Below are 57,279 nucleotides of genomic sequence, written 5' to 3'. Positions count from 1 at the left end.
CCAGGTGGTGGGCACATCGAGGCCGTACTGCCGGAAGAGGTCCTGCCGGTAGAAGAGGGCGAGCGGGGCCGTGTCCTGCGGCACCGCGTACACGGCGTCGGAGCCGAGCGTCACCTGCTGCCAGACGCCCGGGGCGAACGTGCCGCCGAGGCCGGCGGTCCGGTCGGCGATGTCCACCAGGACGTCGTTGGCGACCAGGGTGGGCAGCGCCTGGTACTCGGCCTGCACGAGGTCGGGGGCGACGCCGACGTTGACGGCGTTGACGACCTTCGGCACCAGGCTGTCGCCCGACGCCTGCTTCTCGACCGTGACGTGGATGTCCGGGTGGGAGGCGTTCCAGATCTCGGCGACCTTGTCCATGTGGGGCGCCCAGGCCCAGTAGGTCAGTTCGACCGGCCCGTCGGCCGCGGGATCCCCCGCGCCGCCGGAGCAGGCGGTGAGGAGCAGGGTGCCGCAGAGTGCGGCGGCGAGGAGCAGGCGACGGCGGTGCATGGGGACTCCCGGAACGACGGCTGGGTGGGGTGGCGACGGCTCGCGCACGGCGGCGGGGTGGGGGGCCGCAGCGGCAGGGGCGTACGCGGGACTGCCCGCGAGCCGTCGACCGTGATGTGCACGTTCACAATAGGGAAACCTGAATGTCATGTGTCAATGCCTCAGAAGGCATGGTTATCAGCGCGATACCGACACCGAGAGGCTGTGCACGTTCACAGCCGGAGCGGGACGCCCACGAAGCACGGCCGCACACCGGGCACGGATCCGAGTACGGCTACTCAGGCGGCCCGGGACGGCCCTCCGGGAGGATGGCCCGGACCCGCCCGCCACCCGGCCCGAAGGACACCCCGTGCTCAGCCGCCTCGCCACCACCCTGGTGCCGCTCCTCGGCCGCCTCACCGTCACCAGCGACCTGGCCGGCGCCGTCCCCGCGGGCAGCATCGTGGCGGCCAACCACTCCTCGCTCGCCGACCCCGGCGTGGTGCTGGCCGCCCTGCACCGGCTCGGCACCGACCCGGTGGTGATGGCGACCGCCGGTCTCTGGCGGATCCCCGTCCTCGGACGGGCGCTGCGCGACGGCGGCCACATCCCCGTGCACCGCCGCACCGCCCGGGCCGCCGACGCGCTCGACACGGCCGCCGCGGCCCTCGCCGAAAGCCGTGTGGTGCTGATCTACGGCGAAGGCGGCCTGCCCCGGCGGAAGGACCCGGCCGACACCGCGCCCGGCACCTTCCGCACCGGGCTCGCACGGCTCGCGGCGGCGACCGGCGCACCGGTGGTGCCGCTGGGCCAGTGCGGCGCCAGGCGGCTCAGCTCGGGCAGCACCGCCAAACAGTTCGCCGGCCTCGCCACGGCGCCGCTGCGGCGCCCGGCGCTGCACGTCCACGTCGGTGCGCCGGTCCGGCTGACCGGCGACACCGCCGCCGCGACGGCCGCGGCGCACCGGGCCGTGACCGAGGCGTGGCGCACCGCTGCCGCCCGGGCCGACGCGGCGCCCGCCCGGCTGTGACTCCGCCCACTCCCCCTTGACCGGGAAGGAAGGCCTACCTAAGTTCGGCCCCATGTCCATGCACCGCCCCAGTGACCCCGGCGACCCGGCCGGAGCGCCCACGCCCGGCCGCCCGCAGCCGGACGAGGCCCGCCTCGTCGACTTCACCGTCGACCTCACCGCCCAGGAAGTGCTCCGCCGGGCCCAGGTGATGGCCGCGCTCGGCCCCGACTGGGATCCGATCGCCGTGCTGCGCGGCGAGGAGGAGGCGTACGACCTGCTCTACTCGGGACTCGACGCCGAGCAGGAGCGCCTCTACGCCGACCTCGTCGCCGCCGGCGTGCTGCCCGACCGGGGGAGCGGCCGTGCTGCCCCTTGACCCGCAGGCCGACATCGGCCGACGCGCCTGGGTGGCCTGCCCCCGCTGCAGCGAAACCGCCGGCTGCACCCCGTGCGCGGAACGGCGCAGCTGCGCCGAGCACTGGCGCTACCTGCTCTCCAACACCGGCAGCCTGCTGCACCTGCAGTGCCCGGGATGCACCCACGTCTGGTCGCACGAGACCGGCTTCGGCGCGACCCGCTCCCTCTGGAACCGCATCACCGGCAGGCTGTCCCCGCACTGACGGGCACCACCGCTGCGGCACCACCGCGGCACCGGCCCGCTCCGACCGCCCGCGGGGCGGCGGGGCGGCGGAAAATCCCGTGCTCCGCAGTGCCCGCGCGGGGCACCATCGACGGATGGGCATGCTGGACGCAGTAGCAGGCAGGGTCGCCGGTGGGGCCACCGTGGAGTTCCGGCCGAGCGGGTCCTCGATGGTTCCCCTGATCCGCAGCCGGCAGCGGGTGGTCGTCGCGCCGGTCGACCCGTCGACGCTGCAGGTCGGTGACATCGTCCTCGCGCGGGTCAGCGGGACGGTGTACCTGCACCTGGTGTCGGCGGTGGACCGGGCTCGCCGCCGGGTGCAGATCAGCAACAACCGCGGGCGCGTCAACGGCTGGACGGGGCACGACCGGGTCTTCGGCATCTGTCTGGCGGTCGAGGGGGTCGCGAGGGCCGGGGCGGAGGGCAGGATCCTCGGGGCGGCGGCCGCTCCTCCCGCCGCGGCCGCGCGGAAGCCCCGTGCGGACACCGGGCCGTGACCGTGCGCCGCGGGCTCCGGCCCGTACCGGCCCGTACCGACCCATGGCGGCCGTGACGCGCCCCGGGATGCGCCCGGGATGCGCCCCGGGATGCGCGGAGGCGGGCCACCTCGCGGCGGCCCGCCTCGGCAGGGTGGTTCGTCACGCGTGTCCGGCATGCACCTCCGGGCTCGCCGGCCCCGGACGGCCCGACCCCGTACTGTCCGCCCCCGGGCTGTCCGCCCCGGGCCGCGGGCTCGGGCTCGGGTGCGGCGCGTGGCTCCAGCCGGGCCAGCCCGGGTCACCCGGATCGCCGGGGTGCCCAGGGTGCCCGGGGTGCCCGGGCCAGCCGGGGACGCCCGGGTGCGGGTCGGGCGGGCAGGTCGGGTCGGGGCCCGGGTGACCGTCCGCCACGACGACATCGACGGAGGCCCGGTCGTTCGCCGGGTCGGTGTCGGTCTGGTCCACCGAGCCGAGCGCCGCCGTGTTGGTGGCTGTTCCGGCAGCGGCGGCCCTGGCGGTGAGGGTGAGGGTGGCCCGGCCGTCGACGGCGAGGGGGCCGATCGTCCAGACGCCGGTGACCGGGTCGTAGTTGCCGGCGGTGACGTCCGAGCGCACGTAGGCCAGGGAGGCGGGCAGCAGGTCGGTGACCGTGACGCCGGTGGCACCGGCGGGGCCGGAGTTGGCGGCGTTCACGGTGAAGACGACCTCCTGGCCGAGCTCGGCTACAGCGTCGTCGACCGCCTTGGTCACCGCGATGTCGACCGTCTGCACCGGCTGCACCGGCTGCACGGTGACGGAGGCCGTGTTGTTGTCCGTCACCGGGTCGGTCTGGGCGGCGGAGACGACCTGCACGGTGTCCGTCACCGGGTCGGTCGAGGTGACCCGGACGACGACCACCAGCCGGACGGAGGCGCCGACGGCCAGCGCCGGTACGCTCCAGCGCCCGGTCGCCGAGTCGTACGCGGTGCCGGTGGACGGCGTCGCGGAGACCAGGGTCACGCCGGACGGCACGGGGCTGGAGAGGATGACCGAGGTCGCGTCGTCCGGCCCGTTGTTCGTCGCCGTGACGGTGAAGGTGACGTCGCTCGGCACCGGGGGCGCGGTGGGGTCGGCCGTGACGGTGACGGCGATGTCCGCGACCTCGCCCACCGTGGCGCTGGCCGGCGGGGAGGTGACGGTCTGCCCGATCGGCGTCAGGCCGGTGGCGGTCGCGGTGTTGGTGAAGGTGCCGGTGTCCGCGAGGTCCGCGGCGGTGAGCACGTAGCTGCCGGTGCAGGTGGTGCTCTCGCCCGGGGCGAGCACGGAGACCGGGCAGGAGATCGCCCCGGCCGCGGGGTCGGCCGCGATCACCGGGTCGCGGACGACCAGGGTGGAGACGGTCGACCCGCCGGTGTTGGTGACCGTGAACGCGTACGCGACGGTCTGCCCGGCGGTGTGCGGGGCCGGGGTGGTGACGGACTTGGTCAGGGCGAGCGACGAGACCAGCGGCACCGTCACGGAGGACTGTCCGGAGGGCACGGCGGTGCCGCCCGGATCGACGGCCTGGGCGGTGGCGGTGTTGACCACCTGCCCGGCGGCGACGTCGGCGTCGGTCACGGTGTACGTGCCGGTGCACACGACGGTGCTGCCCTGCGCGGGGGCGGGCGGGAGTTCGGTGGCCGGGCAGCTGACCGGGGCGAGCCGGTTGTCGGTCACCCGGAGGCCGGTGAGGGTGTCGAACCCGCCGTTGGTCACCACGTACTGGTACGGGACGACCGTGCCGGCGGTGATCTCGGCGGGCAGCGGCGTGCCGGACCGGTCGACCTGCTTGACGAGGTCGAGGCGGGCGAGCGGCAGGATGCTGGCGGCGTTGACGTTGCGGATGAGGTGCACGTCGGTGCTGCCGCCGGTCGAGGCGCTGAAGCCGAACTTGTAGGTGGACGGGGTGCCCGTCGGGGCGGGCTGGTCGAGCACCTGCTGCCAGCCGTTGCCGTCCTGGAAGTCGATCTGCACGATCACCCGCGGCGCGGGGGCGGGCGTGATCTGGACGTTGACGGACCGCTTGGCCACGGCCGGGTCGGTCGTGCCGAACGGCGCGCTGAGCGTGCCGGGCAGGGTGGAGGTCGGCCTCAGCGGGTCGGCGGAGGGCACGGTGGTCGAGGCGAGGTAGCAGTAGCCGGAGGTGCCGTTGCCGGGCCCGCGCAGGGTGACGACGTTCGGCGCGACCGGGCCGTCCACCTGTACCGGTGACTGCTGGCCCTCCGGGCAGTCGGCGCCGCGGTTCTCGCCGTCGTTGAAGAAGTTGCCGTACGCGTCGAGGCCGACGCCGAGGTAGCCGCCGACGACGCCGGGGGAAAGGTTGCGCTGGGCGTAGCCGAGGCTGCCGCCGTCGGCGCCCTGCCCGTCGAGCGGGGTGGCGCCGTCGACGAGGTAGAAGCCGATGCCGTCGCCGGGCGCCGCGGTGCCGGCGTACTGGTACTGCTCGAAGGTGACGGAGAGTCCGGCGGCGGCGGGCACCGGGCGGCGGTAGAGCAGGGCGCCGCCGACGAAGCCGCTCGCGTCGTTCAGCTGGAGGTAACCGGGCGTCACACCGGGGGTGGGCGGCGGCCCGGCGCCGTTCGCCGGGCACGGCGGAATCTGCGCGGCGTCGGGAGCGGGCGTGCTGCCGGGCGCCGCGCCGGTGAGGCAGGTACGCCCGAGGGGCTCCCAGGAGGGGTCGGGCACGGTGTCGTTCTGGAAGGTCTCGTCCACGATCACCGTGCCGCCGGTGGGCAGCGCCGCGAGGGCGGCCCGGCCCGGCAGCGGGACGCCGGAGAGGGCGGCGGCGGACAGGACGCCGGTCAGCAGCACGCCCGTCAGTCCTCGTAACCTGCGCCTCTGGGGCGTTGCTGATGCCATGTCGGTACTCCGGTCGCTCGGGTCTGCCCGGCGGCCGTGACGGACGCGGGGGAGGTCGAGCCTACGAACGGACGGTCGAACAGGAGCCCGACTGCGCCGCCCGTGGGCGTGTCCACGACCGGCCCGTCGGGGCGTCAGGCGGCGTACGCGTCCTGCAGGGTGCGCAGGAGGCCGAATCCCTCGCGGTCGACCGAACGGCGGGTGTTGCCGAGGACGACCGCGCCGACCCGCTTCTCCGGGTCGAAGCCCGCGAACGACGCGAAGCCGCCCGTACCGCCGTTGTGCCACACCTGGAGGTGGCCGCCCTGTCCGGCGTGCAGCCGGTGCGAGAACCAGCCGAGGTGCGCCCTGGCGAAGGGGTTCTGCGGGTGCTCGACCGCACGGGCGAGGCGCACGGCGTCGGCGGTCCAGCCGGCCGGCGGGTCGAGGTGGGCCTGGAGGAAGGCCGTCAGGTCCACGGCGGTGGAGCGCAGACCGCCGGCGCCCGCGAGGCCGGCGAGGTCCCACGGCACGGTGGGCCGGAGGCGCGGCGTGTGGCCCTGCGCGGTGCGGCCGGGCCGGACGAGGCCGACCCCGGTGTCGTCGAGCCCGAGCGGACGGGTGAGGCGGTCCGCGACCAGGTCGGCGTAGCCGGTGCCGGCCCGCCGGGCCAGGGCCAGCCCGAGCAGCCCGGCACCGAGGTTGGAGTAGCGGAAGCGCGTGCCGGGCGTCGCACCGAGGCGCGTCGCGGCGAGCCCGCGCAGCAGCACGGCCGGGGTGCAGTGCGCGTACGGGTCGGGCTTGCCCGGGCGCAGCAGGGCGGGGATCCGCATGCCCCTGGGCAGCCTGGGGAGTCCGGAGGTGTGGGTGGCCAGGTGCTGGAGGGTGATCTGCTCGCCGCCGCGGGACGGGACGCGGGTGCCGGGCAGCAGGTCGGCGAGCGGTTCGTCGAGTGCCGCGTGCCCGTCGCCGACGGCACGGGCCAGCACGAGCGCGGTGAACACCTTGGTCACGGAGCCGATGTCGAAGACCGTCCGACTGTCGGGCGGTCCCTGGTCGGCGCCGGTGCGGCCTGCGCCGTGGATCTCGCTGCGGCCGCCGGCGAGGACGGCGACCACGGCGCCCATGCCCTGCTCGGCCACCTGGCCGGCCGTGCTCCGTGCTGTCCCCGCCAGGTCGATCGTCCCCATGGCGGCCAGCCTATCCGGGGTGGCGGTGGTGCCGGCAGGGCGGTCGCGGGGGCGGGGGCGGGTCGCGGCGGCAGCGTGCGGCGGGGGCCGGTGGGCGCCCCGCCGCCCCGCCGCCGTGTGCGCAGTGCGCGCAGTGCGCCGTGTGCACCGTGTGCGCCGTCAGCCGACGGGCAGGGCCTCCCGCTGCCACTGCTGCGCGCGGAGCCGGAGTTCGGCGCCGCGGCGGCGCACGAGGTGCGGGTCGCGCAGTTCGTGGGCGAGCAGGCCGTCGGCGAGTTCGGTCCGGCGTTCCTCGGTGCGGGGCACGCGCAGTGCCACGGCGAGGTGTTCCGCGGTGGCCTGGTCGAGGCCGTTCTCGTGGGCGAGCAGCGCGGCGAGTTCGGGGTCGGGCGCGGGGACGCGTCCGGGGACGGGCAGGTGCGGCACGGGCTGCCCGGCGACGTGGCGGATCGGCGCGGCGGCCTCGGGCGGGAGGAGGTCCGCGTAGCGGGGCAGGTCTGCGTCGGAGGCGGTGAGCAGCAGGTGCTTGGCGGTCAGCGCGGCCTCCGGGAAGGGCCGGTGGGAGGCGAGCGGCGCGAGGACCTCCGGCGGCAGTCCGAGGACGCAGCCCGCGTGCAGCAGGATCTCGCGGATGCGGTCGGACTGCGGGGCGTCGGGCAGGAGGGCGGCGGTGCGCTCGACGAAGCGGGTGAGCACCGCGGCCGGGCCGGCGGGGTCGAGGGTCTCGCCACCGCGGAGGTGGCGGGCCAGGTACCCCTGCCACCAGGCGAGTTGGGTCTCGTAGAGTGCGGCGACGGTGTCGGCCCAGGCGTCGTCGGTGACGAGTCCGGCCTCGGCGAGTTCGCGCAGCAGCGGCATGAGGTCGCGGTAGACGAGGCGGATCCACAGGTGCGGGGAGCGCTGGATGCCCCAGCAGTACTCGTGCAGGTGGTCGGCGAGGATCTCGGCGAGACCGGTCTCGGCGGCACCGAGTTCGGTGCGGATGCCGCCGGGGGTGACCTCGAATCGGTAGAAGAGGTCGGGTGAGACGGGGGGCCGGGGCGCGGGCAGCTCGTGGTCGATGAAGCGTTCGAGGTCGGCGTACCTGCGGTGCAGGGCCTCGTGGTCGAGGGCGAGGCGGGGGTGGAGGGGGTTGGCGAACCGGTCCTTGATCTTGACGATCTCCTCCGACAGCGCCTGGTAGAGGAAGGTCTTGTCGAAGCGGTAGCTGAAGGACAGCCCGATGTAGGGGAAGACGGTGCAGCCGCGGCATTCGGAGCGGTGACCGACCTCCTCGTCGCGGACCCGGAGGAACTCCTCGTCCCGGACGAGTTCGGCGAGGTCACGGTCCCACTCCACGGAGTTGTCGAAGGCGTGGTAGCAGGGCAGGACAAGGCGGCCGTCGGGGCCGATGGTGAGGATGCGCTTGTTGGCGTAGCAGTCGGTCGGCGCGAGCGGGTCGAGGCTCTCGACGTACTTGCGGAAGTGCAGGTTGAGCACGGCGAAGGGCTGGTGCAGCAGGCCGAGGAGTTCGGCGGCGATGGCGCCGGCGCCCGGGGTGCCGGATGCGGATGCGGGGGCGCCGGGTGCGGGGGCGCCGCTGCCGCAGGGTGACGGGCGGTCGTCGACGGGTCTGCCGTTCTGCTCGACGAGCTTGAGCTTGCGGGCCGTCCGGTTGGTGTCGCGGACGGTGTCCTGTTCGTCGAAGTACTCGAACATGGTGGAGAAGTACATGGTGACGCGGTTCTCCTGGGCGAAGCGCAGGAGTTCGGGCACCTCGTCGACGTTCTCGCGGGTGACGACGCAGATGAGCTTGAGATTGCCGGAGCCGGTGGCGGCGATGCGCCGGATGACGTCGAGGGCCCGGTCGAGGGTGGGCACGCCGCGGATCCGGCGGTAGCGGTCGGGCTGCAGGGTGTCGAGCGAGACGTTCATGGTGTCGACGTACGGCACGATCTCGTCGATGTGCTTGGCGAAGCGGATGCCGTTGCTGGTGATCTCGGTGGCCATGCCCAGCGCCTTGGCGTGCTGCACGATGCCGTTGATGTGCGGGTGGAGGACGGGTTCGCCGCCGGTGAAGTCGACGTAGCGGACGCCGAGGGCGTGCAGCTGGTCGAGGATCTCGCGGCCGCGCTCCAGGGTGAGTTCCTGGTAGCCCTTGAACTTGTCGTCCTGCCAGACGTTGCAGTAGCCGCAGAGCGAGTTGCAGCGGAAGGTGATGTAGAAGCGGGCCGACTGCAGGGAGCCCGGTGCGGCGGCGGTCTCGGGTGCTGTGCGAGGTGTCACGGCTGTCTTTCCGTCCGTACGGCGTCGTCGAGCGGCCCCGGGGTCCGGCGCCTCGTCGTGGTGGTCGTGCGGGAGGACCGCTGCGCCGTTGCTGGTGGGGCCGAAGGGACCGGTGTGGCCGGTGTGGCCCGGCTGATACTTCCAGTCGGCACCACCGGCCGACAAGATCTTGCAGGCCTTTCCTGCAAGATCTTGCACACGCCCGGTCCGTCCAACCGTGCCTTCCCCTAAGGGAATTGACGATCGATCAGGAACATGCCGACGACCGGTCGGACCGGAAGGGGCCGGACCGACCGGTCGGGGTCGGGAGCGGGGGACGGACGACGGGCGGAGGGCGACGGGTCAGGCCCCGACGACGTCCGCCAGCATCTCGGCGACGGCGAGCACCGGGAGTTGGGGGTTCGCGGCCGGGACGGTCGGCAGGAGCGAGGCGTCGACGACCCGCAGGTTCGACACGCCCCGCACCCGCCCCCCGCCGTCGGCCACCGCCGTCGGGTCGTCCTCCGCGCCCATGGCGCAGGTGCCCACGGGATGCCAGTACGTGCCCAGCCGCCCGCGGAGGTCCCGGCCCGCGAGCTCGGCCGCGGACTGCCCCGGCACGGCAGCAGCCAGACCCTTCAACGCCGGTGATTCCAGGAGCCGTTCGACGAGGCCCAGGCCCGTGCGCAGCACGGCGGCGTCGCGCCCCTCCGGGTCCGTGAGGAAGGCCGGGTCGATCTCCGGCGCCTCCGCGGGATCGGCGGACCGCAGCCGTACCCGGCCGCGCGAGGCCGGCTTCATCACCAGCACCGAGAAGCCGGCCTCGTACTGCCCGGGCGGGAGCTTGCCGAAGAGCGGCGGGCCCGCGGTCGGCACGATGTGCAGGTCCCAGGAGCCGTCGGTGCAGTACTCGCTGGCCGCCCTGACGAGCGTGCGGTTGACGTAGAGGTCGCCGGTCGCCTCCTTGGCGGCGAGGGAGGCGTTCAGCTCGTCGGTCGGGGCCATCGGCACGAACGCGCCGGGCTGGTCGACGAGGTTCTCGCCGACGCCGGGCAGGTCGACCGTCGGGCGCACCCCGACGGCCTCCAGGTGCGCGGCCGGGCCGATACCGCTGCGCAGGAGCACGGCGGGCGAGCCGAACGTGCCGCAGGCCAGCAGGTATTCGTCGGCGACGAGGGTCTCGCGCCGCCCGTCGGTCTCGACGACGACGCCGCGCACCCGGCCGTCCGCGATGTCCAGCCGGTCGACGGTGGTGCCGGCGAGGACGGTCAGGTTCGGCCGGGCCCGCACCTCCTCGTCCAGGTAGGCGAAGGCGGCGTTCCAGCGCAGCCCGTCGAGGGCGTTGAGCAGCGGGGTGCCGTGGCCCGGGCCGCCGGGCGCGCCCATGTCGACCTCGCGGTAGCCGAGTTCGGCCGCGGCCGTGACCACGCCGCGGCTCCACGCCGAGATCTCGTGGTCGGGCACGGCGTGCAGGCGCATCCGCTCGATCGCGCGGAGGCGGTACGGCTCCAGCCCCTCCTCCGACCACCGCGGGCCGCCGAGCCGGGCCCAGGCGTCGAGGTCGGGGCCGGGCGGCCAGGTGTTCCAGGCGCCGTTGATGCAGGACGAGCCGCCGAGGATCCGGGCCCGGATGCGGTGGACGGGCGTGTTGCGCTCCCACACGTCGCTGCGCGGCAGTGCGCGGGCGTTGCGCACCTGGTCGGGCCAGTCGTGCCGGTGCGGGCCGTAGTCCGGGCCCGCCTCGACCAGGCGGACGGTCCGGCCGGGGTCCTCGGAGAGGCGGGCGGCCAGCACGCAGCCGGCCACTCCCCCGCCGAGGACGAGGACGTCGGGTCCGGCGCGGTCCGGGGTGCCGGTCACGCGGCCCCTCCGGACTCCAGCTCCGCGGCGCGGGCGAGGAGTTCGTCGCGGCCGATGCAGTCGGTGCGGGTGCCCGGCACGGTGCAGGCGTAGGCGCCGGCGATCGCGCCGTAGAGGGCGGAGCGCTGCGGGGTCTCGCCGGAGAGCCAGCCGAGGAGGAAGCCGGACGCGTAGGAGTCCCCGGCGCCGTTGGAGTCGACCACCGGTGCGGGCGGGGTGACGGCGGGGACGTGCGTGAGCTCGCCGTCGACGAGCAGGTAGGAGCCGTCCGCGCCCGCCGTGCCGACGACGATCCTCGCCCGGCCGCGCTCGGCGATCTGCCGCAGGGTCTGCTCCGGCTTCGGGAGGGCGGTGGTGGAGACGAACACCAGGTCGGCCTCGTAGGCGAACGCCTCGTGGTAGTCGTTGACGCCGTCCCAGTTGTGCAGGTCGGTGGAGATGGTCACGCCGGCCTCGCGCAGCACCGGCAGGGCGAACGCGCACGGGTAGGTGATGGAGACGTGGGCGTGGCGGCTCCGTGCGGCCAGCTCCCGGACGGTCGCCTCGGGGAGCCGGTCCGCCTCGTGCGCGCGGCTGTCGTCGTAGAGCGAGAGCCTGCGTCCGTCGGGGCCGACGAGGTTGACCGCGCGCTTGGTGCCGTTCGGCGCGGGGACCTCGGTGAGGGCGATGCCGCGGTCGCGGTGGAGGGCGCGGACGAGGTCGCCCTCGTGGTCGTCGCCGAGCATGTCGATGTGGTGGGTGCGCAGGCCGAGCGCGCTCACGCCGAGCGCCACGAAGTCGCCGGTCTGCCCGGCCCGCCGCTCGATGGCGGGCAGCATGTAGCTGTCGGCGTACGGGAGCGGCAGCTGCGGGACGTGGACGATCGTGTCGACGCCGGCACCTCCCAGGACGAGGATGTCGGTCTCGGTGCTCATCGGTGCTCCTCAGGGGCGCGGATCGGGTGGGTGCAGGCCGGGCCGGGTGGCGGCCGGGGGCGGGGCGGTGGGAGCGGCCCGTTCGGGCCTCAACTGCCGCCGACGACAGGTGAGTCAAGCAGCCGGGCGGAGTGAAGGCAAGAACTTGCAGGTAGTTCCGGCAAATTCTTGCAGGATGGTGCGGCACCGTGCCGCACCCCGGCCGGTCCCGGTCGGAAGCGGTCACGCCGGCCGCCGGGAGGCGGTGGCGGTGGCGGTGCCGCGAGCGGCTCAGGGTGTCTGCGCGGCAGCGCGGGGGGCGGGCTCCGCCGCCAGGTCCCGGTACAGCGCCGCCACCGCCCGCGGCCCGGGCCGCTCGGTCAGCTCCTCCAGGCTCAGCGGCCGGCCCTCCGGGTCCGCCACCGGCAGCCGCCAGTTCGGGTACGCGTCGGTCGTACCGGGCAGGTTCTGCGGACGGCGGTCCCCCACGGTGTCGGGCAGCCACACCCCGAGGAGTGTCGCCGGTGTCATCGCCAGGAACCGGTGCAGGCCCATCGCCTCGCGCGTCGGCACCGCACCGGACACCGCACCGGGCTCCGTACGACCCTCCGCACGGCCCTCCGCACGACTTTCCGGCGCGAGCGCGCCGCTGCGTGCGAGCTCCTGCAGCCAGCCTGTCCGCTCGGCGGCCGCCGCCTCCTCCGCCCGGTCGAGCGGCTCCGCGAGCAGCCCCAGGCGCTCGTGCAGCCGCACATGGGCGCCGTCCAGCCAGGCCGCGGTGCTCGGCAGGTCGTGGGTGGTCAGGGTGGCCAGGCAGTCACCCCGCCACTGCTCCGCCGGCAGCGGGCCCGAGCGCTCCTCCGAACCGCCGAGGTACTCGAAGCGCAGCACCGACGTGCCCAGGATCCCGCGGTCCGCCAGCTCCTCGCGGACACCCCGCTCGACCGTGCCGAGGTCCTCCCCGATCACCAGGCTGCCCGCCCGGTGCGCCTCCAGGGCGAGCACACCGAGCATCGCCCCGTGGTCGTAGCGGACGTACGCGCCCTCGGCCGCACTCGCCCCCTCCGGCACCCACCAGAGCCGGAAGAGACCCATGACGTGGTCCAGCCGCAGCGCCCCGGACCGCCGCAGCGTGCCCCGCAGCACCTCCGCGAACGGGGCGTACCCGGCCTCGGCGAGGGTGTCCGGACGCCACGGCGGCAGGCCCCAGTCCTGGCCGTGCGGGTTGAAGTCGTCCGCCGGGCAGCCGACCGTCATGCCCTCCGCCAGGTAGCGGCGCAGGCTCCAGGCATCCGCCCCTTCCGGGTCGACGCCGACCGCGAGGTCGTGCATCAGGCCGATCGCCATGCCGGCGCCGGTGGCGGCCTGCTGGGCGTCCGCGAGCTGCTCGTCGACCAGCCACGCCAGGCGGCGGTGGAAGTCGACCCGGTCCGCCAGCCCCGCCGCGGCTGCGGCCACCTCCGGCCCGTCGGGGCTGCGCAGCCCGGCCGGCCACGAGCGCCACCGGGTGCCGTGCACCTCCGCGAGCGCGCACCAGGTCGCGAAGTCGGTGAGGCCGCGTCCCTCCGCGGCGGCGTACCGCTCGTACGCCGCGCGCCGTTCCGGGCCGAGCGGCACCCGGTGGACGAGCTCCAGCGCGCGCAGTTTCAGGTCGCGGACGGCCTCCCGGTCGATCAGCCCCTCCCCGGCGAGGACGGCCTCCCGCAGGCGGGCCGCGCGCGCGGCGAGCTCCCCCGCCACCGCACGGTCGGCGGCCGGCAGCGCCGCGTACTCGGGGACGGCCTCGATCCGCAGGTTCATCGGGTCCGGGAAGCGCCGGCTGCTCGGCCGGTACGGGGACGGGTCCGGCAGCGGCCCCGGCACGTACGCGTGCAGCGGGTTGAGCTGCAGGAAGTCGGCGCCCAGGCCGCCCGCCCAGCGGCCGATCCCGGCGAGGTCGCCGAGGTCGCCCATGCCCCAGGAGTGGCGCGAGAGCACCGAGTACAGCTGCACCAGCAGGCCCCAGCCGCGCCGCTCCGGACCGCCGAGGCGGGTCGGCGCGACCAGCAGCGGCACGGTCTCCCGGCGGCCGGCCCGTGCGGCGTGCAGGGTGTGGCGGCCGACGGGCAGCCCGGCCAGGCCGGCACCGGCCGGGCCGAGGGCGCGGGTGGCACCGTCCTCGGTCACCGCCCACAGCTCGGTGCCCGCCGGGACGGCCGCGAGGGTGTGCGGGCGGCCCCGGCGCAGCACCACGCAGGGCGGCAGCAGCCGGTCGGCGGCGGTCCGGTCGTGCGCGGCCAGGGCGGCGCGGACGCCGGCCGGGGTCGCGGCGTCGACGCCGAGCGCGGCCAGCACGGCGCGCAGGGTGTCCGGGGAGGTGTCGACCCGGTGGCCGAGGTCGGTGGTCCAGTGCGCGGCGACGCCGTGGCGGCGGGCCAGTTCGGCCAGGTCGGCGAGGTCGGGGGTGGGCGGCATCGGTCGACTCCCGGTTCGGGGGTGAGAGGGCTCCGGCGAGGGGGCTCCGGCGAGGAGGCTCCCGTCAGGGGGCTCCGGTCAGGGTGCGGGCGGCGGGAAGAGGCGTTCGAGCACCGCCGCGACGCCGTCCTCCTCGTTGCTCGGGGCGACCTCGTCCGCCTGCCGCCGCAGGTCGGCGTGGGCGTTGCCCATCGCGACGCCGTGGCCGGCCCAGGCGAGCATCGGGATGTCGTTGGGCATGTCGCCGAAGGCGACCGTCGCGGCGGCGGTGAAGCCCAGCACGCGGGCGGCGGCGGCGAGTCCGCTCGCCTTGCTGACGCCCGCGGGGAGGAGCTCGACCAGGCCCTCGCCGGAGTGGGTGACCGTCACCTCCCCCGCGCAGACCTCCGAGGCCACCGCGGCGAGCCGGTCGTCGTCGAGGTCCGGGTGCCGGATGAGCACCTTGTCCACCGGCTGCGCGAGGAGTTCGGCCGGATCGGCCAGGCGCCAGCCGCACCTGACCTTCTCGTCGAAGCCCGGCGTGACCACGAACTCGCCCGCCGGCCCGGACGTCACCGCGGCCAGCCGCAGCGGCCCCGTCCGCTCGGCGATCCGGGCGAGCAGCCCGCGGACGACCGCCCGGTCGAGGGTCGCGGAGGAGAGCAGGCGGTCGGCACCGACGTCGTACAGCTGCGCCCCCTGCCCGCACACCGCCAGGCCCTTGTAGTCCAGCCTCTCCAGCAGCAGGCTGCGGCACCCGGCCGCCGGGCGGCCCGTGACCACCAGGTGCAGCGCGCCGGACGCCTCGGCGCGGGCGAGTGCGGCGCGGGTCCGGTCGGAGACGCTCAGGTCGCCGCGGAGCAGCGTGCCGTCGAGGTCGGTGGCGACGACCGTGTAGCGGGGGCGGTCGGCACGGGTGGGTGCGGTCATGGTTCAGCTTCTCTCTCGGGCGGTGCCGGCGGGGGCGGTGGACCGGCAGGCGTCGAGGGGGCGCTCGTCCCAGGCGAAGCGGCCGCTGCGCAGCCGGAGCAGGAAGACCAGCGGGCCGGCCGGTTCGGCGGGCAGCACGGTCTCGAACCGGCCGTCGCCGCCGGTGAGCGGGTGCTCTCCGGTCGGCAGCAGGAGCAGCACGCTCTCGGCGTGCGGCAGCCGGTACTCGACGCGGACGCCGCGGCCGGCCGGTTCGACGAGGCAGCGGCGGTCGAGCTCGGCGGCGGTGCCGGTGTCGTCGAGCAGGGCGGTGAGGTCGGCGCAGCGGGCGAAGTCGGCGCGTTCGAGGGCGGCGGCGAGCAGTTGTTCGAGTTCGGGCCGGCCGGCGGGGGCGACCGTCCGGTAGGCCGCGAGGTCGCCCAGGCGCAGGGCGGCGTCGGCGATCTCCCGCCGGTGGGTGATGCGGTCGGTGTCGGCGAGGCTGTCGAACCAGCCGTACTCGGCGGCGCGTTCGGGGGTGAGGCCGGGCAGTACGCCGGCGCTCGCGGCGGCGAAGACGGCCAGCCGGGTGGTGGCGGCGCGGCGCCAGGTGAAGCGGCGGGCGAGCGCGCGGGCGTTGTCGGAGAGCCGGCGGTACTCGGCCGGGTCGTCGCGGTGGAGGCGGGCGGCCTCGCGGATGCGGGCGGTGAGGGCGGCGGTGAGCAGCGGGTCGTCCTCGGTGAAGGAGCGCGGCACGTGGAGCCCGGTGGCGTCGCGGTGCCGGCGCGGCAGGTGGTGGCGGTAGTGGGTGGTGACCTCCTGCGCGGTGGCGATGGGCACCGCGCCGAAGGCCATGAGCTGGCCCTGGGCGATGAGGAAGGAGTCGAGTTCGAACTTCGACGGGAAGAGGCAGAAGTCGGCGGCGACGGCCTCACGGTGGAGGGTGTCCTCGTCGGCCATCGCCCAGTCGAGGTGCACCCGGTCGGGGTGGCGGTCGGCGACCTCCTGGAAGTACGGGTCGCCGGCGGCGACGGTGACGTCGTCGCCGCCCGCCGCGACGGCGCAGCGGACGACGAAGTTGACGTCGGGGTCGGTGGCGAGCACCGCCTCGATGGCGCGGAAGAGTTCGACCTGTCCCTTGTGGTGCACGGAGAAGCGGGCCGAGTGGTAGAAGGTCGGCAGGGCGGGGTCGAGGCCGAGGGAGGTGAGCACGTCGGCGCGGTCGACGGCGGCGGGGTCGCGGGCGAGCCAGCCGTCGGGGACGGCGCAGCCGCCGACGAACTGCCGCTCGGCGGTGCGCCGGACGATCCGGGCGACGGTCAGCTGCCGGAACGCCTCTTCGAAGGGGGTGTCGCGGAGGGTGGAGTAGAAGTCGAGCTGCCCGTGGGTGAGGAAGTCGATCAGGTCGGCGGTGGCGGCGGTGAGGGCGAAGTAGCCGACGCCGTCGGCGTTCTTGCGTTCGGTGAGGTGGGTGCTCGGCAGGTGTGCGGCCATCGCTTCGGCGCGGGCGCCGGCGGGGGGCGGGTCGGTGAGGGCGCCGAGGTCGGTCTCGGTGTCGAACAGCTTGAGGAGCGCTTCGAGTTGGGGCCGGTGGATCTGCTGGTCGATGGGCATGTTGCTGGCCAGGGTGCTGACGACGAGGGCGTTCGGGTCGGCCTTCAGCACGGGGGGCAGCAGGTAGTGGTAGTAGGGCTCGTAGGCCTGGACGACGACGGGTTCGCCGGCGAAGCGGTCGCGCAGGAAGCGCAGGCCGGAGACCTGGAAGACGAGCGGTTTGAAGAAGGCGAGGTCGGTGCCCTCGCTGCTGCGGGCGGGGTAGATGCGCTCGGGCAGGAGGTCGAGGTACTCGTCGGAGAGGAAGTAGAGGTCGACGCCTTCGTGGCGCAGCAGGTGGGCGCGGGTGGTGAGGTGGAGGTCGAGGGCGGGCGGGTGGCCGGGCCAGACGTCCGGGTCGAGGACGAGGGGCACGGTGTGCCGGTCGGTGTGGTCGAGGTCCTCCAGCGGGTAGCGGGCCCGCAGGTGGTCGAGGCAGCCGTGCGCGGGGGTGATCACCGAGACGCGGTGGCCCTGGTCGGCGAACTCCCGGGCGAGGTTCCAGACCAGCGAGGCGAGCCCGCCGCGCATCATGCGGACGTCGAAGCCCACGCTCTCGAAGGCGAATTGGACGATGTGCACCGTCGGCGTTCCTCTCTCTCGTCGCGTGTCAGGCCGGGTCGGCCGCGTGCAGCCCGAGGAGGGCGTGGGCGGCCAGGGTGGCCGCGTCGGTGATCCGTCCGGAGCGGACGAGGTCGCGCCACTGCGCCGGGTCGGCCCAGCGCTGGCGCATGTCGGCCTCCGTGGGCTCGCGTTGGGGCGTGCCCGCGGTGAGGTCCTCGGCGAGGAAGACGTGGCAGCCCTGGCTGGCGTAGCCGTAGGCGACGTGCAGGCGGCCGAGGTAGGTCATCCGGGCGGCGCGCAGGCCGGTCTCCTCGCGCAGTTCGGTGCGGGCGAGTTCGAGCGGGGCGCCGGGGTGCCGGGTCTCGGCCCAGGAGCCCTGCGGGAACTCCCAGTAGCGTCCGCCGACGGGGTAGCGGTACTGCTCGACGAGGTGCACCCGGCCGTCCTGGCGGGGTACGACCAGGGCGTAGTCGGGTTTGTCGACGACGCCGTAGCGGCCGGGGCTGCCGTCGGCGTGCTCGATGTCGTCCTCGCGGACGCTCATCCACGGGTTGCGGTAGACCTCGCGGGAGCGGACGGTGCGGATCACGGGGCGGCCTCCAGCAGGGTGCGGACCCCCTCGGCGACGCCGCGTACCCGCAGGCCGTGGGCGGCGAGCAGGGTGTCGAGGCGGTCGCTGGTCAGGCAGGTGTTGGCGGGGCGGCTGGCGTAGCGGCCGGCGGCCCGTGGCACCGGCCGTACGCGGCTGCGGGGCAGGCCGAGGCCGTCGGCGACGGCCTGGGCCCAGGCGGCGCGGGAGATGCGGTCGGGGCCGCCGAGGTGGAGCAGCGGGGGTGTGCCGGCGGTGAGGGCGGCGGCGGTGACCGCCGCGACGTCGTCCACGAGCACGGGGGTCGTCCACTGGTCGTCGGGGGCCTCGACGGTGTCGCCGGCGCGCAGCCGGTGGGCGCAGGAGGAGAAGAAGTTCAGCCATTTGCCGCTCTCGGGCGGCTCCCATCCGTAGACGAGGCTGACGCGGAGCACGGTGGTGTCGGGGGCGGCGCGGACGACGCGTTCGGCGCGGAGTTTGGCGCGGCCGTAGGCGTTGGCGGGGGCGGTGGGGGTGGATTCGTCGTTGTGCGGCGAGGTGCCGTCGAAGACGTTGTCGGTGGAGACGAGCACGGTGCGCAGGCCGGGGGCGGCGGCGGTGAGGTTGGCGGCGGCCGCGGTGTGCAGGGCTGCCGCGTGTTCGGGGTTGGCCTCGCACCAGGTGACGTCGGAGGGGCCGTGCACGAGCACCAGCCGGTCGGGCCGCACCCGGTCGACGGTGCGGGCGCAGGCGTCGGCGTCGGCGGCGTCGAGCGGCACCCAGTCGAGCGGCACCCAGGGGCCGGCCGGTCCGGCGGGCGGGCGGCGGGAGGCGAGGACGGGGCGGTCTCCGGCGGCGGCGAGGCGGGCGGCGACGGCGCGTCCGACGAAGCCGCTGCCCACGATCAGGGTGCGGGTCATGCGACCGTCACCGCCTGCCGGGCGGCGCTGCGGGCGGCGAGGAGGCGTCCGGCGCCGATCAGGCCGTGGTCGTCGTCGGGTGCGCCGAGCACGACCATGCGGCGGATCTCCTCCGTGGTGAGGCCGAAGCAGCCGAGGCGTTCGATCTCCTCGGTGAGGAGCCGGGCGAAGCGGGGGCCGACGGCGAGGGCGAAGCCGCCCATGAGGACGAAGCGGCGCACGCCGATGGAGGTGAAGACGGAGGTGACGGCGGAGGCGAGGTGGGCGAGGCCGCCGCGCAGGACGGCGGTGGCGAAGGGGTCGTCGGCGCGGATCGCGGCGACGAGGGTGCGGTTGTCGAGCAGGTCGGCGGCGGGTGCGGCGAGGCCGAGGTAGGAGCGGGCGTAGCCGTCCGGGTCGGCGAGGGCGGCGCGGCGGGCGGCGGCCTGCAGGCCGCGGCCGGAGGCGATGCCGCCGAGGTGGCCGCGGCCGCCGCAGTCGCAGAGCGGGGCGTGCGGGGAGGGGTCGCACGTCCAGTGGCCGAGTTCGCCGCCGTGGCCCTCCGGGTCGAGGAGCACCTCACCCGCGCGGTAGACCTTGCTGCCGATCCCGGAGCTGACGGTGATCAGGCAGAACGGCTGCTCGCCCGTGCCGGTGACGTAGCGCCAGACGGCGGCGGTGAGGTCGTTGACGACGACGACGGGCAGGCCGAGGCGTTCCTCCAGCCGCAGGCGCAGCGGCAGCGGGTCGCCGCGTTCGCCCCAGACGGTCGGGGCGGTGACGACCCGGCCGTCGGCGGTGACGGGGCCGGCGAAAGCGACGGCGAGCGCGGTGCTGCCGTGGCGTCCGACGGCTTCGGCGGTGAGGTCGGCGAGCTGGCGCACGACGCGGTCCTGGAGTTCGGGCACGGGGGCGCCGGGGTGGCGGGCCATGCCGTCGGTGGGGGTGCGGCGGATGTCGGTGAGGGCACCGGTGCCGGTGTCGTAGCGGGCGGTGCGCAGGGTGGTGCCGCCGAGGTCGGCGACGGTGAAGGCGGGTTCAGACACGGGCCTCTCCCCGGGCGTACGGTGTCTCCATCTGCTGGACGAAGCCGTCCTCCAGGACGATCGCGGAGTCGATCGCGGCGCCGTCCGGCACGGTCGCGCCGGGCAGCAGGACGCTGCGGGTGACGTGGGCGCCGGCGCCGATGCGGACGCCGGGGAAGGCGACGCTGTGCGCGAGGCGGCCGTGGTTGACGAGGTCTGCGGGGACGATGCTGCGTTCGACGCCGGGGGCGTCGGCGACGAGGCTGCGCGGCACGCCCGGGGCGAGGGTGCGGGGCAGCCGGGCGAGCGGCAGGGCGGGCCGGTCGCCGAGGAGGGCGAGGTGGGCGCGGTGGTAGCGGTCGACGGTGCCGATGTCCTCCCAGTGGCCGTGCACCTCGTGGCCGAGGATGCGTTCGCCGCCGGCGAGCATGGCGGGGATGACGTCGCGGCTGATGTCGTGCTGCCAGTCGGTGCCGTCGAGCTGTTCCAGGTAGCGGTGGAGCACGGCGGCGTCGAAGACGCAGAACGCGGCGAAGACGAGGTCGCTGGTCGGGTCGGCGGGCTTTTCGACGAAGCGGGTGAGCTGTCCGCCGGCGTCGAACTCGACCATGCCGAAGAGGTGCACCCAGCGGCGGTCGATCCGCTGGTGGGCGACGGTGAGGGCGGCGCCGGAGGCGCGGTGCCGGGCGATCAGCGGGCCGTAGTCGTAGCGGTAGACGTGGTCGGCGTGCAGCACCAGCACCTCGGAGGTGCCGGGCCCGAAGACGTACGGGGCCTTGCGGATGAGGGCGTCGGCGGTGCCGCGTTCGGGCGGTCCGGCGGGCGGTGGCGGGCGGTGGCCGGTGCCGTCCCGGTAGGCGCGGTCGTACGGGCCGAAGTGCACCCGGAAGCCGGGGCGCCGCCAGGTGCGGTGGAGGTCGTCCATGAGCTGCCGTTCCTCGTACTGGGAGAGGAGCAGCACCTCGTCGAGGCCGGAGTCGGCGGCGTTGGCGAGGGAGAAGTCGATCAGGCGGCAGGACCCTCCGAAGGGGACGAGGGGCTTGAGCCGGCCGTGGCCGAGGCGGCCCATCCGGCGGCCTTCGCCGCCGGCGAGCAGCACGGCGCGCACTCCGTCAGCCATGGCGCACCACGTCCCAGGTGGTGCGGCCGCCGGTGAGGGTGAGCAGGAGGTGGAGTTCGGTGCCGGTGGCGGGTGCTGCGCCGGTGAACTCGTCGCCGTGCTTGTCGAGTTGCCGGACGGTCACGGTGCGGCGGCCGGGGCCGGCCGGGGCGGGTTCGACGAGTTCGACGCGTTCGGCGTGCGGCAGCCGGTAGGTGACGCGGCCGCCCTCGACGGTGCAGCGGCCGTCGAGCCGGGCGCGCAGCGCCGGGTCGCTGTCGGCGGTGCGGGCGCAGCGGGCGAAGTCGGCGCGGGCCCAGGCGGCTTCGAAGAGTGCGCGGGTGGTGGCCGGGTCGGGTGCGTGGCAGCGGCGGTGGGTGTCGGCGTCGCCGAGGCGGAGCGCGGCGGCGGCGACGGCGTCCCGGTCGGTGGTGTACGCGTCCTCGGGCAGCAGGTCGAACCAGCCGTGGCGGAGGATCGGTTCGGTGCGCAGCACGGGGCGGCGGCCCTCCCACAGCGGGGTGAACGCGTCGAGGTGCAGCCGGGCGGCGCGCTCCCAGGTGAACTGCCGGGCGTTGGCGACGGCGTTGGCGCGCAGCCGCCGGTACTCCTCGGGCTGCTCGTGCAGCAGGGCCGCGGCCTGGTGGATGCGCCGGGCGAGGGCGTCGGCGAGCAGCGGGTCGTCCTCGGTGAAGGAGCGGTCGACGGCGAAGCCGGTGGCGGTGGCCGCGCCGGGGCCGGTGAGCGGGTCGGCGGTGTGCCCGAAGTGCGCCATGCCGAGCTGGGCGGTGGCGATCGGGACGGCTCCGGCGGCCATCGCCTCGCCCTGGGCGATGAGGAAGGTGTCCATCTCGAACTTCGACGGGAAGAGGCAGTAGTCCGAGGAGGAGGCGTACTCGGCGATCCGCCGTTCGTCGACGCGCTGCCACTCCAGGTGGACGCGGTCCTTGTGCCGGGCGGCCACGTCGTGGACGTACGGGTCGGGGATGCCCTCGTCGCTGATGCAGCGCAGCACGAAGTTGGCGGCGAGGCCTTCGGTCAGCACCCGGTCGACGGCGCGGAACAGCTCGACCTGGCCCTTGTGGTTGACCGCGTAGCGGGCGTTGTGGAAGAAGGTCGGCAGGGCGGGGTTGAGGCCGAGGCCGCCGAGCACGGCGGCGCGGTCGACGGCGGGCAGTTCGCCGCCCGTCCAGGTGTCGCCGACGGCGCAGCCGCCGACGAAGCTCTTGTGGGCGTTGCGGCGCACGGTGTCGTGGACGGGCAGCCGGGTGAAGATCTGCTCGAACGGCGTGTCGGCGAAGTCGGTGTAGAAGTCCTGGTGGCCGGGTGAGAGGAAGTCGACGAGGTCGGCGTGGTCGGCCACCAGGTCGTAGACGCGCACGTGGCCGGGCCCGTACTCGTAGTGCAGGTGGGTGTGCTGCTGGTAGGTGCTCATCACCTGCTCGTGCTCGGTGAGCGGCAGGCCGGCGTCCTCGGCGGGCAGGGTGACGTCGGCGCCGAGGAACTCCAGCAGGCGTTCCACCTTGGGGCGGTAGACCTTCTTGGTGATCGGCATGTTGCTCTGCACGGTGCCGACGACGAGCTTGTCGGGGTCGTCGCGGAAGGCGGCGGGCAGCAGGTAGTGGTAGTACGGCTCGTGGGCGTGGACGACGGCCCTCTCGCCGGCGAAGTGCGCGCGGACGAAGCGGATGCTGTCGACCTGGTAGGCGAGGGGCTTGAAGAAGACCAGGTCGTGGCCCTTGCTGGAGTAGGGCGGGTAGAACCGGTCGGGCAGTCGGTCGAGCAGGTCGTTGGAGAGGAAGTACAGGTCGACGCCTTCCAGGCGCAGCCGGTGCGCGGTGGTCGTCAGGGGGATGCGCACCTCGGCGGGGAAGCGGTCGCCCCAGGTCTGCGGGTCGAGCACGAGCGGCAGTTCGTAGCTGTCGCGGTGGTCGAGGGTCTCCAGGTCGTGGTAGCGCCGCAGGTCGTCCAGCCGGCCGTGGGCGGGGGTGACGATGGAGACGCGGTGGCCCTGGTCGGCGAGGGCCCTGGAGAGGTTCCACAGGTAGACGGACGTGCCGCCCTGGATGAGGCGGTGGTCGAAGCCGCCGCAGTCGAAGTAGGTCTCGATGATGTGCACGGGTCTCAGTCCTTCGCCCTGGTGTCCGGCCGGCCCTCGGGGGCGGGCGGGGGTGCGGTGTCCGGCCGGGCCGTGTCCGGCGTTCCGTCGGGTGCCGCGGCGGCCTCCACCGCGTGCCGCAGGTTGATGGCGGCGTGGTAGCCGCGGTCGTGGGCGTACGCGTGGTCGAGTTCGTGGATCAGGCGGCGCAGCCGGAAGAGCCGCCAGGCGGGGTGGCCGGCGAGGGGCTGCGCGTCGGTGATCAGGAGGCCGCCGATGCGGGCCGCCCAGAGGCGGGCGGCCTCCTGCAGGCGGGCGAGTTCGGCGAGGTCGTGCGGGGTCCAGCCGGGGGTGTCGGGGCGGGCGCCGGCGGCGGTGAGGAGGGCGGTGCGGCAGGTGTCGTCGGGGTCCTTGCCGAGGACGTGCGCGGCGCGGTCGGTGAACTCGTCGGCGGTGAAGATCTCCAGGCCGCGCTGGAGGGCGGCGAGGTCCTGCCAGGGCGACTGTGCGGTGGCGGGGTCCGCCGGGTCGGGGTGCGGGGTGGAGAGGTCGATGACGCACAGCTCCCAGCTGCCGTCGGGGAGTTCGCGGCGCAGCAGGTGGGAGAGGTGGAGGTCGCCGTGGCCGGGTCCGGCGGGCCAGGGCTGCGGCGGTGCGGCGGCGACCAGGGCGAGTTCGCGGTCGAGGCCGGTGACGGCGGCCCGGCGGACGGCGCCGGGGTGGCGGTCGTCGCCGAGCAGGTGCGGGCGCAGTGCGGCGATCCGCGCGGCGGTGTCGGCGAGGACCGCCCGGACGGGGAACTCGGGGTGCGGGCCGAGCCGTTCGGCGAGGTCCTGGTGGAAGGCCCGCAGGAACCGGCCGGTGTCGCGCAGCGGGGCGACGAGCGCGCGCTGGGACGCGGTGACGGCGGTCCGCGGGTCGGCGCCGTCCTGCAGGAGCGGCCAGAGTGCGCGGATGCCGTCCCGCAGCGGCACGTTGAGGCCGTCGCCGGCGGCGTAGCGGTAGAGCACGCCGAGCGGGTCGCGGCGGCCGGTGGCGGTGTCGACGTAGGTGTACTCGCCGGCGGGCTGCTGGGTGCGTCCGCCGGGGGCCATCAGGCGGAGCAGTTCGGGCTCGCGGGTGCCGGTGCCGATGCGCCGGTACGTCTTGTGGGCGTGCGCGGTGCCGCCGAGGTCGAGCAGCGAGAGGGTGTTGGAGGACCAGCCGGGGTCGAAGGGCAGCTGTCCCCGGAACTCCGGTGGTGTGCCGTCGAATTCGACGAGGTTGCCGCGCCGGGTGGGCAGGCGCAGGCCGTCGCGGAGGGCCTGGACGACGAGCCGGTCGAAGTCCTTCGTGCGGTCGGCGGGGCGGCCGGGGTCGTCGGCGGCGACAGGCACGAACCAGCGGTCGGTGCCGCCGCCGGCGGGGGCGACGAGCAGCAGGCGGACGGGGCCGAGGACGGCCTCGTCGAGGAGGTCGAAGCCGGGTGCGCGGCGGGCGGTGCCGTCGGTCCAGGCGGCGCCGCGGAGGAGTTCGACCGTGGCGGGCGGGGGGCTGCCGAGCAGCAGGGTGTCCAAGGTTCAGCTCCCGGTCATCTCGTAGCGGTCCACGCCCCGGTGCCAGACCAGCAGGGCGGTCGCCGCCAGGGCGGCGGTCACCACGGGCAGCCACAGCAGCAGTCCTGTCCGCCCGAAGAGCAGGTAGGACGCGGGGACGTAGGCGGTGAAGGCGTAGGGCAGCAGCCAGGTGAGCAGCCACCGCAGGGAGGGGTGGTACAGGTCGAGGGGGTAGCCGGAGAAGTCGCCCAGCTGGTTCGCCGAGTAGAGGGCGGGGAAGCTGCTGGTGGTCCAGAAGGCGAGGGCGGCGAACGTGGTCTTGATCGAGGCGAGGATGACGGCGCCGCACAGCGCGAGGAGCGGCAGCAGCAGGAGCTGGCCGAGGGTGAGGCCGACGGGCAGGCAGCTCGCGGCGTACCAGAGGATGGCGATGCCGGTGAGGAGTTCGCCGAAGCCGTCGGGGTAGAGGAAGCGCTCGGAGAGCACGGCGTAGAGCGGGTGCACCGGGCGGATCAGGTAGCGGTAGAACTCGCCGGACTGCACGAGCCGTTGGGCGAGGATCCACAGCTGGTCGGTGAAGAGCCGGTCGAGGCCGCGCGGCAGCAGGGAGAAGCCGATCAGGAAGAGCACCTGGTGGTAGTTCCAGCCGGCGACGAGCGGCACCTGCCGGAAGACCATGGAGACGACGGCGAGTTGGCAGCCGACCCGGAGCAGCAGGCCGCCGGCGCCGAGCAGGAAGTCCACCCGGTACTCGGTCAGCCGGCTGAGGCTGACCACGCTGAGGTGCCAGGTGAGCCGGGTGTAGCGCAGGGTGGTGGCGACCGGTGTCATCCGCCGAGCACCTCCAGCCGGCGTACGGCGGAGCGCCACGCGAGCGCGGCGAGTCCGGTCAGGAGGGCGGCCCACGTGGCCTGGACGGCGAGGATGCCGGCCGCCCCGGCGGGCCCGGTGTAGTGGCCGAGCAGCAGGCGCAGCGGTCCGTCGACCATGCCCTGGAAGGGCAGCACGTGGGCGACGGCGGCGAGCGGGCCCGGCATGAGGGCGAGCGGCACGACCTGGCCGGCGAAGAACGCGACGACGCCGTCCTTGATGATGCGCACGCCCCAGATGTTGGTGGTGACGAAGGCGGCCAGGCCGACCAGCAGGTTGACGGCGAAGCCGATGACCAGGGAGAGCGCGGCGGAGACGGCGAAGAGCACCGCGCCGGCCCAGGTGGGCGTGGTGAGGGGCAGCAGCAGCGCGTACAGGGCGACGACCGGCGCGGCGACGAGGGCGGCGTTGGCGAGCGAGACGGGCAGGCCGGTCGCGAAGCGGGTGAGCGGGTAGTGGACGGGCCGCAGGAGGGAGACGGCGATGTCGCCGCGCCGCACCTCCTCGGAGACCTCCTGGTCGACCCGGTTGGCCTGCAGCAGCGCCAGCATCTGGGCGAGCAGCACGTAGGTGGTGAGCTGCGGCAGGTCGTAGCCGCCGGGCAGGGCACCGGTGCGGCCCGCGTACACGGCGCGCCACAGGAAGACCTGCAGGCCGACGGCGGTGGTGGCGGTGACGGCGTTGACGAGGAAGGTGGAGCGGTACTGCAGCAGCGCCTGCAGGCTGCCCGCGGCGAACGGCGTGTACCGGCGCAGGCCGGCGGCGGCGGTCACACCAGCACCTCCGCGGTTTCGGGGCGGCCGGTGTAGATGCGGCGCAGCACCGTCTCCAGGTCGGGTTCGGGGGCGACGCAGTCGACGAGGTCGAAGTGCTCCAGGAGGAAGCCCATCACCTGCCGGGCGGACCAGCGGCCGACCGGGTAGTCGATGCGGATCCGTCCGCCGTCGGCGGCGCGGGCGGTGACGCCGGGGAGGCTGCTCTCGACGAGGGTGACGGCCTCGGCCGTGCCGGGGCCGTCCTGGTGCTCGAAGACGACCGCCCGGGTGTCGGCGGTGCGCAGCAGCTCGTGCATGCCGCCCTGGTGCACGACCTCGCCCCGGTTGACGACGAGCACCTGGTCGCAGATCGCGGTGATGTCGCCGATGTCGTGGCTGGTCAGCATGACGGTGGTGCCGAGTTCGGCGTTGACGTGGTTGACGAGTTCGCGGACGGCCTCCTTGAGCACGAGGTCGAGGCCGACGGTGGGTTCGTCGAGGAAGACCACCGCCGGGTCGTGCAGGAGGCTCGCGGCGACCTCGGCCCGCATCCGCTGGCCGAGGCTCAACTGCCGTACGGGGGTGGTGCCGAGGGCGTCGAGGTCGAGGAGCCGCCGGTAGAGCTCCATGTTGCGGTGGTACACCGTGTCGGGGATGTCGTAGATGCGGCGCAGGATGCGGAAGGAGTCGGCGACCGGCAGGTCCCACCAGAGCTGGCTGCGCTGGCCGAAGACCACGCCGATGTTGGCGGCGTTGCGCTGCCGTTCCCGGTACGGTTCGAGGCCCGCGACGAGGCCGCGGCCCGAGGTGGGGCTCATGACGCCGGTCAGCATCTTGACGGTGGTGGACTTCCCGGCGCCGTTGGCGCCGATGTACGCGGCCTTGACGCCGGCCGGGATCTCGAACGACACCCCGGAGACGGCGCGGACGATGCGGTGCTCGCGGCTGAGGAGCGTGCCGAGGCTGCCGAGCAGGCCCGGCCGGCGCTCGTACACCTTGAACTCCTTGACGAGGTTCTCGGCGACGATCATCGGGTGGCCTCCGTGACGCGTTCGACGGCCCGGCCGAGGAGGGTCACGCCTTCGTCCAGGAGGGCCCGGTCGATGGTGAACGGCGGGGCGAGCCGGATGATGTGGCCGCCGATGGAGGTCCGCAGGCCGAGGTCGAGGGCGGTGAGGTAGACCGCGCGGGCGATGTCGGGTGCGGGCTCGCGGGTCTCCCGGCTGCGGACGAACTCCAGTCCGTGGAGCAGGCCGAGCCCGCGGACGTCGCCCAGCACGTCGAAGCGGGCGTGGAGTTCGGCGAGCCGCTCGCCGAGCAGTTCGCCGAGGCTGCGGACGTTGTCGATCAGGGTGTCGCGGGCCACCACCTCCAGGGTGGCGCGGGCGGCGGCGATGCCCAGCGGGTTGTTGGCGTAGGTGGAGGCGGTGGAGCCGGCCCGCGCCGCGTCGGGGTGGCGCAGCACGTCGGACCGCCCGGCCAGCACGGCGAACGGGAAGCCGGAGGCCATGCCCTTGGAGAGGGCGACCAGGTCGGGTTCGAGGCCGAACTGCTCGCCGGCCAGGAAGGTGCCGGTGCGTCCGCCGCCGGTCAGCACCTCGTCGGCGACGAGGAGCACGCCGTTGTCGCGGCACGCGTCGCCGATCTGCTCCCAGTAGCCGGGGGGCGGCACGATGACGCCGGCGGCGCCGAGCACGGGTTCGAAGACCAGCGCGGAGACGTTGGGCTTCTCGGCGATGTGCTTGCGGACGAGCGTCGCGCAGCGCACCCCGCAGGAGGGGTGTTCGAGGTCGAGCGGGCACCGGTAGCAGTACGGGGAGTAGCCGAGGATGCTGTTGCCGGCGTGCGCCTGGTTGCCGATGTCCCAGTGCACGAGCATGCGGGCGCCCTGGGTCTTGCCGTGGAAGCCGTGCCGCAGCGCCCCGATGCGGTTGCGGCCGGGTTCGGCGACGGCCTGCACGGCGCGCAGGGCGGCCTCGACGACCTCGGCGCCGGTGGAGAAGAAGCCGTAGGTGTCGAGCTGTTCGGGCAGCAGGCGGGCGAGGAGGTCGCAGAGTTCGGCGCGGCCCGCGGTCGAGAAGTCGTGGACGTTCCAGAGCCGGGCGGCCTGTTCGGTCAGGGCGGCGACGACCTCGGGGTGGCAGTGGCCGAGCGACTGGGTGAGGGTGCCGGCGGCGAGGTCGATGTACTGGTTGCCGTCGAGGTCGGTGAGGACGGCGCCGCGGCCCTCGGTGAAGACCCGGCGGCCGAGCGCGGACTCCTCCGAGGCGCCGGGGGCGAGGTGGGCGGTCTCCCGGGCCAGCAGGTCGAGCTGGCGGGGGCCGGTCACTGCGCGCCGCCCAGCGGGCCCATCTCGAAGACCAGCAGCTGGAGGTCGTCCTCCGTGTCGTTGGCGAGCGCGTGCTCGCCGTACGGGCGGTTGGTGACGACGTCGCCGGCGCGCACCTCGAACTCCTCGGTGTCCAGGGTCATCCGGCCGCGGCCGGTGAGGATCACGTACGTCTCCTGGTCGTCGGCGTGCCGGTGCAGGCCGATCGAGGTGTGCGGGGGCAGCACGACGAGGTCGATGAAGGCGATGCCGGCCGGGGCGCCGTCACGCCGGTAGGCGCGGTGGGCGTGGATCGTGCCGGTGCCGCCGTGGTCCGAGGTCACCGCGCGGAGGAGTCCCTCGTGCAGGTTGGAGACCCTGCTGCGGGTCACGCCCCGGGCGGGCGGCGGAGGTTCGGCGAGGCTCATCGGTGCGGCTCCTGTGGGACGACGGCAGGCGGCGTGCGGCAGACGGCGCGCGGCAGACGGACGGACGCGGCGTGCGGTCCGGCAGCGTGCGGGGACGGACGGGCGGCAGGCGGACGGGCGGACGGCAGGCGGACGGGCGGACGGCGTGCGGGGGCGGGCGGCGGAGCCCGGCGCGCACGGGAGGGGGCCGGGCGTCAGCGGGCCACGGCGAGCGGCCCGGGCCGGACGGCGAGCGCGTCGAGCGCCTCCTCCAGGGCGGCGGGCGGGACGTCCTCCAGGTCGTCGACGAACACCGCCGAGCCGATCCCGTCCGGCACGACCAGGTGCAGGCGCCGGCCGCGGCGCTCCCAGGAGGCCCGCAGGGCGCGGTCCATGAGCTCGGGCGTGCACGTGGCGGGGTCGTGGACGGGCAGGCCGAGGGCGGCGACGAGGCGGACGATCCGCTCGCACTCCTCCGCGCCGATCAGCCCGAGCACCCGGGCGAGTTCGGTGGAGATCGCCATGTCGATGGCGACGGACTCGCCGTGCGCGATCCGGTAGTCGCTGGCGGTCTCGACGACCGGTCCGAAGGTGTGCCCGAAGTCGACCAGGCGGGCCAGGTCGTGCTCGCGGAGGTTCGGGCGGAGCTCCTCCATCATGAGTGCCATGGAGGTGCGCAGCACGTAGTCCTCCAGGCCGCGTCCGCGGGCCGCGGCCGGCAGCCACGCGGGCTCCGGGGCGGGCTGCCGGAACACCTCCGGGTGCTCCTCCAGCGCGCGGAAGAGGTCGGCGTCGCGGATGATCGCCATCTTGGCGATCTCGCCCAGCCCGCACCGGATCTGACGGTCCGGCAGGCTCCGGAGGAGGGCCGGGTCGTTGATCGAGGCGTGCGCGGGATGGTAGGCGCCGAGCATGTTCTTGGTGCCGAGCGCGTTGACGCCGGTCTTCACGCCGACACCGACGTCGACCTGCCCGACCAGCGTGGTGTTGACCTTGATGTAGCGCACGCCCCGGCTGTAGATCGCCGCGGCGAACCCGACCAGGTCGCAGGTGACACCGCCGCCGACGGCGATCATCACGCCGCGCCGGTCGAGGCCGGCGGCCTTGGCGGCGGCGCAGATCTCCTCGACGGCGTCCATCGTCTTGTGGTCCTCGCCGCCGCCGATCCGCACCACATGCCAGTTGCCCGGGGCGAGGTGCGCGGCCAGGTAGCGGCGCAGCCGTTCGCCGTACAGCCGGTCGACGGTCGGGCCGAGGAAGGCGACGGCCCTGCGCCCCTCGACGGCACGGGCCAGCAGGGGGTTGTCGGGGTCGAGGACCCCGTCGGTGATGTCCACGCGATAGGAGATCCCGTCCGGCGAGGTGAGGGTGAATCCCCCCTCGTCGGATCCGACACCGTCTTCGGCGACTGTTGTCTGCGCCGTCACGACACTCCTCGGATCGGCCGGCTCGATGCCGGACTGACCGTCAACTGCGGTAACCGGGGCTGATTCAAACAGTCGATCGACCTCGACGGCAAGGATCTTCGGAAATTTGCTGCAAGTACTTGCAGGCGCACCGACCCGCTGCAACCATCAGGTCCATGACCGGTCCGTGTGCCTCCCGTCCGGGGCGTCCACCGGTCTCCCCCACCGCGCCGGACCACGCCCGGACCCCACCTGACCAGCCGTTCCCGCACGGCAGTTCACGCTTCGGCGGCCCCACGGCCCGGATCGTCGCACCCGGCGCGGCCGGCCCGCACGCCCGGCGGCCACGCCTCCCGGACGGCCCGGCGCCCCGGTGCGGCCGCCCCGGCCGGAACACCGCCGTCCGGGTGGGCCGGACCGGGCACGGCCGTCCCCACCCACCCACCGCCAGCCGAGGAGATCTCCCATGACCGCACCCACCACCGCAGCCCCGGCCAGGGGTCGCACGCATCCGGGCTGGTGGCAGGAGGCCGTCATCTACCAGGTCTACCCGCGCAGTTTCGCCGACGCCGACGGCGACGGCTGCGGCGACCTCGCCGGCATCCGCAGCCGGCTCGGCTACCTGCGCGACCTCGGCGTCGACGCGCTCTGGATCTCGCCGTTCTACACCTCGCCGCAGGCCGACGGCGGCTACGACGTCGCCGACTACCGGGCCGTCGACCCGGTCTACGGCAGCGTCGCCGACGCCGACGGACTGATCGCCGACGCGCACGCCCTCGGGCTGCGGGTCGTCGTCGACGTCGTCCCCAACCACTGCTCCGACCAGCACCCGTGGTTCCACCAGGCGCTGCGCGAGGGCCCGGGCTCACCGCTGCGCGAGCGCTTCCACTTCCGTCCCGGCCGCGGCGCGGACGGCACCGCGCCGCCGAACGACTGGATCTCGCTCTTCGGCGGCCCCGCCTGGACCCGGACCACCGACCCCGACGGCACCCCCGGCGAGTGGTACCTGCACCTCTTCGCCCCTCAGCAGCCCGACCTCAACTGGGACTCCCCCGCCGTGCAGGACGAGTTCCGCTCGATCCTGCGGTTCTGGCTCGACCTCGGCGTGGACGGCTTCCGCGTCGACGTCGCCCACGGCCTGGTCAAGGCCCCCGGCCTGCCCGACCTCGGCCACCGCGAACAGCTCGCCCTGCTCGCCGAGAAGCGGGTGCCGTACTTCGACCAGGACGGCGTGCACGAGATCTACCGGTCCTGGCGCACCGTGCTGGAGGAGTACCCGGGCCAGCGGATCGCCGTCGCCGAGGCCTGGACGGACACCCTCGACCGCACCGCCCGCTACGTACGCCCGGGCGAGCTCCACCAGGCCTTCAACTTCAAGTTCCTGAACGCCTCCTGGGACGCCGACCAGCTGCGCGAGCTCGTCGCCCTCTCGCTCGACGCCATGCGGGCCGTCGACGCACCCACCACCTGGACGCTCTCCAACCACGACGTCGTCCGGCACGCCACCCGGTACGCCGACGGCGACCCCGCCCGCGGCGTCCGCCGGGCCCGCGCCGCCGCCCTGCTGATGCTCGCCCTGCCCGGCTCCGCCTACCTCTACCAGGGCGAGGAGCTCGGCCTCCCCGAGGTCACCGACCTGCCCGACGAGGTCCGGCAGGACCCCTCGTTCCTCCGCCCCGACGGCGGCAACGGGCTGCGCGACGGCTGCCGCGTGCCGCTGCCCTGGTCGGGCACCGAGGCGCCGTACGGCTTCGGCCCGGTGCCGGGCGGCCCCGCCTGGCTGCCCCAGCCCGCCGCGTGGGCCGCGCTCAGCGTGGAGGCCCAGGCCGGCGACCCGCGCTCCGTGCTGGAGCTCTACCGCAGCGCCCTGAGCGTGCGGCGCAGCCACCCGGCACTCGGCGCCGGCCGCGCGGTGGAGTGGCTCGACCTCGGCCCCGGCGTGCTCGCCTTCCGCCGCGACAGCGCGGAGGGCGCGCTGATCTGCACCGTCAACACCTCCGGCCGTCCGGTGCCGGTCGACGGCTCCGCGCTCGGCGTCCTGCTGCTGTGCTCCGCCGAACCCCCGTCGGCCGTCGCCGCCGGGGCCGCCGGGGGCGGGGCCGGGTTCCTGCTGCCGGCCGACAGCACGGCCTGGTGGCAGGCCCCCTGACCGGCCGGGGCGGCCCCGGCCGGGGCCGCAAGGGCGCCGGACTGCGGGATGCGCCCCGCGGCCCGGCGCCCGGAACACCGGGGTCCGTTGCGAGGTGACCACGGGATACGACGCATTGGCCGTGCGGTACGAAGCAACAGTGCCGGTCGCAGCCGTCGACGAACGGCTGCGACCGGCACTTTCAGAACAGACCTCAGAAGCGTCCCACCGCGATGAAGAGCGCGACCGCGAGGTAGACGGCATTCACCGCCACGAGCCTGTACTGGCCGAGGCGGCCGTGGGCGACCATCGCGCCGACCATCAGGGCGATCCAGCAAGTGGCGGTGACCGGGACCATGACCGGTGCGGTGCCGAGTGCCCTGGGCAGCACCAGGCCGGCCGCCGCCAGGAGTTCGAGGGCTCCCAGGGCCCTGATGGCATCGGCGCGGAATCCCGCGGTCCATTCGGCGCCGTGGATGGTGGCGAGCTTCTCCTTCGGGACGAAGGACTTCGTGAAGCCCCCGGCGAGCGCGACCAGGGCGAGCAGACCGGCGGCGATCCAGAGTGCGGAATTCATGTCCCCTCCTTCGGTGCAGTTGTCGTGCTGACATGCCGGCCCCGTGGGTCGTCCCGGGCCGGACGGTGACCGGCGTGCCGGTCAGTCGGCCGTTCCGGCGAACTGGCCGGGCTGGTAGGAGCCGCCGGGCTGGCGGACGATGACGCTCATGCGGTTGGTCGCGTTGATCAAGGCGACGAGCATCACCAGATCGGACAACTGGTCCTGGTCGTAGTGCTGGACGGCGTCCGCCCAGACCTCGTCGGCCACGCCGCCGGCCGCGTCGGCGATGCGGGTGCCTTCCTCGGCCAGCGCCAGCGCCGCGCGCTCGGCATCGGTGAACACCGTGGATCCGCGCCAGGCCGCGACCAGGTTGATGCGGGTGGCGCTCTCCCCGGCGGTCGCGGCGTTCTTGGCCCACACGTCGGTGGCGTAGCCGTCGCCGTTGATCTGGCTGGCCCGCAGCAGTACCAGCCCCTGGGTGGCGGCGGGCAGGCTCGACTCCGTCAGGATCGTCCTGCTCGCCGTGCCGAAGTGGGCGGCGGCCTTGGCCGCGGTCGCCGCCGGGTTGCCGAACAGACTCAAACGAGCGGTCATGGTGTGCTCCTTGCATCTCGTCGTCGGTCGAAGTCGAACAGGAGATGCCGGTCGCCGGAGGTGCGTGACAGTACGGCGATGTGACCTGCATCACCGAAGATCGACGTCACGAAGCCGACGGGACCGGCATCTCGTGTGCGGCACCATGAAGATCCAGAACGGACGGGAGCCCGCTATGAGCGAGCGCAGTGACCGAACCGCACAAGCCGCCGAGCCGCCCACTGATCGCGGCGGTGCGGATCGCGCCACCGAGGCCTTCGTCGCCCACCGAAACCTGCTGTTCACCGTCGCCTACGAGATGCTCGGCTCGGCGGCCGACGCCGAGGACGTGCTGCAGGAGACCTGGATGCGGTGGGTGGGGGTCGATCCGGACACCGTGCGCGATCCGCGCGCGTACCTGGTCCGGATCACCACCCGCCAGGCCCTGATGCGGCTACGGACGCTTCGCCGGCGCAAGGAGACCTACGTCGGCCCCTGGCTGCCCGAGCCGCTGCTGACCGCACCCGACGTCGCCGAGGACGTCGAGCTGGCCGACGGCGTGTCGATGGCGATGCTGCTGGTGCTCGAAACGCTCACGCCCACCGAGCGCGCGGTGTTCGTACTGCGGGAGGTGTTCGGCCTGGACTACGACGAGATCGCCGGGGCGGTGGGCAAGAACCCGGTGGCGATCCGGCAGATCGCGCACCGGGCACGGACCCATGTCGCCGCGCGCCGGCCCCGCGGCGCCGTGTCCCAGGCCGAGAACCGCGTGGCCCTTGCGGCGTTCCGGCGGGCAGTGGAAACCGGTGACCTGCAGAATCTGCTCGACCTGCTCGCCCCGGACGTCGTCTTCCTGAGCGACGGCGGCGGAGTCGTCCAGGCCGCGCTCTCGCCCGTCACGGGCGCCGCGTCCGTTGCCGGCCTGCTGACCGCGGGACTTGGCAGGATCGCGGGTTCCGCATCGGTCCGGGCGGCGCAGGTCAACGGTCACGCCGCACTGATCGTCCAGATCGGCGGGCGGATCGAGGGCGTCATCGCGGTACGGACCGAGGACAGCCTGATCACCGGGCTGTACTTCGTGCGCAACCCCGAGAAGTTGTCGCGCCTCGAAGAGGAGACCCCGCTGCGCCGCTAGGACGGTCGCCCCGTGGAGGCGTCCACCGATCCGGAGAATGCGCCGTCGCGGCGGGCGCTGCGCCGCAACGGCTCCAGCCGGGCCGCTGCCGGTCCGTCACGTCCCCTCGCGCCGCACCATGATCAGCGCAGGCCGGGATCCACTTTCGCAACAGGCCCCGGTCCGGCCGGATCCGGCGCCTCAGCCCACCTCGGCGGTGATCGCGCGGACGAACCGGGCGAGCTCCGCCCGCGCGGCCGGGTCCGGTACGGCCTCCGGCAGCTCCCGGAGCGCGGCCTCCGCGTGCTCGCGGATCCGCTCCTCCAGCCACGCCCGGCCGCCGCACTCCTCGACGAGCGCGGCGACCCGCCGCAGCCCGTCCGGGCCCGGCTCGGCGGTGTCGTCGTAGTACGCGGCGAGCTGGTCGCGGGCCGGCCCGCGGGACTGCAGGGCGAACGCCGCGAACGCCCGGGCCTTGCGCCGCCGGAGGTCGGCGAAGGCGTCCTCCAGGTCGTCCCGCGAGGTGCCCCAGACCCCCTCCCAGTCGTCGAAGTAGGCCATCGCCATGCCCGCGTGGTAGCCGAACCGCTCGGCCGCCGCCACCTCGTCCTCCGACGCCCCGCGGACCACCGCACCGACCACGCAGACCCCCGCCGTGGGCATCGCGATGGTGCTCTCCAGCAGCCGCTGCGCCGCCGGCAGGCTCATCCGCGAGGAGCCCTCGCCCTCCAGGTCGAGGATCTGCCCGGAACAGCACTCGCGGACCGCGAACGCCGCCCGCCGGGCCAGCTCCCGCGCGGCCTCGCCCGGTTCGGCGGCGAGCAGCTCGAACGCCAGACAGTGCAGGGCGACCCCGACCTGGATCGCGGAGGGCACACCGACCGCGTTCCACAGCGTCGGCCGGCCCTTGCGCACCATCTCGCGGTCGCCGATGTCGTCGTGCACGGTGCCCGCCGCGGAGAGCAGGGTGCCCGCGACGGCCGCCGTCCGCACCGCGTCCCAGGCCGCCCGGCTGCTGCCGGCGCAGAGCAGCGCGAGCAGGGCCGGGCGCCGCCGGAACCCGACGGGCACCGAGGGCCGTCCGTCGGCGTCGACCCACCCGAAGTGGTACTCCGCCATCCGGCGTACGGGCAGGCTCAGCCGCCCCACGGCCTCGCGCAGTGCGGGTTCCAGGTAGGCGGTCACGTCCTCGGCGGTCTGCTGCGCGGCACGGTCGGTCTGCACGGGGCTCTCCCGGGGGGGTCGGCACGCGGGACGGAGGTCGGCCCGCCCTGCCATGACCGCCCGGCGGCCCACCGCGCGCAACCCGGCGCCGCCCGCGGCGGCCCGCCCGGGCGACAGCAGCCGCCCGTACCAGGGTGCCGCCGCCGTGCCGGGTTCCGCCCGCCGTGCACGGGCCACCGGGCCACCGGGCCACCGGGCCGGGTCGGCTAACCGGCGAGTGCGCGCAGCGCACCGGGCCGGCGTCCGGCCAGCCGGTCGAGCGCGGCGGCTGCACGGTCGTCGGCGGGGAGGTGGACGACGAGCCGCAGGCCGTCGTCGGCCGGCAGGTCGAGGATCTCGTAGGCGAGCCGGAGCGTTCCTTCGTCCGGGTGGAGCAGCCGTTCGACCCCGGTGGTGCGCGGCAGGCCGGGCACCTCGGCGAGGCGCCGGGTGAAGGCGGCGCCGGCGGCGAGGGCGAGCTCCCCGGCGAGCGCGGCGATGTGGCGGTCGGACCGGCCGGGGCCCTGCTTGAGCGCCGCGACCTGCTGGTCGGCGACGCACTCCCAGTCGGGGAAGGCGGTGCGGGCGCGGGCGTCGGTGAAGACGAAACGGGCGAGGTTCGGCGGGGTGCCGTCCAGGAGGCCGGCCGGCCCGACGAGGCGCCGGTAGCCCTCCGTGCAGGCGACGACGTCCGAGAGCCGGTTGAGCAGCACGGCGGGGGCCGGCTCCAGACGGTCGAGCAGGGCCTGCACGGTGGGCCGCACGGTGGCGGTGGGCCCGGCCCCGCCGGTGCAGGTCAAGCCGCCGTCGGCCGCCTTGGTGAGACGGTGCAGGTGGACGCGTTCGGCGGTGGTGAGACGGAGGGCGTCGGCGAGCGCGGCGAGCACCGGGGCGGAGGGCCGGCGGTCGCGGCCCTGCTCCAACCGGGTCACGTACTCGACGCTGACGCCGGAGAGGGCGGCGAGTTCGGCCCGGCGCAGGCCGGGGGTGCGGCGGCGGGGGCCGGTGGGCAGGCCCGCCTCGGCGGGGGTGACGGCCTCCCGGCGGCTGCGCAGGAAGAGTCCGAGCTCGTTGTCGCTCACCGGTCGAACGTAACAGCCGCCCGCCGCCCGGGTCGTGGCCCTGTCACTACCAGTCCCGGCCCGGTCTCCCTGCGGGCGCGGCGGCCCGGCAGGTTGGTGGTGCGGGCCCGGCGGATGCCGTCCGCGCCCCGCCCGCCGTCTCCGTCCCCACTCCGTTTTCACTCCGTCTCCACTCCGTCAGGGAGCCTTCCCGTGCCAGACACCCCTCTGCACCTCCTCGTCGTCACCGGCAGCGTCCGGGAGGGCCGGTTCGGCCCCACGGTCACCCGCTGGTTCGCCGAACAGGCCGCGCTGGACAGCCGGTTCACCGTCGACACCGTCGACCTCGCGGACGTGGAGCTGCCGCTCGCCCTGCCCGCGGTCCCGCCCGCGCTCCGACCGGACCTGCCGCGGCCCGCCGGAATGGCCGCGCTGACCGACCGCCTCGACGCCGCCGACGCGGTCGTGGTGGTCACGCCCGACTACAACCGGAGCTTCCCCGCCGCCCTGAAGGCCGCGATCGACTGGCACTACACCCAGTGGCAGGCGAAGCCGGTCGGCTTCGTCGGCTACAGCGGCGCGAGCGGCGGCCTGTTGGCGATCGAGCAGCTGCGGCAGGTCTTCAACGAGCTGCACGCGCACACGGTGCGCGCGTACGTCTCGTTCCCCCGTTACTACGAACTCTTCGGGCCGGACGGCACGTTGAAGGATCCCTCGGGGCCGGCCGGCGCGGCACGGCTGATGCTGGACGGCCTGCACTGGTGGGGCGAGGCACTGCACGAGGCCCGCCGGGCGCGGCCGTACCCGGCCTGACCGCGGCCCGGCGGGGCGGCAGCCGCACACCGGCGGCCCGGCTCGGCGCGGCTCGGCGCGGCTCGGCGCGGCACGGCGCGGCACGGCACGCGGTCGGCGGGTGCGGCTCCGGAGGGGACATCGGTGGAACACTGCGGAGCGGTCGTCCTCCACGGCCGCAGGTCGTCCGCCCCGCCCTCAGGGGTCCGGGGCGGCGCCGCGGCCACCCGGTTGGACGGCACCCGCCGCGTACGTCTACATTCCTGTAGACATAAACGGCGGGCCGACGCCGGCCCCCCGGGGACCGCCGCACCAGGCCCGTCCGCCGCGTGCCCGGCACGCCTGCCGGACGGCAGGCGTGCGGGGTGTCCGCGGCATCCCTCGGACCATGGGTAGGTGCACGTGAGCGTGATCACCGTCGGACAGGCCGTCGTCCTGGGCGTGGTCGAGGGGGTGACGGAGTTCCTGCCCATCTCCTCCACCGGCCACCTGAAGATCACCGAGGGCCTGATGGGCATCCCGGTCGACGACACCTCGGTCATCGGCTTCACCGCCGTCATCCAGGTCGGCGCGATCGCCGCCGTGCTCCTCTACTTCCGCAAGGACATCGCGCGGATCGTCACCGCCTGGGGCCGCGGCCTGGCCGACCGCGAGGAGCGGTACCACCACGACTACAAGTTCGGCTGGTGGGTCATCTACGCCACGATCCCGATCGTCGTGGTCGGCCTCGCGGCCAAGCCGCTGATCGACGGACCGCTCGCCTCCCTCTGGGTCGTCGCGGGCTCCCTCATCGCCGGCAGCGCGGTCATGTGGGCCGCCGACCGGATGGGCCGCCACAAGCGCGGGGAGGACGACACCGGTTTCAAGGACACGATGATCGTCGGCTCCGCCCAGATCCTCGCCCTGCTCTTCCCCGGTTTCTCCCGCTCGGGCGCCACGATGTCCGCCGGCCTGATGCTCGACCTCGACCGGGTCGCCGCGACCCGGCTGTCGTTCTTCCTCGGCATCCCCGCCCTCACCGGCGCCGGCCTGTACGAGCTCAAGGACGCCCTCGGCTCGGGCATCGACCCGCTGCCCCTCGCCGTCGGCACCGCCGTCTCCTTCGGCGTCGCGTACGCGTCGATCGCCTGGCTGCTGCGGTACGTGGCGAAGCACTCGTTCAACGCGTTCGTCGTCTACCGCGTCGTCATCGGGCTGCTGCTCCTCGGCCTCCTCGGCACCGGCGCCGTCAGCGCCTGACGCCCCGCCCGCGACCTCCGGCACCGGCCCGGCCCGGGCACCCCGCCGGAGCCGAAAACCGCTGGACCCCGCTGACATGATCAGTGGCGGGGCGGCGGCCACCGGCCGCCGGGCGGCGCCCCGCGGCACGGCAGCAGGCGCGGCATCGGACGACGGAGCGAGGGGTCGATGGGTTTCATGCTGGAGGGGCCGGTCCTGGAGGGCGGGCTGGTGCGTCTCGAACCGCTGCACCGGCGCCACGCCGCGGAGCTGGCCGCCGCCGCGGAGGAGGACCGGAGCACGTACGGCTTCACCTGGGTGCCGACGGCGGCCGAGGTCGGGCCGTACATCGACGCGCAGCTCGCCCGCGCCGCGACGGGCAGGCTCGCCCCGTACGCGCAGATCGACCTGGTCTCCGGGCGGGCCGTCGGGGCGACCTCCTACTGGGAGCCGCGGCTGCGGCCGGAGACGGACGAGCTGTACGCCGTCGAGGTCGGCTTCACCTGGCTCGCGCGGTCGGCGCAGGGCACGGGGCTGAACACCGAGTCCAAGTACCTGCTGTTCCGCCACGCCTTCGAGAGCTGGGGCGTGGCCAGGGTCGACCTGAAGACGGACGCCCGCAACGGCCGGTCGCGGGCCGCCATCGCGGGGGTGGGGGCGCAGTTCGAGGGGGTGCTCCGCAACTGGTCCCGTTCCTGGGCGCCCGGCGAGGACGGGTTGCTGCGCGACGCCGCGATCTTCTCGATCGTCGCCGAGGAGTGGCCCGAGCGGCGGGCCGCGCTGGAGGAGCGGATCGCCGCCCGCCGTACGACGCACAGCGGGTAGGGGCCGAGGGGCGGCGGGCAGCCGCGCAGCGGTACGGCCGCCGGGCGTCAGCCGTACCAGGACGCCTCGGTCGGCCGGGCGTGGCGGGGGATCTCCCTCTCCGGCACGGGCAGCTCGGTGCCGTCGGCGACCAGCACACAGACCGGCACGCCGTCCTTCCCGCCGGCCAGGTCGACCCGCACCTCGGCGGGCCGCGGCGGGTACGTCGGCAGGGTCGTCGACAGCACCACCTGCTCCACGTGGCGGTCGTGCACGCGTTCGAGGCCGACCTCCTTGCCGTCGACGAGCAGCTCCACCTCCGGGTGCCGGCCCAGGCGTACGCCGACGGTCACGGAGCAGTCCTCGTACTCGCGGTGGAAGTGGTACGCACGGCCCATGACCGCCTCCTCGTTCGCGCGACCCGGTGCCCTCCATCGTGGCACCGGGCGGGGGCGGCGGCAGATCGGGCGGCGACGGCGACGGGCCGCCCACCCCTTGCCCGGCCCCGCCCCGCCCGCCCCCGCCCTACGTCCGGACGGCCCCGGGCAGCCGGTCGGGCAGCGGGTCGAGCAGGGAGTCGAGCAGGGAGTCGACGAAGCGGCCGCGCGGCTCGGGCCGGGCGGCGAACCACGCGCCGAGCCGGTGGTCGGCCCCGATCTGGAGGAGCCGTGCGAACCGTGCACGGCCACTCCCGAGAGCGGCGGTGACGGCGTCGGTGACGGCCTCGGGGATGACGGCGTCGGTCTCCGGCACGGCGAGCACCGCACGGCTCCGCACGGAGCGGAACACGTCGAACGCCGGGGAGCTGCGCCAGCTGCCGGGGGCGCGGATGATCCGGGTGAAGCCGGGCCCGAAGGGCACGGACCAGGCGTCGGCCGCGTAGACGGCGGGCGCGCACAGGCCGAGGGCGGCGACCCGGGTGCCGTGGTGGGCCGCGAGGTCGGCGACGGTCTGGCCGCTCATGCTGAACCCGACCAGCACCAGCCGGTGGTCCCCGGGCACGTGCCGGTCGATGACGGCGCGCGCCTGCTCGAAGCGCCGCTGCAGGCTCTGGCCCGGCAGCAGGCCGGTGCTGTCGCCGTGGCCTGCGAAGTCGAAGGTGAGGGCGTGGACGCCGCGGGCGGCGAAGTCGGCCATCATGCCCGCGAGCGGGGCCCGGTCGGCGGTGCCCGCGCCGTGCAGCAGCACCGCGGTCAGCGCGGGCCCGGCCGCCGCGGCCCGCTCCCCCGGGGAGGCGGCGGAGCAGCCGAGCTCCTCGGACCCGGCCCGGGTGCGGAAGTGCCGGAACTGCACGCCGGGAGCCGCGGTCACGCGGCCTCGGCCTCCTTGCGGCTGCCGGCGCCGGTGGGCGCGGTCCGCGGGCGCGGGGACGCCAGGATCCCGGCGGTGCACACCGCGGCGGCACAGCACGCCACGGGCAGGAGGAGCGCGAGGTTGAGCGGCACGAGCCGGGTCAGCGGCCCGATGACGGCCGGGCCGGCGAGCATGCCCAGGTAGCCGAGGCCGGCGACCCGGGAGACGTTGGACCCGGCGGCGTCCGGGTCGAGGTGTCCGGCGGCGCTGAACAGCTGGGGGATGCAGCCGGAGAGTCCGATGCCGAAGACGGCCCAGCCCGCCAGGGCGAGCGGGACGCCGGTGGAGAGCGCCGCCGCGGTGAGTCCGGCCGCGGCGACGGCGGAGCCGTACCGGAGCACGGCCGCCGCCCCGATGCGGGCGGCGACGCGGTCGGCGAGCAGCCGCCCGACGGTCATGGCGGTCGCGTAGGAGCCGTAGGCGAGGGCGGCGGTGGCGGAGGGCGCGCCGAGGACGTCCTGGAGGTGGAGCACGCTCCAGTCGTTGGCGACGCCTTCGCAGAGCATCAGCAGGAAGGCCAGTGCGGCCAGCAGCCAGATCCGGCCGGGGGTCCGGCGGCGGCCGGCGGGGCGGTCCGTACCGGCCGCCGCGTCGGCATCGGCCGCGCCGGCCGCGGGCCGCAGGAGGGCCCGGGCCGCGGCGGCGGAGACGGCGAGGCCGAGCACCGCCGTGGCGGTGAGGGTCACCGCCGGGCTCCACCCCGAGGCCAGGGTGCGGGCACCGGCCAGCGCGGCGAGGACGCCGCCGATGGAGAAGGTGGCGTGGAAGGCGGACATGACGGGCCGTCCGTAGCCGCGTTCCACCTGCACGGCATGGGCGTTCATGCTGACGTCGAGGAAGCCGTTGCTGGCGCCGAGGGCGAACAGCGCCGCGCCGAGCGTCCAGGCGTCGTCGGCGAGGCCGGGCAGCAGGACGGCGGCGCTGCAGAGGGCCGCGCTGAGCGGGACGACGGTGCGGACCCCGAGGCGGTCGGTGAGGGGCCCCGCGATCTGCATGCCGGCGAAGGCACCGGCCCCGAGCAGCAGCAGGAGCTGGCCCAGGACGGCGTGGCCGATCCCCGCGCGGTGCTCGATCGCCGGGATGTGGACGACCCACATGCCGAGGAGGAAGCCGTTCAGCGTGAAGTAGGCGAACGTCGCGAGGCGGGCGTTGCGCAGGTGTCTCTCCATGCCGCACAACGTATCGAACATTTTCTGTGTTCGTAACCTTGCGATCCGCACATCACGGGTGTTTGATGTGCGGTATGGGGAGTGCAGAACGACTGCGGACGATCACCGAGGCCGTGCGCGCGGCCGGCACCGTCGGCGTGGCCGACCTCGCCGAACGCACCGGGGCGTCGGAGATGACCATCCGCCGCGACCTGGAGGCGCTGGCCGCCCAGGGCGTGCTGGAGCGCTACCGCGGCGGAGCCCGCAGCCTGCTGCTGCGCGGCGAGGAGCCGCCGTTCGCCCTGCGCACGCAGGACGGCGTGGAGGCCAAGCGCCGCATCGCCGCCGAGGTCGCCGCACTGATCGGCGACGGCGAGTCGGTGGTCCTCGACAGCGGCACCACCTGCCTGGAGGTCGCCCGCGCGTTCGAGCACCGGCGCCTCACCGTGATGCCGCTCTCGCTGCACGCCGTGAACGCGCTCACTGCGGCGCCGCAGATCTCCCTGCTCGTGCCCGGCGGCCGCCCGCGGCCGGGGGAGCTCGCCCTCACCGGGCCGCTGGCGGAGCAGTCGATCGCCTCCCTGCGCTTCGACACCGCCGTCGTCGGCTGCTGCGGCCTGAACGCCGCGCACGGGCTCACCGCCTACGACCTGGAGGACGCCGCCCTCAAGCGCGCCGCCATCGCCTCGGCCCGCCGGGTGATCGCCGTCGCGGACGGCGCGAAGCTCCACCGCACCGCCCTCGCCCTGGTGGCACCCGCGACCGCCCTCCACGTCGTCGTCACCGACGAGAACGCTTCCCGGGAGGAGACGGACGCCCTCGCGGCCGCCGGCGTCAGCGTCCACCGGGCCTGACCGTGACCGGGCCGTGCGACCGGGCCGTGCGACCGGGTCGTACGGCCCCGGGCCCGGCGGCTCAGCGCAGGCTGCGCAGGAACTCCCGGTTGAGGCTGCCGATCGCCGACAGCGGGATGCCCTTCGGGCAGGCGGTGGCGCACTCCCCCGTGTTGGTGCAGCCGCCGAAGTCCTCGGCGTCCATGGCGGCGACCATGCCGCGCACCCGGCTGCCGCGTTCGGGCGCGCCCTGCGGCAGCACGTTGAGGTGCACGACCTTGGCCGCGGTGAAGAGCATCGCCGAGCCGTTCGGACAGGCCGCGACGCACGCACCGCAGCCGATGCACGCGGCATGCTCGAAGGCGGTGTCCGCGGCCTCCTTGGGGACGGGCGTGGCGTGCGCCTCGGGCGCGCTGCCGGTCGGGGCGGTGACGTAGCCGCCCGCGCCGATCACCCGGTCCAGGGCGGAGCGGTCCACGACCAGGTCGCGGACGACCGGGAAGGCCGCGGCCCGCCACGGCTCGACGTCGACCGTCTCGCCGTCGCGGAAGTGCCGCATGTGCAACTGGCAGGTGGTGGTGGGCTGGGGGCCGTGCGCCCGGCCGTTGATGACCATGCCGCAGGCCCCGCAGATGCCCTCGCGGCAGTCGTGGTCGAAGGCCACCGGCTCCTCGCCGCGCAGGATGAGTTCCTCGTTGAGCGTGTCCAGCATCTCCAGGAACGACATGTCCGGGCTGATGTCGCGGACGTCGTACGCGGCGAAGCCGCCGGGTGCGTCCGGGCCGGCCTGGCGCCAGACCCGCAGGGTGAGGTTCATGCGTAGCTCCGCTGGGTGGGGTGGACGTGCTCGAATTCGAGCCGCTCGCGGTGCAGGACGGGCGCCGCTCCGGTGCCGGTGAACTCCCAGGCCGCCGCGTAGGAGAAGGCCTCGTCGTCGCGGAGCGCCTCGCCCTGCTCCGTGCGGCTCTCCTCGCGGAAGTGGCCGCCGCAGGATTCGGTGCGGTGCAGCGCGTCGAGGCACATGAGCTCGGCGAGTTCGAAGTAGTCGGCGACCCGGTTCGCCTTCTCCAGCGACTGGTTGAACGCGTCGCCGGTGCCGGGCACCGTCACCCGCCGCCAGAACTCCGCCCGCAGTTCGGGGATCCGCGCGAGGGCGCGGCGCAGCCCGGCGTCGGTGCGGGCCATCCCGCAGTCGTTCCAGAGCAGTTCGCCGAGCTCGCGGTGGAAGGACTCGGGGGTGCGGTCGCCGCGCACGGCGAGCAGCCGGGCGAGCCGGCCGGTGACGGCGCGCTCGGCCTCGGCCACGGCCGGGTGGTCGGCGGCGACCGGTTCGAGGCTCTGCCGGGCGAGGTGGTCGTTGACGGCGGGCGGCAGCACGAAGTACCCGTCCGCGAGGCCCTGCATGAGGGCGCTGGCGCCGAGCCGGTTGGCGCCGTGGTCGGAGAAGTTGGCCTCGCCGATCGCGAACAGGCCCGGGATCGTGGTCTGCAGGTCGTAGTCGACCCAGAGGCCGCCCATCGTGTAGTGCACGGCCGGGTAGATCCGCATCGGCACCCGGTACGGGTCCTCGGCGGTGATCCGCTCGTACATCTCGAAGAGGTTGCCGTACCGGGCGGAGACCGCGTCGCGGCCGAGCCGGGCGATCGCGTCGGCGAAGTCGAGGTAGACGCCCTGGCCGCCGGGGCCGACGCCGCGGCCCTCGTCGCAGACGGCCTTGGCGGCGCGGGAGGCGATGTCGCGGGGCACCAGGTTGCCGAACGACGGGTAGACGCGCTCCAGGTAGTAGTCGCGCTCGTCCTCGGGGATGTCGGCGGGCGGCCGGGTGTCGCCGGCGGCCTTCGGCACCCAGATGCGGCCGTCGTTGCGGAGCGACTCGCTCATCAGCGTCAGCTTCGCCTGGTGGTCGCCGGAGCGCGGGATGCACGTCGGGTGGATCTGGGTGAAGCAGGGGTTGGCGAACCAGGCGCCGCGCCGGTGGGCCCGCCAGATCGCGGTGGCGTTGGAGTTCTTGGCGTTGGTGGAGAGGTGGAAGACGTTGCCGTAGCCGCCGGTGGCGAGGACGACGGCGTCGGCGAGGTGGGTCGAGACCTCGCCGGTGACGAGGTCGCGGGCGACGATGCCGCGGGCGAGACCGTCGACGACCACCAGGTCGAGCATCTCGGTGCGCGGGTGCATCTCGACGGCGCCGGCGGCGATCTGCCGCGACAGCGCCTGGTAGGCGCCGAGCAGGAGCTGCTGGCCGGTCTGGCCGCGCGCGTAGAAGGTGCGCTGCACCTGCACGCCGCCGAACGAGCGGGTGTCGAGGAGCCCGCCGTACTCGCGGGCGAACGGCACGCCCTGCGCCACGCACTGGTCGATGATCTCGACCGAGATCTGGGCGAGGCGGTGCACGTTGGACTCGCGGGCGCGGAAGTCGCCGCCCTTGACGGTGTCGTAGAAGAGCCGGCGCACGCTGTCGCCGTCGTTGCGGTAGTTCTTGGCCGCGTTGATGCCGCCCTGCGCGGCGATGGAGTGCGCCCGGCGGGGGGAGTCCTGGAAGCAGAACTGCACGACGCGGTAGCCCTGTTCGGCGAGGGTGGCTCCTGCGGAGGCGCCGGCCAGACCGGTGCCGACGACGATCACCGTGTGCCGGCGCCGGTTGGCCGGGTTGACCAGCTTCGCCTCGAACCGCCGCTGATCCCAGCGCTGTTCGATCGGCCCGCCGGGTGTCCTGGTGTCGGCGACGGGCTCGCCGACGGTGTGGTCGAGGTAGGGGGTCACTGCACCGCTCCGATCATCACGGCGACCGGCACGGCGACGAAGCCGGCGGTCAGCACCAGCGCGAGCCCGTTGGCCGTCGCCTTCAACACCCGGTCGCGCCGCGGGTTGTTGAGCCCCAGGGTCTGGGCAGCGCTCCAGAATCCGTGCCGTACGTGCAGCCCGAGGGCGAGCATCGCGACGATGTAGATCCCGTCGCCGTACCAGGTGGAGAAGGACGCCACGATGTTCTGGTACGGGTGGCCCTCCTCGGCCCGCGGGTTCACCGTGAGCGTGGTGAGGTCGAGGATGTGCCAGACGAGGAAGAGCGCGAGGATCACGCCGCCCCAGCGCATCGTGCGGGTCGCGTAGCTCGACCGCGCCCGCCGGCGGGCGTACTTCTGCGGCCGTGCCGCCAGGTCGCGACGGCTCAGCTGGTAGGCGGCGACGCCGTGCGCCAGCACCGAGGCCAGCAGGACCACGCGGGCGATCCACAGGAACCAGGCGTGGCCGAGGAACGGCTGCCCGACGGTGCGCAGCCAAGCCGCGTAGCCGTTGATGTCGTCGGGTCCGAAGAAGACCTTCAGGTTCCCGAGCATGTGGGCCACCAGGTAGAGCAGCATCACGGCACCGCTGGCGGCCATCACCGCCTTCTTGCCGATCGTCGATCCCCACAGCGCCGCCACCGCGGGCTGCCGCCGATCCGTTCCACGCGCCAGAGCCATGACGACCACGGTAGGAAGCAGCCCCGGGCGGCGTCCAAGACATGGTCGGGCTCGTCACGATAGGGAGGGCCTATCGTGCGGGGCCTACGATGGCGCCATGCAGCTCCAGCAGCTCCGCTACTTCGCCGCCGTCGCGGACCTCCGCAACTTCACCCGCGCCGCCGAACGGCTGCACGTCGCCCAGCCGTCGCTGTCGCAGCAGATCCGCTCCCTGGAGCGGGAGCTGGGCGGTGAGCTGTTCCACCGCACCCGCGGCAACATCGCCCTCACCGACGCGGGCGAGGCGCTGCTGCCGCTCGCCCGGCGCATCCTCGCCGACACCGACAGCGCCCGCCTCGCCGTGCAGGAGACCGTCCAGCTGAGGCGCGGCCGGGTGCGGCTCGGCGCCCCGCCGAGCCTGTGCACCAGCCTCGTGCCGGACGTGCTCGGCGCCTTCCGCACCCGGCACCCCGCGGTGGACCTGCTGGTCCGTGAGGGCGGCTCCGGGGACCTCACCGCCGCCCTCGCCGCGGGCGAGCTCGACCTCGCCCTGCTCATCGACCCGCCGGGCGGCGAGGCGCCGGCCGGCCTCGCCGTCACCCCGCTGCTCCACGAGGACCTGGTGCTCGTCAGCGCGGCGCCGCTGCCCGGGGGCCGCATGCCGGTGGCCGCCCTGCGCGACCACCCGCTGGTGATGTTCCGCGAGGGGTACGCGCTGCGCGACAGCACCCTCGCCGCCTGCCGCGCGGAGGGGTTCGAGCCCCGCTTCGCCGTCGAGGGCGGCGAGATGGACGCGGTGCTCGGCTTCGTCCGGGCGGGCCTGGGGGCCGCGGTCGTACCGGCGATGGTCGCCGCCCGGTCCGGACTCTCGGCCGCCCGGTTCGGCGGGGCCGGACTCGGCCGCACCGTCTCGCTCGCCCACGGGCGCGACATCCCGCTGGGCCGGGCGGCGGAGCGGATGCGCGCCACCGTGCTCGACCAGGTGGCGGCCCTGGCCCAGGGCGGCGCCCTGCCGGACGGTACCCGGCTGCTCACCCCCGGCCACCAGGGGTGTTAGACCGTGCGTACACGGGCAGCACAGAGGGAGGGGGCCACTGCGGACACGCGCGGAGGTGGGACGGTGGACGGGCCCTCACTCTCGTGGCACGAACTCAAGCTGCTCCAGGAGATCGAGCGGGAGCTGCGCGCCGACACGGCGCTGGACCGCCGGCTCAGCACCATGCGCACCGGCCGGATCTCCGCGACGTACCACTCACTCGTACGGGGACCGGTCGCCGCGGTCGTCCTGCTGCTGGTGGGCTCCTTCGGCCTGCTGGCCCTGGGCGCGACCGTGCCGGCCGCCGCCGCGTGGACGGTCTTCGGGGCGGTCTGGCTGGCCGCCGCGATCGAGGTCGTGCTCGGCGTCCGGCGGCTCGCCGCACGCCACCACCACCGTCGCCCGGAGCCGCCGGGGGCGTGACCGCACGGACCGGGCGGGCCGGGCGGACCGCACCGGCTCTACAGGCCCCACAAGCACCAGGAACACCAGGACGGGCCCTGCGGGCGCCGGGCCGGGCGGGCGGGCGGACAGGACCGGCGGGCGGGCGATGGTCCGGCGCACGGAGTGACGGTCACGCCGAGGCGCACGCCGGAGCTACGGCGCCGTCCTGCACGCCCTGCACGCCCCCGCGCTCCGGGCGGGAGCGGGTGTGTCGGCCTCCGCCGCATGCGAGGGCGCCGCGGTGGAGAGAGAACTCCCTGTCGGCCGTCCGGAGTCCCAGGGGGGAACGTGGCCAGTCCAGCCGTGTCCATCGGTGTGGGGTCGGCGGCGCAAGCCGCCGCGTCCCTCGTCAACACCCACCGCCAGATCAACGCCGCCGCACGCGCGCGGGCCTCGCAGCAGGATTTCGACCGCGCCCAGGCCGAGGTGCGCTTCCACCGGGACCTCCAGCTGGAGGCCGTCCGGCACAAGCGCCTCGCCGACCTCGCCGACCTGGAGAGCCGCCTCCGGCGTGACACGGACCTCGCCGCGCTGCGCAGCCGCAAACTGTTCGACACCTACCCCGTCGAGGAGGGCCCGGGGCACCTGCGGGAGAGCCTGCGGCTGCTCTCCGCCGACCTGTCGACCCTGCCGCTCGTCGTCCTCCTGCCGACCTTCCACGGATCGCCCGAGGGGCACTGGGCAGGTCTGCGCGGCGCCCTCGTCGACGCCCTGCGCCGCCGGCTCGCGTCCGACGGCCTGATCGAACTCCAGGACTCGCTCAGGACGTTCGGCTGGCCGCACGCCGCGTTCTACTGGAACGACCTGTACGGCGTCCCGACGCTCGTGGTGCAGGTGCGCTACTTCCGCGACACCCTCGACGTGAGCCTCGGCGGCTGCCACCTGCACCCGGCCGCCGAGTCACCCGCGACCGGCCTGCGCAGCGTGCACCGGCACCGGGTCGGCCAGGCCGACCGGTGGACGGCCGAGGCGGTCGCGGAGCTCAACGCCGCGGCGGCGCCCGGCCACCGGCTGGCCGTCCCCGAGACGGACGCCGACCGGGTGCGGCTCGACATCGAGATCGCCGCCCGTGCGGTCACCGCGGTCGTCACCGCGGCCGTCGACGCGTACTACGTGGGCAGCGCCGCCCGTTACCACCAGCGGTTCGACGAGGCGGCGTCCGCGCTGGGGCCCGGGGCGCTCACCGACTGGCCGCCCGACCTCGGCATCCCGCTCGGCCAGGTCGCCGACCCGGCGTTCCACCTGCTCACCGTGGCCGGCCGGCAGGCGGCCCGCGGGCGTGCGGACGACGCCGTCGGCTCGCTGCGGCACTCGCTGGCGATCCTCGTGCACCCCGACTACGCCGTTGCCGGCCCGCCCTTCCCGCCGGTCGCCGAGGCCGCCGGCCCCCTCGCCGCCGCCGGCGGCGCCTACCGCGAGGCCCTGCGCACCGCACTCGACGCGACCGGGCGGGCCGTCGCCGGCGACCCGGCCGCGCACCGCGTGCTGACCGAGATGAGAGGAGTCATCGGTGGCTGAACTCCCTGCGATCACCGACCTGCTGGCCGCCCTGGACCGCCACGGCCGGCTGCTGCCCGTGCCGTCCGCGGAGCTGCGGACCGCGCTCGCCGCGGCACGCCGCGCCCGGGAGCGCAGCCACCTCGCCGTCGTCGGGCCGGAGGGCGCAGGCAAGTCGACCCTCGTCAACGCGCTCGTCGGCGCCGAGGTCGCGCCGGTCTCGGCCTACCTGCCGGGCACCGTCGCCCCGGTGCACGTGCTGGCCGGCGCGAGCCCGCAGCCGCGCTTCCGGATCGTGCACGCGGGCACCGCCGGCGCACCGGCGGAGACCGACACGGACCGACAGGAGTTCGACGGCTGGATGCTGCAGGACCACAACCGCGACAACCGCCGCCGGGTGCTGCGCGGCGAGGTGCGGGTGGCGTCCGGCCTGCTGGCCGACGGACTGCGGCTGGTCGACCTGCCGGGCGCCAACAGCGTGTCGGCGGAGGTCACCGCGCAGACCTCGGCCGACCTCGACGGCAGCGCGTTCACCGCCGTGCTCGTCACCTTCGGTCGGGTCAGCATCGCCGCCCTGTCGGACGTCCTGCGGCAGCTCGCCGCCAGCCCGCACGAGGTGCGGGTGGCCGCCGTCGTCTTCAACGAGGCGGCACCGCCGCCGTCGGAGCGGATGACCGACCATCTCACGATGCGGCGGCGGAGCATCGCGGAGTACCTCCTGCCCGCCGACCCGGACGGCACGCTCGGCGTCGCCTCCGCCGGGGTGTACGCCCTGCACCTGCCGTCGTTCCTCCCGGGCGCGGACGGGCCCGTCCCCGACGGACAGCAGGAGCAGTGGAAGGCCTTCCGCACGGAGATCGCCGAGCGGGTGCGCCGCAACGTGGCGGAGACCGCCGCGGCGGCCGCCCGGCACGCCGTGCCGCTCCTCGACGCGGCCCTCACCGACCGCGTGCGGCGGATCGACCGGGTGAGGGGCCGCACCGTCCCCGCGTCGGAGGGGACCGCACTCTCCGAGGAGCTGTTCACCGCCGCCTCGCGCCGCCTCGCCGCCGCCGAGGCGGACTCCCGTACGGCCGACTGGCGGGCGTTCGAACCGGACGCGCTGCGGCTCACCGCCAAGCTCCGCAGCAGGCTGGACGCCGTACGGCAGCGGATCGCCGCCAACCTGACGCTGCCCAAGCACGAGGCGACGAAGGTCGACGAGGAGATCCGCGGCCTGCTCACCGAGACCCAGGACGCACTGGCCGCCGCGGCCGGGCCGGGGTTCCACCGCCTCGCCGCCGGTCTGCTGGACATCACCGCGGAGACCCTCACCGCGTTCGACGCCCGTCTCCCCACCGGTGCCGCCCCGGCCCCCGGCTCCCCCGCCGCCGTCTCTTCGCTCAAGGTCGGTTCGTATTCGTACCAGAGCGCGGGGGACATCTTCAACGAGATCGGGGACGACGGCGTCTCCGGCTTCATCGTCGCCCTGCTGCCCACAACCTGGGGCGGGCTGATGGGATTCCACTACCTCGGCGGCGGACACCTCGGACACACCCTGCGCCTGCTGCGCGCGACCCGCAAGGAGATCGAGGGCAACCTCGCGCCGTCCGCCACCACCGGCTGCGCACCGACCTGGCTGGCCGCCCGCGGGTCGACGGTCACCGGCGCCAGGACCGAACTGCGGCGGCTGCTCTCGGCACGCGCCGCCCTCGTCACCGCACCGACCGCCGACGCCTCCGAACGGCTGGCCGCCGAGCGCCGGGGCATCGAGGCGGCCCGCCGCGACCTCGCGGCGCAGCGGGACCGCCTCGGCACCCCCGGGCGTCAGTAGTCGACGGAGAGGTCACCGCCCCACGAGGAGTGGTCGGTCGCGGTGCCGTCCTCGATCGTCCGGGTCTCCTCGTGGTGCACCTCTCCGGTGACGGACACGCGGCCGTCGCCGTCGGCCCCGTCCCAGGCGTCCGGGTAGTCGACGGTCAGCCCACCGCCCACCTCCTCCCGGTCGGTGCTGCTGCCGCCCCCGACGGTGTGCGTCTCCTCGACGTACGCCTCGCCGGACAGCGAGAAGCCGTCCGGCCGCTCCGCCTCGGCACCTGCCCAGCTGCCGCCCGACTCCGGCTGGTAGTCGTCCCAGTTCTCCGACCCGGCCATGGCCCACCCCTCCCGACGTACGGAACCTTCGGCACCGGCCTACCCCTGCGGCGCGTCCGGTACGCAGCGACCCGGCCCCGGACGGGCACGGCGCCCCGGACGGGGTAGACCCCCAGGGAGAGCTCCGATCCGAAGGACCACCCCGTGCACCCCGGCGACTGGCTGCTGACCCCCGACGAACGCGGCAACCCCGCGACCGGGATCGACGACGGCCGCCCCGACGGCACGGCCTGGTCCGACGGCAACCTCGTACGGCCGCTGGTGCACGGCGCCGCGTACTTCGCCGATCTCCTGGCCGCGGTGCGGCGGCTGCGCGCGGGCGACCTGCTGCTGTTCACCGACTGGCGCGGTGATCCGGACGAACGGCTCGCCGGGCCGGGCACCGAGGTCGGGGACGTGTTCGCGGCCGCCGCGGCGCGGGGTGTCACCGTCAAGGGGCTGGTGTGGCGCTCCCACCTCGACCGCCTGCGGTTCAGCGAACGCGAGAACCGCCACCTCGGCGAGGAGATCGAGGAGGCGGGCGGCGAGTGCCTGCTCGACATGCGGGTGCGCCCCGGCGGCGCGCACCACCAGAAGTTCGTCGTCCTGCGCCACCCCGGCCGCCCCGAGCACGACGTCGCGTTCGTCGGCGGCATCGACCTCTGCCACGGCCGGCGCGACGACGCCCGCCACCGCGGCGACCCGCAGGGCCGGCCGATCGCGGACGCCTACGGCCCGCACCCGCCCTGGCACGACGTGCAGCTCGCCGTCCGCGGCCCGGCGGTGGGCACCGTCGAGAGCTGCTTCCGGGAACGCTGGGACGACCCCGCCCCGCTGAGCCGCAGCCCGCTCATCCGGCTGCGCAGCCTCCTCCACCACGAGGACACCACCGCCGGAACGCTGCCGCCCCGGCTGCCCGACCCCCCGCCCTGCGGCCCGCACACCGTGCAGGTCCTGCGCACCTACCCGAACCGGCTGCTGCGCGGCCACCCGTTCGCGCCGGACGGCGAGCGCAGCATCGCCCGCAGCTACCTCAAGGCCCTGCCGCGCGCCCGTGCCCTCGTCCACCTGGAGGACCAGTACCTGTGGTCGCCGGAGGTGGTGTCCGGCTTCGCCCGCGCCCTGGCCACCGCCCCGCGGCTGCACCTCGTCGCGGTGATCCCCCCGGTGCCCGAGCAGGACGGCCGGCTGACCCTCCCGATGAACCTGATCGGCCGGATCACCGCCCTGGAGGAACTGCGCCGGGCCGGCGGCGACCGGGTCGCGGTGTACGGCGTCGAGAACCCCGCCGGCACCCCGGTGTACGTGCACGCCAAGGTCTGCATCGTCGACGACACGTGGGCCTCGGTCGGCTCCGACAACATCAACCTGCGGTCGTGGACGCACGACTCCGAGCTCAACTGCGCCGTCCTGGACGGCACCCCGGACGGCAGGGCGCCCGCCGACCCGGGCGGCCTCGGCGACGGGGCCCGCCGGTTCCCCCGGGAGCTCCGGCTGCAGCTCGCCCGGGAACACCTCGACGCCGCGGAGGACGCCGCGACCACGGCGGCGCTGTGCGACCCGGCGGGCGCGTTCCGGGCGTTCGCCGACTCCGCGGCCGCCCTCGACGCCTGGCACGAGGGCGGGCGGCGCGGTCCGCGGCCGCCGGGCCGCCTGCGCACCTACCACCCGCCGGAGCTGTCGCGGACGGCCACCGCGCTCGCCCGGCCGCTCGCCCGGCTGGTGGCCGACCCGGACGGGCGGCCCCGGCGGCTGCGGCGCCGCCGCACGTTCTGACCGCCTCCCCGGGAGGATCCGGGTGCCTCAGGCGTGCGCCGCCACGCACTCCGGGTGACCCCAGCCCGCGCCGACCTTGGTGATCGTGTCGCCCTTCGCGTACGGGCGGGCGCACGGGCAGGTGCCGGGGTAGCGCGCCGCCAGCGTGCGGGAGCGGCCCGCCCCGCCGCTCGCGGTGCCCGTGCGGGCGCCGCCCGACGCCGCCGCCGGACGGCGGGTGCTGCGCGCCTTCGGCGCCGTGACCGCGTCCGGCACCGGGAGGTCGGCCGCCGTACCGCCCGCCGCCTGCTGGGTGCGGGCCGCGTCGCTGGCGGCCTTGTCGGCGATCGCGTTCAGCGGGTCGCCGTCCACCTGGTGCGCGGCCACGTACACGAAGGTGACGTCGCGGCCCTCCAGCAGCGCGTCGATGCGCTGGATGAGCTCCTGGTTGGCCACGGGCTTGCCCGCGGCGGTCTTCCACCCGTTGCGCTTCCAGGCGGCCAGCCACTTGGTCACCGCGTCGCGGGTGTAGGTGCTGTCGAGGCGCACCTCCAGCGGCGCGGCGGGCGGCGTCGCGCCGAGCAGCTGCTCCAGCGCGGTCAGCTCGCCCACGTTGTTCGTGCTGTGCCCGAGCGGACCGGCCTGCCACTGCTGCGGCGCGCCCGCCGCGTCGGCGACCACGTACGCCCAGGCCGCCGGGCCCGGGTTGCCCTTGGCTGCTCCGTCACATGCTGCGATGACTCGTTCGACCATGCCCTCGATGATCCCAGACCCGGCGGCCTGCTCCGAACGGCTCCGGCGTGCCCGCCTGCGCGGCCGCCGGGTCGGGCCTGCGGTCCGCCCACGGTGCGGCGCGTTCGAAGGCCGCGGCGACGCGCAGCACGGTGGCGTCCGCGAGGTGGCGTCCGACGATCTGCAGGCCGACCGGAAGGCCGTCCCGCGTCCATCCGGCGGGGACGCTGACGGCCGGCTGGCCGGTGAGGCTCGCCGGGTAGTTGAAGCCGATCCAGGCGTTCTCCCCGACCTCCCGGCCGTCGGTCACCGTCGGGCCGGCGATGCCGACCGGGAACGGCGGCACGGCCGCGGTGGGGGTGACGAGCACGTCGTACCCGGCCATCAGCCGGGCCATCCGGTTCACGAGGGCCTTGCGCGCGATGTTCGCGTCGGTGAGCTGCTCGGCGGTCCACGGGCGGCGCATCCAGGCCACCAGGTGCGGGGACATCCGCGGCCCGTGCTCGTCGATCGTCCGGCGCAGGCCGCGCAGGTCGGTCTCGGCGACGACCAGGGCCTCGAAGGCCGCGGCCGGGTCGTCCCAGCCGGGTGTCACCTCCTCGACCCGGCAGCCGAGTCCGCGCTCCAGCACGGCCACCGCCGCGCCGGTGACGCGGCGCACCTCGGGGTCGACCGCGAGGTACCCGAGGTCGGGGCTCCAGGCGACCCGCAGGCCCGCGACGCCGTCCGCCGCGCCCCGGCGGGCGGCGTCCTGCCAGTCGACGTCACCGCACGGGATGGAGTGCCGGTCCCGCGGGTCGGGCCCGGCGAGCACGGAGAGCATCAGCGCCGCGTCGGCGACGGTGCGGGTGAGCGGGCCGATGTGCTCCAGGCTCTCCCAGCCGGAGACGCCGGGCAGCCGCTCGTCCCGGCAGCCCGGGTAGACCGGGATCCGGCCCATCGACGCCTTGAAGCCGACCAGGCCGCAGTGGGCGGCGGGCACCCGTACCGAGCAGCCCCCGTCGCTGCCGAGCGCGACCGGGCCGAGGCCGGCGGCGACCGCCGCGGCGGATCCGGCGCTCGAACCGCCCGGTGTCAGCGCGGTGTTCCAGGGGTTGCGGGTGGGCGGGAAGAGCGGGTTGTGGCCGACGGCGCTGTAGCCGAACTCCGTCGTGTTGGTCTTGCCGAGCAGCACCGCCCCGGCCGCCGCGGACCGTTCGACGACGATGTCGTCCTCGTCGGGCACGTGGTCGGCGTGCACCACCGAACCCGACGTGGTGCGCACCCCCGCGGTGGAGAGCAGGTCCTTCACGCCGATCGGCACCCCGGCGAGCGGACCGGTCGGCCGGCCGTGCACCAGGTCGTCGGCGAGCCGGCGGGCGCGCTCCCGGGCGATCCCGGGAGTCGGGGTGCAGAACGCGCCCAGCAGCGGGTCGAGTTCGGCGGTGCGGTCGAGCACGGCGTCCACGATCTCGACCGGCGAGAGGGTGCGGTGCCGCACCTGCGCGACCAGGTCGGTGGCGGACAGGAAGCAGATCTCGTCCCGGGCGGCGCGGTTCACCGGCCCTCCCCCGCCACCGGCACGGCCACCAGGGCCGGGCCCTGCACCGACCCCTGCGGCGCTCCCTGCGGCGTTCCCTTCACGGGCGGTTGCTCCGCGACCGGACGGCGGAGCAGCGCGAGCCCCGCGTACGCGGCGGCGGCGACGGCGATCCCGACGAGTGCGTCGACGGAGCCCGGCGCCAGCGCGTGCACCAGCGCGGCCGCACCCGCACCGGCCGCCCAGGCGGCGAGGGCCGACACGCGGAAGGCCTCCACGGGCCGCCCGGCCGCACGCCACCGCGGCATCAGATGGTCGACGATCAGCACCGCACCGATCGGGGGCACCACGATGCCGAGCAGCGACAGCCACTCCACGATCGAGCTCCACACCCCGGTCAGGGCGACGGCCAGGCCCACCGCCCCGAGGACGAGCGCGAGCGTACGCATCCGGGCCCGGGTGACGCCCGACCAGCCGACGGCACCGTTGTAGAGGCAGTGCGCGGCGACGGAGCCGAGGTTGGTGAGGACGAACAGCACCGCGATCCCGGTGAGCAGCGCGCCGTGCCCGGTCAGCAGACCGAGGAACGCGCCGCCGTCGTGCGCGGGGTCCGCGGCGCCGCCGACCGCGACGACGAGCCCGCCGACCAGGTAGGCCGCCGTGTTGGCGAAGGGGAACGCGGCAGCGGTGGCGGCGACGGCCGACCGTCCGTCACGGGCCCACCGGGTGAAGTCGGCCGTCATCGTGCCGGAGTCCGCGAACCCCGCGATCACGATGCTGACGGCCGCCCAGAACGGCAGGGCGCGCCCCTCACCGCCGTACGCCAGCGCGGTGGAGAGCGAGGCGCCGTCGCGGGTGCCGAAGTACAGCGCGACCGCCCCCAGGACGAGGAACAGCGGCGTGCCGATCAGCCCGATCAGCGACAGCGCCCTGATGCCGGCCACCGCGGCCGCCGTGTAGAGGAGGCAGCCCAGCAGCGCACCCCAGGCGGGCGCCCAGCCGAACAGCTCGTGGAACGTGCTGCCGGTGAGGCCGATCTGGTACGAGAACCAGCCGATCACCACGGTGGAGAGGAAGCCCACCACCAGGGCCCGGCCGCGGTGTCCGAAGGTGGTGAGCGACTGCAGCGAGAAGTTGTCGCCCGTCCGGCCGGAGAGGTGGGCGAGCGTGCCGACGTAGCCGAGGAGCACGAGGTTGCCGACGAGGACGGCGAGCATGCCGCGCAGCGTGCCGAGGTTGTAGACAATCAGCCCGCCGAACACGGCGTTGCCCAGGCACATGGGGAATCCACCCCAGACCGCGGCGACGGAGAGCAGGCTGCGGCGGGCCTCGGGCGGCACGGGCCGGTGCTCGTACTCGTCCGTCGCGCCGCCGTCCGGGATGGTGTCCGGGGCGGTGTCCGGGGCGGTGTCGGGTGCGGCGTCCGGTCTCATCGGTCTCCTCGGTCCAGGCGATCCCGCTTTTGTATACGAAATCGCGGTGCGCCCGACCGTAGGTCCGCCGGATTGCCTGGACCGTTCCGCCGTGTAACACCGGCGTATCGGACCCCTCACGGCCCGCGCCCTGCCCTGTGGAACACGTCGCACCGGGCCCGGGAACCGGCATGATCCCCACCCGAGGGGACGAACCGCGGAGGCCGCGGGCCTGCCGGCGACCGCACGGTCACACGGTCACGCCGGAGCTGCCGGCGCGCTCCTCGACGACGGCGCCCGACCCGACACCCGACCCGGCGCCCGACCCGGCGCCCGACCCGGCGCCCGACCCGGCGCCCGCCGCACCGGCTGCTGCCGCGGGCCCGCTCCCGTCCGGGTGTTCCGCCGCCGCCCAGCGGCGGGCGAGCACCG

Annotated in this window: 51 protein-coding genes (2 of these 51 running past the window's edge); 15 read left to right on the top strand and 36 right to left on the bottom strand. The window is 75.0% G+C overall.

Annotated features, from left to right (window positions below):
* Positions 1-492, bottom strand: the 5' portion of a protein-coding gene (locus SNE206_RS18700) for an ABC transporter substrate-binding protein (protein ID WP_407914541.1). The gene continues 846 nt to the left of window position 1, outside the view; 492 of the gene's 1,338 nt are visible here — the first part of the coding sequence; its start codon is at positions 490-492; the stop codon falls past the left edge of the window.
* Between the two features lie 349 nt (positions 493-841).
* On the opposite strand from SNE206_RS18700, the gene SNE206_RS18695 reads away from it, so the two are divergent.
* The 4 genes from SNE206_RS18695 (at position 842) to SNE206_RS18680 (ending at position 2,620) form a co-directional block, all read left to right on the top strand.
* Positions 842-1,501 carry a lysophospholipid acyltransferase family protein gene (locus SNE206_RS18695; protein WP_407914540.1) on the top strand — a complete coding sequence of 220 codons (660 nt, stop codon included), beginning with the start codon at positions 842-844 and terminating at the stop codon, positions 1,499-1,501.
* A 52-nt stretch (positions 1,502-1,553) separates the two neighbouring features.
* Positions 1,554-1,859 (top strand): DUF6400 family protein, encoded by a 306-nt coding sequence (locus SNE206_RS18690; protein WP_407914539.1) that lies wholly within the window; start codon positions 1,554-1,556, stop codon positions 1,857-1,859.
* Positions 1,846-2,103 carry a hypothetical protein gene (locus SNE206_RS18685; protein WP_407914538.1) on the top strand — a complete coding sequence of 86 codons (258 nt, stop codon included), beginning with the start codon at positions 1,846-1,848 and terminating at the stop codon, positions 2,101-2,103. Before SNE206_RS18690 ends, SNE206_RS18685 begins: the two co-directional genes overlap by 14 nt.
* A 121-nt stretch (positions 2,104-2,224) precedes the next feature.
* On the top strand, positions 2,225-2,620 hold the full coding sequence (locus SNE206_RS18680) for a S24/S26 family peptidase (RefSeq protein ID WP_407914537.1): 396 nt from the start codon (positions 2,225-2,227) through the stop codon (positions 2,618-2,620).
* 141 nt (positions 2,621-2,761) lie between these two features.
* Here SNE206_RS18680 and SNE206_RS18675 read toward each other — a convergent pair whose 3' ends face one another.
* The 20 genes from SNE206_RS18675 to SNE206_RS18580 all read right to left on the bottom strand — a co-directional run bounded on the left by SNE206_RS18675 (position 2,762) and on the right by SNE206_RS18580 (position 30,135).
* The gene (locus SNE206_RS18675) at positions 2,762-5,431 is read right to left on the bottom strand and encodes a lectin-like domain-containing protein (protein ID WP_407914536.1); all 2,670 of its coding nucleotides are present in this window, start codon (positions 5,429-5,431) and stop codon (positions 2,762-2,764) included.
* Between the two features lie 182 nt (positions 5,432-5,613).
* Positions 5,614-6,648, bottom strand: a complete 1,035-nt coding sequence (locus SNE206_RS18670; RefSeq protein WP_407914535.1) for a serine hydrolase domain-containing protein — start codon at positions 6,646-6,648, stop codon at positions 5,614-5,616.
* 159 nt (positions 6,649-6,807) lie between these two features.
* Positions 6,808-8,913, bottom strand: a complete 2,106-nt coding sequence (locus SNE206_RS18665) for a radical SAM protein (protein ID WP_407914534.1) — start codon at positions 8,911-8,913, stop codon at positions 6,808-6,810.
* A 342-nt stretch (positions 8,914-9,255) separates the two neighbouring features.
* Entirely contained in the window at positions 9,256-10,752 is a 1,497-nt protein-coding gene (locus tag SNE206_RS18660) for a GMC family oxidoreductase (RefSeq protein WP_407914533.1), read from the bottom strand.
* Positions 10,749-11,666 (bottom strand): adenosine kinase, encoded by a 918-nt coding sequence (locus SNE206_RS18655; RefSeq protein ID WP_407914532.1) that lies wholly within the window; start codon positions 11,664-11,666, stop codon positions 10,749-10,751. The genes SNE206_RS18660 and SNE206_RS18655 overlap by 4 nt, the downstream gene beginning before the upstream one ends.
* A gap of 270 nt (positions 11,667-11,936) precedes the next feature.
* Positions 11,937-14,099, bottom strand: coding sequence for a 4-alpha-glucanotransferase (gene malQ / locus SNE206_RS18650; RefSeq protein ID WP_407914531.1), 2,163 nt, complete (start codon positions 14,097-14,099; stop codon positions 11,937-11,939).
* Between the two features lie 78 nt (positions 14,100-14,177).
* Positions 14,178-15,008 carry an HAD family hydrolase gene (locus tag SNE206_RS18645; RefSeq protein WP_407914530.1) on the bottom strand — a complete coding sequence of 277 codons (831 nt, stop codon included), beginning with the start codon at positions 15,006-15,008 and terminating at the stop codon, positions 14,178-14,180.
* A gap of 3 nt (positions 15,009-15,011) precedes the next feature.
* On the bottom strand, positions 15,012-17,162 hold the full coding sequence (locus SNE206_RS18640) for a glycogen/starch synthase (RefSeq protein ID WP_407914529.1): 2,151 nt from the start codon (positions 17,160-17,162) through the stop codon (positions 15,012-15,014).
* A gap of 28 nt (positions 17,163-17,190) precedes the next feature.
* On the bottom strand, positions 17,191-17,733 hold the full coding sequence (locus SNE206_RS18635) for an NUDIX domain-containing protein (protein WP_407914528.1): 543 nt from the start codon (positions 17,731-17,733) through the stop codon (positions 17,191-17,193).
* Positions 17,730-18,632 (bottom strand): sugar nucleotide-binding protein, encoded by a 903-nt coding sequence (locus SNE206_RS18630; RefSeq protein ID WP_407914527.1) that lies wholly within the window; start codon positions 18,630-18,632, stop codon positions 17,730-17,732. The genes SNE206_RS18635 and SNE206_RS18630 overlap by 4 nt, the downstream gene beginning before the upstream one ends.
* A complete protein-coding gene (locus tag SNE206_RS18625; RefSeq protein WP_407914526.1) occupies positions 18,629-19,657 on the bottom strand; it encodes an ROK family protein in 1,029 nt (342 codons plus the stop codon). Before SNE206_RS18625 ends, SNE206_RS18630 begins: the two co-directional genes overlap by 4 nt.
* Entirely contained in the window at positions 19,650-20,756 is a 1,107-nt protein-coding gene (locus SNE206_RS18620) for a sugar phosphate nucleotidyltransferase (protein ID WP_407914525.1), read from the bottom strand. Before SNE206_RS18620 ends, SNE206_RS18625 begins: the two co-directional genes overlap by 8 nt.
* On the bottom strand, positions 20,749-22,854 hold the full coding sequence (locus SNE206_RS18615; RefSeq protein WP_407914524.1) for a glycosyltransferase: 2,106 nt from the start codon (positions 22,852-22,854) through the stop codon (positions 20,749-20,751). Before SNE206_RS18615 ends, SNE206_RS18620 begins: the two co-directional genes overlap by 8 nt.
* A gap of 5 nt (positions 22,855-22,859) precedes the next feature.
* Positions 22,860-24,389 carry a hypothetical protein gene (locus SNE206_RS18610; protein ID WP_407914523.1) on the bottom strand — a complete coding sequence of 510 codons (1,530 nt, stop codon included), beginning with the start codon at positions 24,387-24,389 and terminating at the stop codon, positions 22,860-22,862.
* Between the two features lie 3 nt (positions 24,390-24,392).
* The gene (locus SNE206_RS18605; RefSeq protein WP_407914522.1) at positions 24,393-25,199 is read right to left on the bottom strand and encodes an ABC transporter permease; all 807 of its coding nucleotides are present in this window, start codon (positions 25,197-25,199) and stop codon (positions 24,393-24,395) included.
* Positions 25,196-26,011: an ABC transporter permease gene (locus SNE206_RS18600; protein ID WP_407914521.1), complete on the bottom strand. Its 816-nt coding sequence runs from the start codon at positions 26,009-26,011 to the stop codon at positions 25,196-25,198. Before SNE206_RS18600 ends, SNE206_RS18605 begins: the two co-directional genes overlap by 4 nt.
* Positions 26,008-27,024, bottom strand: a complete 1,017-nt coding sequence (locus SNE206_RS18595) for an ATP-binding cassette domain-containing protein (RefSeq protein ID WP_407914520.1) — start codon at positions 27,022-27,024, stop codon at positions 26,008-26,010. Before SNE206_RS18595 ends, SNE206_RS18600 begins: the two co-directional genes overlap by 4 nt.
* Positions 27,021-28,322 (bottom strand): aspartate aminotransferase family protein, encoded by a 1,302-nt coding sequence (locus SNE206_RS18590; protein WP_407914519.1) that lies wholly within the window; start codon positions 28,320-28,322, stop codon positions 27,021-27,023. The genes SNE206_RS18595 and SNE206_RS18590 overlap by 4 nt, the downstream gene beginning before the upstream one ends.
* Positions 28,319-28,729, bottom strand: coding sequence for a cupin domain-containing protein (locus SNE206_RS18585; protein WP_407914518.1), 411 nt, complete (start codon positions 28,727-28,729; stop codon positions 28,319-28,321). Before SNE206_RS18585 ends, SNE206_RS18590 begins: the two co-directional genes overlap by 4 nt.
* A gap of 194 nt (positions 28,730-28,923) precedes the next feature.
* On the bottom strand, positions 28,924-30,135 hold the full coding sequence (locus SNE206_RS18580; protein ID WP_407914517.1) for a sedoheptulose 7-phosphate cyclase: 1,212 nt from the start codon (positions 30,133-30,135) through the stop codon (positions 28,924-28,926).
* Between the two features lie 445 nt (positions 30,136-30,580).
* Between SNE206_RS18580 and SNE206_RS18575 the strand changes: the two genes are divergently transcribed.
* The gene (locus SNE206_RS18575) at positions 30,581-32,263 is read left to right on the top strand and encodes a glycoside hydrolase family 13 protein (RefSeq protein ID WP_407914516.1); all 1,683 of its coding nucleotides are present in this window, start codon (positions 30,581-30,583) and stop codon (positions 32,261-32,263) included.
* A 193-nt stretch (positions 32,264-32,456) separates the two neighbouring features.
* On the opposite strand, the gene SNE206_RS18570 is transcribed toward SNE206_RS18575, so the two are convergent.
* Both SNE206_RS18570 and SNE206_RS18565 read right to left on the bottom strand, forming a co-directional pair.
* Positions 32,457-32,819: a DoxX family protein gene (locus SNE206_RS18570; protein WP_407914515.1), complete on the bottom strand. Its 363-nt coding sequence runs from the start codon at positions 32,817-32,819 to the stop codon at positions 32,457-32,459.
* A gap of 81 nt (positions 32,820-32,900) precedes the next feature.
* On the bottom strand, positions 32,901-33,395 hold the full coding sequence (locus SNE206_RS18565) for a carboxymuconolactone decarboxylase family protein (protein ID WP_407914514.1): 495 nt from the start codon (positions 33,393-33,395) through the stop codon (positions 32,901-32,903).
* A 175-nt stretch (positions 33,396-33,570) separates the two neighbouring features.
* Between SNE206_RS18565 and SNE206_RS18560 the strand changes: the two genes are divergently transcribed.
* Positions 33,571-34,509, top strand: coding sequence for an RNA polymerase sigma-70 factor (locus SNE206_RS18560; protein ID WP_407914513.1), 939 nt, complete (start codon positions 33,571-33,573; stop codon positions 34,507-34,509).
* Positions 34,510-34,689: 180 nt separating this feature from the next.
* Here the strand turns inward: SNE206_RS18560 and SNE206_RS18555 are convergent, their stop codons facing one another.
* The gene (locus tag SNE206_RS18555; protein ID WP_407914512.1) at positions 34,690-35,712 is read right to left on the bottom strand and encodes a polyprenyl synthetase family protein; all 1,023 of its coding nucleotides are present in this window, start codon (positions 35,710-35,712) and stop codon (positions 34,690-34,692) included.
* Between the two features lie 206 nt (positions 35,713-35,918).
* Entirely contained in the window at positions 35,919-36,773 is an 855-nt protein-coding gene (locus SNE206_RS18550) for a helix-turn-helix domain-containing protein (RefSeq protein WP_407914511.1), read from the bottom strand.
* Positions 36,774-36,965: 192 nt separating this feature from the next.
* On the opposite strand from SNE206_RS18550, the gene SNE206_RS18545 reads away from it, so the two are divergent.
* From SNE206_RS18545 to SNE206_RS18535, 3 genes are all read left to right on the top strand, one after another.
* On the top strand, positions 36,966-37,565 hold the full coding sequence (locus tag SNE206_RS18545) for an NADPH-dependent FMN reductase (RefSeq protein ID WP_407914510.1): 600 nt from the start codon (positions 36,966-36,968) through the stop codon (positions 37,563-37,565).
* A 381-nt stretch (positions 37,566-37,946) separates the two neighbouring features.
* Positions 37,947-38,783: an undecaprenyl-diphosphate phosphatase gene (locus SNE206_RS18540; protein ID WP_407914509.1), complete on the top strand. Its 837-nt coding sequence runs from the start codon at positions 37,947-37,949 to the stop codon at positions 38,781-38,783.
* 168 nt (positions 38,784-38,951) lie between these two features.
* Entirely contained in the window at positions 38,952-39,587 is a 636-nt protein-coding gene (locus SNE206_RS18535) for a GNAT family N-acetyltransferase (protein ID WP_407914508.1), read from the top strand.
* A gap of 47 nt (positions 39,588-39,634) precedes the next feature.
* Here SNE206_RS18535 and SNE206_RS18530 read toward each other — a convergent pair whose 3' ends face one another.
* From SNE206_RS18530 to SNE206_RS18520, 3 genes are all read right to left on the bottom strand, one after another.
* Complete coding sequence (locus SNE206_RS18530; protein ID WP_407914507.1) at positions 39,635-39,964, bottom strand: hypothetical protein; 330 nt, start codon at positions 39,962-39,964, stop codon at positions 39,635-39,637.
* A gap of 127 nt (positions 39,965-40,091) precedes the next feature.
* A complete protein-coding gene (locus SNE206_RS18525) occupies positions 40,092-40,877 on the bottom strand; it encodes an alpha/beta fold hydrolase (protein ID WP_407914506.1) in 786 nt (261 codons plus the stop codon).
* Positions 40,874-42,088, bottom strand: a complete 1,215-nt coding sequence (locus tag SNE206_RS18520; RefSeq protein ID WP_407914505.1) for an MFS transporter — start codon at positions 42,086-42,088, stop codon at positions 40,874-40,876. Before SNE206_RS18520 ends, SNE206_RS18525 begins: the two co-directional genes overlap by 4 nt.
* Before the next feature lie 74 nt (positions 42,089-42,162).
* On the opposite strand from SNE206_RS18520, the gene SNE206_RS18515 reads away from it, so the two are divergent.
* On the top strand, positions 42,163-42,921 hold the full coding sequence (locus SNE206_RS18515) for a DeoR/GlpR family DNA-binding transcription regulator (protein WP_407914504.1): 759 nt from the start codon (positions 42,163-42,165) through the stop codon (positions 42,919-42,921).
* Positions 42,922-42,982: 61 nt separating this feature from the next.
* Here SNE206_RS18515 and SNE206_RS18510 read toward each other — a convergent pair whose 3' ends face one another.
* From SNE206_RS18510 to SNE206_RS18500, 3 genes are read right to left on the bottom strand one after another with little or no spacing between them, the layout of a single operon-like run.
* Positions 42,983-43,717 (bottom strand): succinate dehydrogenase/fumarate reductase iron-sulfur subunit, encoded by a 735-nt coding sequence (locus SNE206_RS18510; RefSeq protein ID WP_405014780.1) that lies wholly within the window; start codon positions 43,715-43,717, stop codon positions 42,983-42,985.
* Entirely contained in the window at positions 43,714-45,660 is a 1,947-nt protein-coding gene (locus SNE206_RS18505) for a fumarate reductase/succinate dehydrogenase flavoprotein subunit (protein WP_407914503.1), read from the bottom strand. Before SNE206_RS18505 ends, SNE206_RS18510 begins: the two co-directional genes overlap by 4 nt.
* On the bottom strand, positions 45,657-46,361 hold the full coding sequence (locus SNE206_RS18500) for a succinate dehydrogenase cytochrome b subunit (protein WP_407914502.1): 705 nt from the start codon (positions 46,359-46,361) through the stop codon (positions 45,657-45,659). Before SNE206_RS18500 ends, SNE206_RS18505 begins: the two co-directional genes overlap by 4 nt.
* Positions 46,362-46,458: 97 nt before the next feature.
* Here SNE206_RS18500 and SNE206_RS18495 point away from each other — a divergent pair, with 97 nt between their 5' ends.
* The 4 genes from SNE206_RS18495 to SNE206_RS18480 all read left to right on the top strand — a co-directional run bounded on the left by SNE206_RS18495 (position 46,459) and on the right by SNE206_RS18480 (position 51,130).
* Positions 46,459-47,397, top strand: coding sequence for a LysR family transcriptional regulator (locus SNE206_RS18495; protein WP_407914501.1), 939 nt, complete (start codon positions 46,459-46,461; stop codon positions 47,395-47,397).
* A gap of 63 nt (positions 47,398-47,460) precedes the next feature.
* Positions 47,461-47,799 (top strand): DUF3040 domain-containing protein, encoded by a 339-nt coding sequence (locus SNE206_RS18490; RefSeq protein ID WP_407914500.1) that lies wholly within the window; start codon positions 47,461-47,463, stop codon positions 47,797-47,799.
* Positions 47,800-48,108: 309 nt separating this feature from the next.
* Positions 48,109-49,338, top strand: a complete 1,230-nt coding sequence (locus SNE206_RS18485; RefSeq protein ID WP_407914499.1) for a hypothetical protein — start codon at positions 48,109-48,111, stop codon at positions 49,336-49,338.
* On the top strand, positions 49,331-51,130 hold the full coding sequence (locus tag SNE206_RS18480) for a dynamin family protein (RefSeq protein ID WP_407914498.1): 1,800 nt from the start codon (positions 49,331-49,333) through the stop codon (positions 51,128-51,130). The genes SNE206_RS18485 and SNE206_RS18480 overlap by 8 nt, the downstream gene beginning before the upstream one ends.
* On the opposite strand, the gene SNE206_RS18475 is transcribed toward SNE206_RS18480, so the two are convergent.
* Entirely contained in the window at positions 51,124-51,450 is a 327-nt protein-coding gene (locus tag SNE206_RS18475) for a hypothetical protein (protein ID WP_407914497.1), read from the bottom strand. The two genes, SNE206_RS18480 and SNE206_RS18475, sit on opposite strands and share 7 nt — an antisense overlap.
* A 144-nt stretch (positions 51,451-51,594) precedes the next feature.
* Here SNE206_RS18475 and SNE206_RS18470 point away from each other — a divergent pair, with 144 nt between their 5' ends.
* On the top strand, positions 51,595-53,205 hold the full coding sequence (locus SNE206_RS18470) for a phospholipase D family protein (protein ID WP_407914496.1): 1,611 nt from the start codon (positions 51,595-51,597) through the stop codon (positions 53,203-53,205).
* 27 nt (positions 53,206-53,232) lie between these two features.
* Here the strand turns inward: SNE206_RS18470 and SNE206_RS18465 are convergent, their stop codons facing one another.
* The 4 genes from SNE206_RS18465 to SNE206_RS18450 all read right to left on the bottom strand — a co-directional run.
* On the bottom strand, positions 53,233-53,937 hold the full coding sequence (locus SNE206_RS18465; RefSeq protein WP_407914495.1) for a ribonuclease H: 705 nt from the start codon (positions 53,935-53,937) through the stop codon (positions 53,233-53,235).
* Positions 53,909-55,456 carry an amidase gene (locus SNE206_RS18460; RefSeq protein ID WP_407914494.1) on the bottom strand — a complete coding sequence of 516 codons (1,548 nt, stop codon included), beginning with the start codon at positions 55,454-55,456 and terminating at the stop codon, positions 53,909-53,911. The genes SNE206_RS18465 and SNE206_RS18460 overlap by 29 nt, the downstream gene beginning before the upstream one ends.
* Positions 55,453-56,868, bottom strand: coding sequence for a purine-cytosine permease family protein (locus tag SNE206_RS18455; protein WP_407914493.1), 1,416 nt, complete (start codon positions 56,866-56,868; stop codon positions 55,453-55,455). Before SNE206_RS18455 ends, SNE206_RS18460 begins: the two co-directional genes overlap by 4 nt.
* 229 nt (positions 56,869-57,097) lie before the next feature.
* Positions 57,098-57,279 carry the final stretch of a bile acid:sodium symporter family protein gene (locus tag SNE206_RS18450; protein WP_407914492.1) on the bottom strand. 934 nt of this gene lie beyond the right edge of the window, so the window shows 182 of its 1,116 coding nt (coding positions 935-1,116); its start codon lies beyond the right edge, outside the window; it ends in the stop codon at positions 57,098-57,100.

Source organism: Kitasatospora sp. NE20-6, from assembly GCF_045862635.1.
The sequence above is the reverse complement of the archived record's forward strand: the minus strand, read 5'-3'. Positions and strand labels throughout refer to the sequence as shown.

Coding starts and splice junctions, on each gene's coding strand:
- SNE206_RS18690 (WP_407914539.1), top strand. CDS start 1,554: ATGTCCATGCACCGCCCCAGTGACCCCGGCGACCCGGCCGGAGCGCCC.
- SNE206_RS18680 (WP_407914537.1), top strand. CDS start 2,225: ATGCTGGACGCAGTAGCAGGCAGGGTCGCCGGTGGGGCCACCGTGGAG.
- SNE206_RS18670 (WP_407914535.1), bottom strand. CDS start 6,648: ATGGGGACGATCGACCTGGCGGGGACAGCACGGAGCACGGCCGGCCAG.
- SNE206_RS18655 (WP_407914532.1), bottom strand. CDS start 11,666: ATGAGCACCGAGACCGACATCCTCGTCCTGGGAGGTGCCGGCGTCGAC.
- malQ (WP_407914531.1), bottom strand. CDS start 14,099: ATGCCGCCCACCCCCGACCTCGCCGACCTGGCCGAACTGGCCCGCCGC.
- SNE206_RS18645 (WP_407914530.1), bottom strand. CDS start 15,008: ATGACCGCACCCACCCGTGCCGACCGCCCCCGCTACACGGTCGTCGCC.
- SNE206_RS18630 (WP_407914527.1), bottom strand. CDS start 18,632: ATGACCCGCACCCTGATCGTGGGCAGCGGCTTCGTCGGACGCGCCGTC.
- SNE206_RS18620 (WP_407914525.1), bottom strand. CDS start 20,756: ATGGCTGACGGAGTGCGCGCCGTGCTGCTCGCCGGCGGCGAAGGCCGC.
- SNE206_RS18605 (WP_407914522.1), bottom strand. CDS start 25,199: ATGACACCGGTCGCCACCACCCTGCGCTACACCCGGCTCACCTGGCAC.
- SNE206_RS18595 (WP_407914520.1), bottom strand. CDS start 27,024: ATGATCGTCGCCGAGAACCTCGTCAAGGAGTTCAAGGTGTACGAGCGC.
- SNE206_RS18585 (WP_407914518.1), bottom strand. CDS start 28,729: ATGAGCCTCGCCGAACCTCCGCCGCCCGCCCGGGGCGTGACCCGCAGC.
- SNE206_RS18575 (WP_407914516.1), top strand. CDS start 30,581: ATGACCGCACCCACCACCGCAGCCCCGGCCAGGGGTCGCACGCATCCG.
- SNE206_RS18570 (WP_407914515.1), bottom strand. CDS start 32,819: ATGAATTCCGCACTCTGGATCGCCGCCGGTCTGCTCGCCCTGGTCGCG.
- SNE206_RS18565 (WP_407914514.1), bottom strand. CDS start 33,395: ATGACCGCTCGTTTGAGTCTGTTCGGCAACCCGGCGGCGACCGCGGCC.
- SNE206_RS18560 (WP_407914513.1), top strand. CDS start 33,571: ATGAGCGAGCGCAGTGACCGAACCGCACAAGCCGCCGAGCCGCCCACT.
- SNE206_RS18535 (WP_407914508.1), top strand. CDS start 38,952: ATGGGTTTCATGCTGGAGGGGCCGGTCCTGGAGGGCGGGCTGGTGCGT.
- SNE206_RS18530 (WP_407914507.1), bottom strand. CDS start 39,964: ATGGGCCGTGCGTACCACTTCCACCGCGAGTACGAGGACTGCTCCGTG.
- SNE206_RS18520 (WP_407914505.1), bottom strand. CDS start 42,088: ATGGAGAGACACCTGCGCAACGCCCGCCTCGCGACGTTCGCCTACTTC.
- SNE206_RS18515 (WP_407914504.1), top strand. CDS start 42,163: ATGGGGAGTGCAGAACGACTGCGGACGATCACCGAGGCCGTGCGCGCG.
- SNE206_RS18510 (WP_405014780.1), bottom strand. CDS start 43,717: ATGAACCTCACCCTGCGGGTCTGGCGCCAGGCCGGCCCGGACGCACCC.
- SNE206_RS18500 (WP_407914502.1), bottom strand. CDS start 46,361: ATGGCTCTGGCGCGTGGAACGGATCGGCGGCAGCCCGCGGTGGCGGCG.
- SNE206_RS18495 (WP_407914501.1), top strand. CDS start 46,459: ATGCAGCTCCAGCAGCTCCGCTACTTCGCCGCCGTCGCGGACCTCCGC.
- SNE206_RS18475 (WP_407914497.1), bottom strand. CDS start 51,450: ATGGCCGGGTCGGAGAACTGGGACGACTACCAGCCGGAGTCGGGCGGC.
- SNE206_RS18465 (WP_407914495.1), bottom strand. CDS start 53,937: ATGGTCGAACGAGTCATCGCAGCATGTGACGGAGCAGCCAAGGGCAAC.
- SNE206_RS18455 (WP_407914493.1), bottom strand. CDS start 56,868: ATGAGACCGGACGCCGCACCCGACACCGCCCCGGACACCGCCCCGGAC.